Origin of the sequence: Brevibacillus sp. Leaf182, assembly GCF_001423865.2 — a bacterium.
In the GTDB taxonomy this organism is placed as follows: domain Bacteria; phylum Bacillota; class Bacilli; order Brevibacillales; family Brevibacillaceae; genus Brevibacillus; species Brevibacillus brevis_C.
Window position 1 is genome coordinate 1 of record NZ_LMPN02000017.1, and the last position, 57,671, is coordinate 57,671.

Sequence of the window (57,671 nt, forward strand, 5' to 3'; positions counted from 1 at the left end):
CTCATTAACGCTTTCGCTGTTCAGTTTTCAAAGAGCATTTTCACTAGCACTTCAAAAGCGCTAGATTCACAATATACCATGTACATTATTTAAAATCAACAGGTAATAATTGGAGTGTTTCATTTTGTTCCGCTCTTTTTGAAAGGCGGATTACTAATATAACATGCGTTTTTTACTTTATCAAATGAAATAACTGGAAATAGCGGTTGAGTACGTGATCAGGTGCTTAGAACGTTCGAGCCAGTTTTTCAGTTGCTCTGATTTTGCAGTTTTGGCCACATGATTTACTAACGCAGATAGCCTGACTATGTCTTCCGTTTTTTCTGACCTGACTAATCAATGGGCTGATTTCAATTTTAGCATGATTTGCTCTTGATGCTCTCCCCGTTCGTCTGTCCATTTTATATTCATTTTCAAATCTGAGAAGTAGTATTCGAGCTGTTCTTTCGGCGTATCTTTTCCGGGAAAATCAGGTGAGAGAAGATTAGGGTACTCCTGAAAAAGCAGTAGCTGCTGCTTTTTGTTGATCTCTTCCAGATCTATTGGATTGAGGTTGCTAGCCCTACTCCCGTTGACTAAATCGGCTTCGGCATAAAGCTTCGTTACTTGATTCTCTACTTTCTTCGTCAAATAAAAGGGGTAGGCAACCGTTGTGTGTTCACTCTCAATCGGTCTAATCTCCATGACCACGATCCAATTGTCGCTCTCCCCCGTAAACGTATGCACCCAGTCGTTATTCGAAGAACAACCGCCAAGAAGTAGAGATACCATCAGAAACAAGACAATGCGCCTCATCCCAATCCCCCTCAGATGATTCGGTCTTCAGATCTCTTCGATCCCTCATCACTCTTGCTCATCCGCCCACTCCAAAAATCCGGACAACAGACTCTCTTCTTCCGCTTCATTCCCGCGAAGCTTTGCTTCTAACCGATCTATCCGCTTGTGATATGCCTCGGCATCTGCCTTGGCCCGGTTTCGCAACAGACTCCCGCGCTTCTTCCACTGCTCATACGCTTGCTTCGTATAGTGCAAAGCCTTCTCCCAATCCTTCAACTGGTGCTCGTACAGCTTGGCAGCCTCAATATACACCTCTTCCGGGACATATCCGGTGGACTGGATGCACGACTCCCAAACAGTTAGGGCTTGGTGCCAATCCTTTTGCTTTTTATACAGATGGCCGATAGCGAGCTTGGCCCGGTTACTCCACGCATGCTCACTGTCTGCGACAAGACGATAGCCTGCCATGGCCGCCTCCTGATCTCCAAGCGCGTCGTACCATCTGGCAATTTCGTAGCTTTCCTCGAGAGAAACCGTTACACTTCCTCGCCCTACCAATAGCCGTGTCATGTGAATGTACATCGTGATCAGAGACAGGACGTCCGTCTCGTTATGCCGCAGCACGCCTTCGATGACATCAGGGTCTTGGTCATGCAAAAAGTCGAAATACCGCACTGGAGCCAAATAGCCGGGCAAATCATCCTCGCGAAAAACATCCAGCTTTTCCTGCTCGATGATACCCAATCGGCACGATTCCAGCTCCGCCTTCCACAGTCTCCTCGCCCCGTGCAAAAGGTCAAAATGACCAAAGGTAGGCAAAGCAGGCACTTGATCGCGCACCAGCGTATGCCTCGTCCGTACCTGCGGCCAGTCAAAGGACTTTCCGTTAAAGGTCACCAGATGCGAGGACTTCTGTGCTTGCTCCAAAAACGATTGGTACAAGGTCACCTCTGCATGCGGGCCCGGGAGAAAATGCTGGCGCACCACGACGTGCTCCCCCTCTATGCGACTGTATCCCAAAAGAAAAATCGCATTGCCTGCCCCGCCTGACAGCCCTGTCGTCTCCGTATCGAAAAACAGCAAGTCTTCTGGCTTCCTGCCCGCAGCGGACAGCGGATGCTCTCGACCGGCCGCTTCCCACATATGAATCGCCTCATGCAGCTCGGAAAAGGCGTAAGCGCCATGCTGCTGATCGATCGGATAGCGAACCTCGCGAATCATGACGTACTCGTCATCCCAGATGTAGGGTGATGCCTGCATTTGCTTCCACTTGTCGGCAAAAGGTATCTGTAGCTCGGCGCTGCTATCCGCTGGTACAACCGCCCTCGGCTCTTTCTCGTGAATGGGAGTTTCCTGTTCGCCTGCTTGCGCTACCGCTTTGTCCGTTTCCAGCGAGAGATGTCCCTTCATCCGTTGCAGCTTGGATTTAAGAGACATATGTACTTCCCCCTTGAGCGATTCGCAGCAAGGTCATGGCAAGCCCTTTGCTGCCGTCATCTGTCGCTCCCACACAAGACGGACAGCCTGACTCACATGGGCAAGAGACAATCATCCGCTCTGCCTGCGTCAAAATCGTCTCCATTTCCTTATACACCTGCTCGCTCAAGCCGATGCCCCCCGGATAACGGTCGTACAGAAAAATCGTCGGCTCCTGTGAATGAACGGCCTTTCGTTGCGGGATCACGTGCAGGTCCATCGGGTCGCACATGACAAACAGTGGAGCTACGTGTTGCAACACATGCGCCAAACCGACCAAGCCGCGTTCCACATCCTCTGTCCCGATCTCGCCGAGCAGCGCTTCGGAAAAACCAATCCACGCCGCATTTGTATGCAACTCTTCTTCTGGCAAATGAATCGGTCCCGAGCCGATGTTTTCATGCGTCTCGAACTTGATTTTCTTAAAGATCGTCGCCATCGCATTCACAGCCACTTCACCATAAGCCAACGTGCTCTGTGCATGACGACGGGACTGATCCTGCTCCAATACTTTGAGCGAGACGGCCAAGTTGGCGTCCGTGTAATAATCGACCTGCACTTCTCGGACATACGCCTTCTTTTCCTCGTAGTCCAGCTTTTCCACCTGGAATTGCGTCCCTTGATGCAGGTAGATCGCCTCGTCATGCAAGAGCGTCATGGAGCTGAAACGGTCCATTTCCCCAATGACACGCTCATTTCCCCGCTCACTAATGTCGATGATCACGACATTTTCCTGCGAAGCTGACCGCAGACTGATGTTGTGGGCCGGGAATGAATCGTTCATCCAGAACCACTTGCCCCGCGAGTAATGAAGTACCTGCTCCTCAGTCAAGAACTCCAGAATTTCCACGATTTCCGCACGTCCGAAGGTATCTCCCTCACGAAACGGCAGCTCGTATGCCGCACATTTGAGATGATCCACCAAAATGATCAGGTTATCGGGATTGATCCGCGCTGTCTCGGGACTGCGGTCGAAAAAGTACTCCGGATTGGCGATCACATACTGATCCAACGGCGTGGAACTGCCGACCATGACGACGACGGATTCCCCCTGCCGCCTTCCTGCCCGTCCTGCCTGCTGCCATGTGCTTGCGACCGAGCCCGGATAGCCAGTAATGACACACGCCTGAAGCTGCCCGATATCTACTCCGAGCTCCAGCGCATTGGTGCTGACCACGCCCATAATGTCGCCATTGCGCAAGCCGCGTTCGATCTCTCTGCGCTGGCTCGGCAAATAACCTCCGCGATACCCTTGGATCGTTTTCGGTCCAAGCTTGCGGCGAATCAGTTCCTGTAAGTAGGTCAGCAAAATCTCTACCCGTACACGACTTCTCGCAAACAGAATCGTCTGTATGCCATTGATCAAAAACTGCTCAGTAATGTCTCGCGCCTCCAATGTGGCACTGCGTCTAATATTGAGCTGCTTGTTGACCACAGGCGGATTGTAGAAAAGGAAATGCTTGATGCCAGACGGAGCACCATTGTTGTTGACCAGCTCTACCTCTTCTTCTGTCAGGGCTTCGGCCAATTGCTTTGGGTTGGCGATGGTAGCTGATGTGCAAATAAATTGCGGGTGGCTCCCATAAAAGGCGCAAATGCGCTTCAACCGCCGAATGACATTGGCGACATGACTGCCAAAAACGCCACGATATGTATGTAGCTCGTCAATCACGATGTATTTGAGATGCTCGAAAAAGGACACCCATTTGGTGTGATGGGGCAAAATGGCGGAGTGCAGCATGTCTGGGTTGGTGATGACGATATTTCCTGCTTTGCGTACCATCTGCCGGATATTTGCAGGCGTATCACCATCGTAAGTTTCGGATTTGATCGAAAGGCCCATTTCCGTAATCAGTTCGTGGAGCTCCGCCTTTTGATCCTGCGCCAAAGCTTTGGTTGGGAACAAGTAAAGAGCTCGTGCTTGCGTGTCTTCCGATAACGTCTGGAGGATCGGCAAATGATAACACATGCTTTTGCCTGAAGCCGTTGGCGTAACCGCGACGATGTGTTTGCCTTCGCGTACATGGCGAAAAGACGTTTCTTGATGCGTGTATAAGGAAGGAATGCCTCTATTCGTCAGGGCATCTCGAATTCGTCCGTCCAGTTCATCTGGGAATGGAACGGACTTTGCTTCACGAGCAGGAATGACCTTCCAATGCGCAATGTTATCGCGAAATCGTTCCTCTGTTTTTATGTGATCCAATATGGCTGCGATATTTTTTTTCACATTCATCTTCGTCACCTTCTTGCTTCCATTTTACGAATGGACGTTCGGTATGTAAACATGAATAATGATCCATACTTTGAACTCAAGTTGTGGACGAGCTATAGTTGAAGGATAATTATCCGCCTTTCCTTTCAGGCGAATTCAGCGTAAAAAGAATTACAGTGCAAAATGATAAAATAATTGAACTTCTAGAAGAATTGAAAAAGCGTTAAAAGCTATTTCTATAACGACATGTATTCCCCTTACGTCCCGATACGATTTCACGCGTAGATGTAAAGCTGCAACTGTTCGGGGGAAATTTGTCCAATATTCGGGAGCATGAAAACGAACCGGGACCAGTCTCTGATGGCTGACTGATCCCGGCTTTTTGTTTAGGAAAGCTGATTTAAATGACTATGCGGCGTTTCATTTCGTTGGACTCGCTCTATGTTTTCCACAAAAAATTGGTACCTTTTCTCGTGGAATTTGGTTCCGTCAGGCATGCCTGCTGTATGCGGCGTTAGCACGACATTTTTCAAAGCACGCAGTTCACTGTCCACGCTGAGAGGCTCCACTGTGAACACATCAAGGCACGCTCCGCCAATCACATTGTTTTTCAGTGCTTCGATCAAGTCCTCTTCACAAATGATCGGCCCTCTCGCTGTATTGACAAGAAGTGCATCGTTTTTCATTTTAGCTAAAAACTGCTTGTCCACTAAATGTCTTGTGGATTCGTTCAGAAAAATGTTCAGGGTGATCACGTCAGACTCGGCAATCAGCGTGTCCAGATCAACCATTGCGGCATCCTCGCTCTGTCTGTTTGGGTTAGTGTCGTACGCCAGCACCTTCATTCGGAAGGCTTTTGCCAGCTCCGCTACGCGAGAGCCGATGGCGCCAAAGCCAATGGTACCGATGGTTTTTCCTGCGAGCTCTCCACCGACGTAGACGAGCTTGGTCTCATCCTCCCGATTTTTCATCGCTTGATCGAGAAAAGAGATGTTTTTGTAATACCCCAGAATCAGCGCCATAATATGCTCGGCTACTGCATTTGCATTTACGCCAGCCGCGTTGCTCACCCAAATGTTTTTCCTCGTGCATGCCTCAATATCCACGTTGTCAAAGCCGGCACCCGTCTGGACAAACTTCAGGTTGTGCGCTTTGTTCAGCAAGTCTTCGTTTACTTGGATATGCTCGGGAATCAACACATTTGCTTCCCTGATAAATAACTCGATCTGCTCAGGCTCCACGATCTGTATGCACCAATCCTGCGGAAACGCTTGTGTCACACGTTGCTTAGAGTAATCGGTAAAATATCCCGTAATCAATACATTCACTTCTACCACAGCCCCAGTCTTTTCGTTTATGCATTGGCCCATGCTTCGTAAAAAGCTCGTTTTACATTGGCGATTACCAGCATAGGCGATTCATTCTCAAAGCGCCCCACCTCAAAGGTCATGACTGGCTTTCTGGTCGGTTTTGGGCTCTTGAAAAAATTAATGTCATTGAGCGTCGTGATGAACGTTGTCAGCTCGTTCACGCCAACCTCCGAATCCTTGACGTGAAACGGGAGGTGCTTATCCCCGAAATAGCTGGCTTGTCTGTCTTTCAAGTAACAGTTTCCGAGATGAATGTGCGTCAAATAATCTTTGGCCAGCCACAAGGATTTGTGCGGGTCTTCACCCATGATCGGCAGATGGCTTTGATCCAGCAAGAGGCCAAAATTGTCGTACTCGCTGCTGATCACGTTTGCTACATGCACCGCCTCATGAGTAGGTCCGAGCAAATAGTTGCGGTCGACATGCCGATCCCCGATCTCCAAGGAAATGCACAGCTCGTACGTATCGGCTTTTTCTTTTGCGTACTTGCACAGCTCCATGGCCGAAGCAGTAAACGCCTGGATGTTTTTCGGCTTGTTTTCCTCGCCTTCGAATTTGCCCGTCACGATATGCATGATTTTCGCATTCATTTCATAGCAGTGGTCGATCAGCATTTTGCCTGATTGGATAGACTTGTTGCGAACGGCCGGGTCCAAGGAGCTGAGATCAATCTGCAATTCTCGGGCTGCATCCCCGCCGTTGAAAATAACCTCGACTCCGCTGTACGCCATATACTTTGCCGCTTGTTCCCTTGTCTCTTTGTCCGCGATATAGGAGACTTCTACCGCTGTAAAGAATGGGTCTTCCAGGATCGCAAGGAGACTCGGAAGCATTTGTTCAGGTCTGCTTTGTGAAAAAGGAAACAGCTTAGGCAAGACTATACCGATACTCGCCATCTTCTCCACTGGGTAAATCATACGATTTTACCAGACAAAATCAGCTCTGGCAGTTCTTTTACGGTGTCGAGCACATGCGTATGATAGTACTTGCCCCATACCTCGATTGGGGTCGAGCCTTGCATCACGCCGATGACCGCTTTGCAGCCTGCGTTGTAGCCTTCAAGCATATCCGCTGGCGTATCGCCGAGCTTAATGACTTGTCTGACGTTTTGCACGTTCAAATATTCCATTGCCTTGAAAATCATGAACGGAGCCGGGCGTCCTTTGCCTTCTGGTACCATATCCAGGTCTACTGCGTAATCGATCAAGCCATCCTTTACCCAACCGAGCGACTCCATGATGACACTGTTGATCTCTTTGTGGAACCCTGTCCCAGTCGCTACCTTGATGCCATTCTCCTGGCACCATTTCAGCGTTTCGGTTGCGCCTGCGATTTCTCGGCAATTCTCCTGATAGAACGCAATCATGTATTTAGTGTATCGCTCATACAGCTTAACTGCTTCCTCATGCGTCGAGCTGTCGATATCGATTTCAAAGTTTTTGAAGTCAATGATGTTTCCTTTTGTTCTCGCAATCAAATATTGATAGAGATGAATCTTATTCGTCCCCATGTGCGTGCTGATTTCATCTGGTGTCACGTTTAATCCGTATTCTACAGCGGCTTTATGCAGACAATCTCTCACTGCGTTATCGTCCTCTACCAACGTTCCTGCCAGATCAAATACAGCCAATGCGATACCGTTTTTCATTTTCCATCTCTCCTGTTCGCTATGTTTTATTGATTCAGTGCTTTGTCGAGTTCTTTTTGTGCCTTTTCCTTCGCCACTTTGAGCGCTTCTGCCGCAGGAATGTTTTCGATCAGCACCTTGTCCTTCGCCAACTCAATTTCTGCATAAATTTTGCCGCCTGTCGGGTCTACAAAAGGAGCAATTCCATTCGTTTTCGCCTCTTCCAAAGGTACCGAGAAGTACGGATTTTCTTTCAATTTGTTCTGGTATATTTCTGTGTTCACGGCGCTGTCCCGAATGGGAATATAGCCTGTTTGTACGGCCCAGTACGCTGTTTTTTCTGCTTCTGAGAAGTACTTCACGAATTCCCACGCGCCCTCTTGCTGTTCTTTGGAGGATGCTTTGAACAGGTTGAACATTACCGAAATGGCTACAGGTCTAGGTGGTTGTCCATTGAAGCCTTTTTGCATACCAGTTGCTACCTTGGTGAAATCCAGATCGCCCCCGTCACCGGAAGAGCCTGTGTAACCTGCGGATTTTCCGTTCATCACGTTGTCGATAGTTTTGTACCACCATTCCCAGCCATTGCCGCCATAGACGGTATCCATGATTTTGTCCTCATGAATGTACTTGCGAATGCTGTCCCACGCATACACCCATTCCTTCGAGTCGATCGTGACAGTCTTGCCGTCTTCGCTCACGATATCGCCGCCAGCAGAACGGGCGTAGTCGATCATATGCTCCGTGTACCACATGATGGACCAGCCGTTGATTCCTTCTTTTTCTTTGATGAGCTTGGCTGCATCCGCCAATTGCTCGAAGCTCGTGAGCGCATTATAGTCAATCTTGTATTTGTCAAAAATATCTTTGCGGTAGTACATCATTTGCGTACTGACATAGGCAGGAACACCCAGCATCGCATCGTTGTACTTTCCTTGCTCTAGCAGCAGAACATCGTCCTTTTTATACTCCGGCTGATTAATCTGCTCATCCAACGGCAGCAATGCCTCGCTTTTCGCCAGCTTCATAAATTCCGGATACGCATTGATCGCCAAGGCTGGGGGCTTGCCTGCTGCCAGCGATGCCTGGAGTGCCTGCAACGTCTCGCTGTAGTCACCTTGGACAATCGGAACGACCTCGTATTTTTCATTGCTGCTGTTAAAATCCTGCACGATTTTTTGCATCGTCTCCCCGAGCTTGCCGCCGAGACCATAGTAGAACTCCAGCTTGATTTTCTCGTTAGGCTTGGATGCTGCATTCGCGTTGCTGTCAGATCCAGCGTTGTTCGAACAACCGACGGCTCCGGTAAAAATAAGCGCAGAACTCAGGATGGAAAGAATGACGCTCTTGGTGTTTCGCTTCCGATTTTTCACAATGACTCCTCCCAGTACATAGCGGTCTTGGTCTATTTGTTGACATACAGATTAGCCATGGAATGAATAATTCTTTTGCTTGCGATTGCGAGCAGGATCAGCATAGGCGCCAGTGAAATCGCACACGCTGCCATCGCCAGTGGGAAGTCCATCCCGTAGCCCGCCTGACTCATAAACAACCGCCGCAAACCAATCGTGACGAACATGTTTTCCTCCGACTTGATCAAGAGCGAGGGCCACATATAGTTGTTGTAGCTGTAAATAAACGTGATCAACACCAACGAAGCAATCGCGTTTTTGCAATACGGGATATACACGGTGAAAATGAGTCGTAGATGCCCCGCCCCATCCAGCTTGGCAGCATGCACCACATCCTTTGGCACCTGCGCAAACGATTGCCGCAGGAAAAAGATCGCAAAGATGCTGATGAGCTCGCTGAGAATATATCCGAAGTGCGTATCCAGCAAATTCGCTTTGGACAGCAAAAGAAAGGATGGAATGTACGTTACTGCTGACGGAAGCATGTACGTCGCCAAAATAAGCACGAAACAGTACCGAACCCATCTTTTCTGCGCCGTCGCGAAGACATACGCCGCAAAAATCGCGGTGAAAATTTGAAAAACAATGATGATCAGGCTGACAGAAATGCTGTTCCACAAATAAAGCAGCATCTTCGTTTCCGTGAATACGCGGATGTAATTCTCAAAATGAAAGGTAGAAGGCAGCAGGCTCCCGCTGTACACCTCGCTTTTGGGCTTGATCGAAATCAAGAACATCCAGAGAAACGGAAACACCATCAGTACGCTTAACAAAATTAACATTGCATAATTTATGCCTGTTTTTAATTTTGCCAAGGACACAGCTCCCACCTCATTTGGTAAACAGTAGTTTGGACAAGAAGAAATTCAATGCGCTGATCAAGAGACACATACCTAAGAAAATCATCGCCAATGCTGAAGCTGGTCCCGTTTCAAAATATTCAAAAGCGAGCACGTAGAAGTAGTACAGGATGGTCGAAGTCGCTCCAGAAGGCCCGCCTTGCGTCAAAATGTAAATCTGATCATAGGCTTTGAGCGAATTCAGGGTAAAAAAGACGAACAGAAAAACAAGAATCGGTGAGATCGCAGGCAAGGTGATTCTGACTAATTTTCGTAATCCTCTCCCTCCATCCAAATCATTCGCTTTCTCTACTTCCGGGTCCAATTTCGCGAGAGCAGAGGAAAGCAGTAAGATTCCCAGCCCCATGTACTGCCAGATGGTGACGATCATGACGACAATCATCGCTGTTGTTTGTCCACCCAGCCACTTCACTGGCTCCATACCGAAACCTTTCAGGACATAATTGACAATCCCCGAATCGGCATCGAATATGCTGACCCATACCATGGACACGACCACAGTCGGCGTGATCCACGATGAAAATGCACTCGCCACAAAGAAATGGCGAAACTTCTGTATTTTGTTTAACCGGATCGCCACGAACAGCCCGAAAAGGATCGGCGGAATGACTGTAAAAAAGGTAAACACCAAGGTGTTCAGCAGCACCTTCCCAAGGAAAGCATCGCTCATCAAGTTTTGGTAGTTTTCCAGCCCTACGTAGTCGTAATCAGGTGAAATATAGTTCCAGTCGGTAAAACTGATCTGGAACGTTTTGATCATGGGGTAGATCCAAAAAATAACTAACGGAATCAGTGTCGGCAAAAGTAACCCAAGCGACCATGCGTTATCCTTGATCGTTTTACTGATTGGTCTGCCCATTTACTCGTACTCCTTGAAGATGTCTTTGATCGGTTGCCCGTCACATGGATGAGTGATTCGGAACAAATGCGCCAGTGTGGGGGCAATGTTTTCGATGTTTGCTTCTTCAATCACTTTGCTTTTCGTAAAGGCATCCCCTAAGCACAAGAGAAATCCATTCATCTCATCGACATTGGCGGGATGATACCCGTGCAGGCTTTTCATCTCCTTGTATTTCGGCTGTTCGGGAAACGCGATATCTTCACCGCATACCGTATGCTTCAAATCGAGGATGCCGAAGGGCCTGCACGTTGAAGGAGTGTCCTCTGCCACCTCATAAAATTGATTCACTTCTGGCATCTGTTCAAAAAACGCCATGATTTCTTTGTTTTGCTGAAGGTCTAACGAGCTATAAAACAACAACGCCCCGCTACCGTCCCCGACGAATTTGATTTGTTTGTTTCGAAAATGCTGCTTCCACTGGCTTTTGGCCAAAATCTCATTCGGGTAAAAAAACGAATGAACATCGCTTTGCCCATGATCTGAGAAAATGATCAGGTTGAATGGTTTTTGCGTCTTTTTCAACGTTTGCTCGATTTGATCGAGATACGTAAGCAGTTCCTTTAGGCACCGCATTGCCTCCGTCGAGTCTTTCCCATATTGGTGAGACAGCGCATCATAACCGACGAACCTTGCCGCGATAAAATCATAGGTTTCCGTTTTGATCGCCCGCATCGTTTCACGCCGTGCGACATCATCGATTTCCTCTACTGAAACCTTTGACTTCAGCTTTTTTTTGCTGCCCGATTCCGTAATCAAATGGTGTATATACGGATTTCCGGACGTCATGGGCCAATGAATGCAGCAGCTCGTTCCTGCCTGTCTCGCCAACGAATGAAAAATCGTCTGCTTATGAAGTGCTTCGTTGCAAAGAATCTCGTGGTCGCCATACAACGCCACTCTTTCCAGCGTTTCCGGGCGAGCTACGATATTATCAAAGACACCATGCTTACCCGGCTGGCTCCCAGTCATCGCTGCCGCATGTGCGGTAAATGTAACCGAAGGAAACGTTGTGATCAGTTTTTTACAAAAGGAGTAATCATTTTCTATCCAGTGCCTCGCGTAAGGTTCAAAGCTTTGATAACTGATGCCGTCTAACGAGATGAGTACATTCATGGGCGGCACCTCAGATTCTTTTGCGTGTGCTTGTCAAATACATGGACATGGGCGGAATTAATCCCTACGTTCACCTTTTGACCCTTTGCATACGTCTGGGTAAAGCTTTTTTTCACGATGAAATTGCTCCCGTTATACTTCAAATGGACCAACACATCCGTTCCGATAATTTCCGTGAACAGTACCTCCATGGCGAGTGCCTCGTCACTGTTTTCGGTGAGAAAGCAATGCTCTGGTCGGACTCCCGCGACAATCTCAGGAGCTTGTTCCATCACCTCGAACGGGAGATTGGTTTCCAGCAGCACGCCGTCTACCTCTACATAGACCCCGCTATCTCGCTGAATCAGACTCGCTTCCATATAATTAATGGGCGGCGAGCTGATGAAATTGGCAACGAACATATCCACTGGGCAATCGATGATTTCCATCGGCGTTCCGATTTGTCGGAACTTCCCTTCTGCCATAATCGCGATTCGATCCCCTAAGGTAACCGCCTCCACCTGATCATGCGTCACGTAAATGAACGTCGAATCCAGGCGCTCGTGCAGCTTTTTGATCTCAATTCTCATTTCATTTCGCAGCTTGGCATCCAGATTGGACAAAGGCTCGTCCATCAAAAAGACCTTTGGCTCCTTTACGATCGCTCGCCCGATGGCTACCCTCTGTTTTTGCCCACCAGACAATTGACTGGGGAACCGTTTCAACAAATGATCAATTTGCAAAATATCCGCTGCTGCCTTGATGCGCTTTTCTCGCTCTGCTTTTTTGATCTTTTTTATTTTCAGGCCGTATGCCATGTTTTCGTATACGGTCATATGCGGATAAAGGGCATAGTTTTGAAAAACCATCGCAACTCCTCGATCCTTTGGCTCCACTTCATTGACGCAAACATCACCAATGTACACATCGCCTTGGGTGATCTCTTCAATCCCGGCAATCATTCTGAGCAGTGTAGATTTTCCACATCCGGACGGTCCCAATAGCACCAGGAACTCTTTGTCTTTGATTTCCAGACTGATATCGTCCAGGGTGTATTTATCGTTGGTATATTGCTTGGACAATGACTTCAGCATAATACTCGACATGTTGAAAACCCCTTCATCATTCAATCTTTATTGGACAATTGTTATTTTTTCTTATACACACCAACAAACTCATTTTTGTTCAAAAATGTTTGTACACTCATCGTAATCCAGCATTGTTAACTGCGTATCAAAGCGCATTGTGGTCTTTGTAAACCAGCTCGAACGACGAAAAAAAGCAATCAGATCAACCTTTCCTTGATCCGATTGCTTTTCTTTATGAGAGTATTTGTATGTGTTTCTTATCTTGTATAAAGAATGGACCCTCTTTTTCGTAAAAGAAGTGTAAAAGTCCGTTAATGAAACAAGGATGCAAGATGATGCTCCAACACTTTCGTAATCCGTTCCCCATCGACACGCTGCGGCTCGAGATAGGCATGTAGCGCCAGACCATCGATGACGGCATAGAGCTTCTCTGCTTCCATCTCATTGTCCAGCTCTTTGCGTAATAGATTCAGTTGATCAGCAGAGTCCAACAGCTTGCGGACACCGGCATAGATCCCGTCGTGCTGTGCATCAAAGCCTTCTTTCTTGTGTCGGAAGTACACGGTAAAAGCAAACCACACTTCCATTTCGACCATCTTTTCTTGATTCGTAGGGAGAAGCTCCAGAAAGATTTTGGTGATTTTCTCTTTTGGCGCCCATTCTTCATTCGCGTTGATTTCAGCAATTCGAGCGATCGCCCTCTCCTTTACGAGCTGCATGGCATACATCAGCAGTTCATCCTGTGTTGCGAAGTAATGTCGCAAAGCACCTAATGAAAGTCCTGCTTCTTTTGCTATGCCCCTTACCGTTGCTCCCTCCATTCCTTGCTCGACAATGACACGCCACGTTGCTTCTGCTATTTGTTCTCTTCTTTTCTCATGATCGATTATTTTTGGCATAGTTGTATTTTAACAAGATTTTCAAAGGACAAGCAACTTTAACAATACAGTTGTATTACTTTAAGTTTGATGATAAGATTCCTTTTGTTAGTACAGTTGTATTACAAAAACTTCTCATACAGGAGAAGAAACTTCCGAAAAGGGGACCTCTACTAGTGAATTTTGTTGCATGGATGATAGTCGCATGCGAAATCGCATTTTGGGTGGTCATTGTACTTGGCCTTTTCACAAGGTACGTGCTCAAACAAAAAAAGGCCGGGCTCTTTCTTCTCGCCCTGACGCCTGTTGTTGATGTAGTTTTGCTCGTCGTTACGAGCGTGGACTTGTATCGTGGAGCTACCGCTACGATTCCTCATGCGCTGGCTGCCGTTTATATCGGGGTATCGCTTGCGTTTGGGAAAAGCATGATTCAATGGGCGGATGAAAAATTTCAGCAATACGTCACCAAGCAAAGTACGGCTAAGCCCAAGTTATATGGCATGGAGTATGCCAAGCATTACGCCAAAAGCTGGTTTAGACATCTCTACTCCTATGTCATTGGGGCGGCTCTCTTAGCGGGGACCATCTACTTTATCGATGATGCGGAGCGAACTGCTTCTTTATGGCATATTCTCCGGCTATGGACCGTTGTTCTGGGGATTGATCTGTTGTTTACAGCCAGTTATTTTCTCTTTCCAAAGAAAGATAAGCGAGGCACCGCTTCCAAAAATAATTGGTGAAAGGCTTTCCTACCGGCTTTCGTCTTCGCTGTCATCCTCACCAAAAGCAAGTTCAATGTGAATAAACTGAATGACCAACTGGCATATTTGGTCGTTTTCATCCAACCCAAAATAGACAGGATAGGCTCCGTCTCCAAATCCCGTCTGAATCATCGGAATCGATAAATCGGTGCCTGGTATCGTCCAGTTTATATAGTCTCCAGCGCTTCTTTGGTATTGGGGATGGTCTTTGTAGCTTTGTGCAAAAACACCAGCAAAATAATCATCATAAATATTGCCCTCTGGATTCTCTTTTTTCCAGCTATCATAAAAATCCAGATAAGCATCCCTCGTTTTGACATCTACCACAGTAGCAAGGCCTGCATCCACATTAAAGCCAAAATATTCACCTTCCCCAAGATTTTCGAGATCCTCGTCTCCAATGAGGGCTTCCGTAAATTTTTGGGGATTTTTATCTGTAAACTCTACCTTAGCAGCCGCATACCGGTAATGGTCTTCTTCAACGGTTACCACACAAACGGTTAATGGGAAGGTTCCTGTAGGGACTTTTCGAAAATACGGGGCACTATTTCTCTCCAGATACACAAGCGGATCACGAACGATGATATCTCCAGTGGGAATCGTGATTTCTCCCAAAGAAAGCAAGTTGATTGGTTTCCCACAGATCTGACTTAATGTGAAATAGGTGTGTAAATCAACATGGGGCTCTAACATCGGTTTTTTTTGTTCATACTGTGCTAACCATTGCTCGTTTGGATTCTTATTCATCTTTATACCCATCCTACTATTGTCAATTTGTCAATCACTCCTAAAATTATACAAAATCACCCATAGAAACAATAGTACGGCTTGGATGTTTGCATAACGGGCAAGTCGATGCATAGGCATGGTTAGTGGATGAAGTCCGACAAACTCTATGCATGTCCAAGGATGAAGGAGGTTGCCCCGAATGAATCCGCCAGACAAAGGGAATCAAATTCCCCAGCCGATGAGAAGTGACGGGACAGGATGGGTCGATCTCGGCCCGCGGAACGTCATGCGTGATCGGCAAAATCCGAATATGCTAGTTCCTCCCGTCACAGATGCGGGATTGCTGCCCAATCTGAAGTTTTCCTTTTCAGATGCCTTCATGACGTTAAATCATGGCGGTTGGTCCCGGGAAGTCACCATACGCGAGCTGCCCATCGCCACTACACTTGCGGGTGTAAACATGAGCCTGACGCCAGGCGGGGTTCGCGAGCTGCATTGGCATCAGCAGGCGGAATGGGCTTACATGCTGCTCGGTCGAGCACGAATTACGTCCGTTGACCAACGCGGCCGCAATTTTATCGCGGATATCGGAAAAGGCGATCTGTGGTATTTCCCTCCCGGCATCCCCCACTCAATTCAGGGACTTGAGGAAGGCTGCGAGTTTTTACTCGTTTTCGACGATGGGCATTTTTCCGATCTGAATACGCTATCGATCTCCGATTGGTTTGCTCATACGCCAAAAGATGTGCTTTCCGCGAATTTTGGTGTGCCTGAACCAGCCTTTGCCGACATTCCTGGCAAGCAGGTGTACATTTATCAGGACGAGGTTCCGGGTTCCATCGAAGCAGATGAAGTGGAATCTCCGTACGGAACCGTCCCCCTCCCTTTTTCCCATCGTTTACTCGCCCAACGTCCCCTCATTACACCTGGAGGAAGCGTGCGCATCGTCGATTCCCGCAACTTTCCGATCTCCAAAACAATCGCGGCAGCACTCGTAGAGCTACATCCCGGTGCCATGAGAGAGCTGCATTGGCATCCCAATAACGACGAGTGGCAATATTACATTTCAGGCCAAGCGCGGATGACCGTTTTTACTGGAAACGGAAACGCCCGGACTTTTGACTACCAAGCAGGTGATGTCGGTTACGTTCCTTTTGCAACAGGGCATTATATCCAGAATACCGGGACAGAAACGGTGTGGTTTTTTGAAATGTTTAAAAGCGACCGCTTTGTCGATGTGTCGCTGAATCAATGGATGGCGCTCACCCCGCATGAACTCGTCGCTTCCAACTTGTGTGTAGGTCCTGAATTACTAGATGCCTTGCGCAAGGATAAATGGCCTGTTGTCAAATATCCTGGATATGGCTATGTCCCCTGAATGCCAGAAAAGACCAGCCCTCATGGACTGGTCTTCTTATTACTTCTCTTTTTTGGGAGTCTTGTAGCTCTTCGGTTGCTTCAGACCACGCTGCTCCATGACCTCACGCAGACGGTCCGGGTAATCCGTAATGATCCCGTCTACGCCATCGTCGATCAGCTTGTTCATCGTAGGTGCGTCATTGATCGTCCACGGAATCACCTTCATCCCGACCTTGTGTGCGTCCTCTACCATTTTCTTCGTGACATAGGGCACGTAATTCTCGTCGGTGACTTTCCCGTTTTGCGGAGAGCCATGTACAGGGGAGATAGCGTCTGCACCGAACGAGTGGGCAGCCGCCACGAGGTTTCCTCCAAAGTCGTCAATATCGATTCCGCCCAACCACGGTGAAGCTCCCGGTTGACCTGGCTGCAAGAATTGCGCACCGTTCGTCAGTGCCACAATCGGCAAGCGCGGCTCAACCTCTTTCATGCGCATGAGCGCCCCCCAGTCAAAGCTTTGGATCGATACCCGATCAAGCATACCAGCATCGCGGACTTCGCGAGCGACGATCTGCACGAAATCTTCGCGTGGAGCAGTTTGCTCCGGTGCTCCCGCCTCTACCTTCGTCTCGATATTCATCCATACATGGTTAGCCTTGTAGTCCTTGACGAGGTCAAATACATCGCTTAACAGCGGCATCCTGGCGCCTGGGCTCGGACGCTGCCCGGGGTATTGCGGCAATGTCTGTGTGCCACAGTCCAGCGTGTGTATCTGGTCGAGATTCAGGTCCTTTATGTATTTGCCGACGTACGGATACTCAGGATCGCCAGCGAAAAGTGGGCTTGTATCTCGGCACTTGGCACCCGAAATTTTGCGGTCATGCGTAACAACTGCCTGCTTGTCTTCTGTGATTTGCACGTCGAGCTCAAGCGTGCTCACACCTAATTCAAGGGCGTGGGAGAACGATGCCAATGTGGATTCTACTGTGAGTCCGAGTCCGCCGCGATGAGCTTGCAGATCAAACTCTTTTGGAGAGGTTTTTGACCAGTGAGGATTGCCAGCGGCAGAAGCAATTGGTGCTACACACACCATAAGGGCAGCAGTTGCTATCATTACTTTGTTTCTCATCATTTGCTTCACTCCTTAAAGTATGGCTTACCGTTTTCACTATAAATGAATGATGTAAATTTCTTTTCTTATCTCTATTAAGTAATCATGAAAGTTTTATTTACCCGAAAAATGGAACAGCGGCGAACTAAGACCTGAACACAGAATCTTGGACTCGCCGCTGCTTTATTTAGCTATCGTATCATCCGTGAATGGACGCTTGACTGGAAGCCGCTTTGGCATCCTTCAGGTTGCGGTTTTTCACTCCTAGTGATAAGACGAAACAGATAAGCAAAATCAGACACGCTAGCGCATACGGATAGTTGATATCGATATCGAATAAAAATCCAGCTACGATAGGACCTGCAATATTGCCAAGGCTGGTAAAGGCTGAGTTAAGACCAGCAACATAACCCTGTTGATCCTTGGCAAGCATCGACATTTGGGTACTGATGGCCGGACGCAAAATATCGATCGCCAGAAATACGATAAAGGTAACAGCAAAAATCATCCAAAATCCGTGAACAAAAAGCGTCAGGACAATAAACAAACCAGCAAAGAGCAGACAGACAGAAATGACCCTTTTCTCGCCAAAGCGATTCATGATCCAGCTAAAAGCAGTAAGCTGAACCACTGCGCCTGCTATTGACCCGAATGTAATGATAAACGCGATATCTTTCGGCTCAAATCCAAACTTATGGTCGACAAACAATGAAAAGACCGTTTCAAAATTAGCCAGTCCGAAAGACATGACGAATACAATGATCAAACTGAAAAAATAAGGCTCTCGATAGGAGTACAGTAACTGGGAAAGAAGACTGCTTCGTTGTTTTTCACTAGAATGAGAGTCCGATATTGCTTCTTCCGTAGGTTTCGATTCCTTGAGGATTAACAACGTGATGCATGCAGCAATCAGTCCGGCAATTCCTGCGGTATAAAAAGGTGCGCGAATACCAAATTCAGCAATGTATCCTCCAATGCCTGGACCGATAATAAAACCAGTCGTAATAGCTGCCGTAATATACCCCATCCCCGCCGCTCGTTCTTCATTCGTTGTAATATCTGCTGAGTAAGCCATTACCGCCGGCATAATCAGTGCGGCGCTGATGCCGCCCAGCAACCTAGAAACAAACAGCAGGACGGGAGAATTCGCTATACCGAACAGCCCTTCTGAGATAGCAAATACGACCAAGCCGATCACAATGATCTTTTTTCTTCCGAACGAATCAGCCCACCGCCCGGCAATGGGGGAAAAAAGAAGCTGTGTCAGCGAAAAGGCCGCTACTAACAACCCGATAGTCCCCCCGGTAATTCCCAAACTCTCCATGTACTTTGGCATAATCGGTATAACAAGCCCGATCCCCGTAAAGACAAGGAAAATATTGAACATCAGAATCAATAGGGCTCCCTGATTTTTTAATAATAAAGCCATTTGCTATTCCTCCAATTCATTACCAAAACACTGAATATCCATTCTAGATAATCGCGTAAAAAAAGCTAGCGGGACGGTTTGACAATGCCAAATAAAAATACATCCATCGCTAACCGAAAAGTTGCCAAGGCTTCCTCTCGTTCCATTCGTCGCGAGTGTTGATTTAAACCAAACATCAGGCTGTCCAGGATAATGGCGACTCCGGTAACATTCGTCACTTCAAATTCGCCGTCATCGATCCCCTTCTGGAGCAACTGTTGATTAAAGTCAATATAACCCTGGATCATTTCGTTGATACGCTCCTCCACATCCGAAGGCTTCTCCGACATGTCGAAAAATTCATCAGCAGCCTTGGTCAGCGGATGGTTCATAAAATCGGTCGCAAAATGTTCAGCCATTCCATACAATTTATCGATCGAGGTCGTGTAGAGCTGTTCCTTGGCCAGCCACTGCTCTTCCCATTCCCTGTTCCAAGCTTCAATCAGATGTAAGAACAGCCCTTCCTTGCTCTTGAAATGATAATAAATGTTACCGCCGCTGTATCCAGTAGCTTTCACGATATCTTCTATGGATGTGGCCTTGTAGCCTTTTTGCATAAATAAAATTCTGGACGCATCCGCTATCTTCTTCTTGGTCTGCTCCGTTTGCTGCTTTTTTTTATTCATGATCCTTCACCAGCTTCCCATCCAGCAATACTGAACTTTCATTCAGTATTATAAGGGTTACGAACATCCTTGGCAAACCTTCTTCTGCGTTAAGAAAGAGCTTTGAAGGGCATTTTGGTTTGAGTCAACATAGTGGAGGAGAAGAAAAAGCACAGGTCTCTTCGACTCTGACACGCCAGCAGGGGGGATTCACTGGCCGTCTCCACTTCAAAAAGGGGACCGTCGAGCCAAAGCCACCCTACGGGCGGAAGTTTCTCAAGGAAGCAGTGTTCGACAAGCGGGTCCCCTTTTTGAAGTTCCGACTGGCAGGCGTTGTCAAGGTCTACGAGCTCTGTGCTTTTTCTTCTCACCAGCTTTATTGGTTCGTTACAATAGACCGCACAAAGCCCCCGTAACCACAACGAGCCATGGCGGCAGCTTCCAGTGCTCCAGCATGATAAACAAAATAGCCGCTACCGCAAAATCCAGCGGAGCAAGAATGGTACTCGTCCAAATCGGATCGTACAGAGCTGCCAGTAAAATACCGACGACTGCTGCATTCACACCTACCAGCATTCCTTGAATTTTGGAATTTCTCCTCAAGGAATTCCAGAACGGCAATGCGCCCATGACAAGTAAAAAGGCCGGAAGAAAAATCGCAATCGTAGCTACTACTGCACCGACTCCTCCTGCAATCATCGCTCCTAGATAAGCGGCAAACGTAAACAATGGCCCCGGTACTGCTTGTGTAGCCCCGTAACCGGTAAGAAATGCTTCTTCCGTTATCCAGCCTGTCGGGATAACCTCCCTCGCAAGCAAAGGCAATACAACATGTCCGCCGCCAAAAACAAGTGAGCCCGCACGGTAAAAGCTCTCAAACAGCGCTAGCAAGGAAAAGCCCGTGCTCTCTCGGAGGATCGGCAGCACAAGCAAAAGTCCGAAGAAAACGCCCCAGCACGCAATGGCTAGTGCACGACTGATCGGCACACGAAATTCAGGGAGCTCTGAAACTTTTTGCTGCCGGAAGATAAGCAACCCTGCGATTCCTGCCAGAATCATGACTGTGACCTGACTCCATGCAGAATGCCACAACAGCGTGATGGTAGCAGCGATGATCGCAATCGTCACCCGCGTTCGATCCGGGGCGAGCTTTTGTCCCATTCCCCATACGGCATGAGCAACAATCGCGACAGCAACTAATTTTAGACCGTGAATCCAAGAAGCACTGCCACTGTCCACTCCTTGTAAAGTGAACGCAAATATCAGGAGCGCCAATACCGAAGGCAGAGTGAAGCCGATCCATGCAGCAACTCCTCCCCACAATCCGGCTCGCATGATTCCGATTCCGATCCCTACCTGGCTGCTTGCGGGACCAGGGAGGAACTGACAAAGCGCGACTAAGTCTGCGTAGCTTTGCTCGTCCATCCATTTTCTTCGTCGAATGTATTCGTTGTGAAAATAACCGAGATGTGCGATGGGACCGCCGAATGAGGTCAATCCCAGCTTGGTCGAAACGAGAAAAACTTCACGCACAGCTTCCCAGCTACTTATTTGGTGCCCGGTTTCTTCTCGAAGATTATTCTTCACTTAGCTGTACACCTCTCCGCTTACCGCTTCATCATACAAGCTATTTTATCGCTTTTCCTACCCTTTCATTGTAAAAAGATCGTGAAGAAGGCCCCGTATCGATACGGAGCCTAAACCCTGTTATTCCATCCGAAATACCGGTCCTCGCGCCACGAACGGCAGGTTACTCCCCTTCGGCAGCATAATGGCATGACTACGAGTTACTTTGATCCGATCACATTCCCCATCGGTAATGATCAAAATTGGACCGTCCTTTGGAAAATCGACTGCTTTCTCCAGCATGTCAATGCCCGGCTGTAGAATCGTTCCCCCTCGTCCCTTTACTTTGACGCGACCTGCAATGTCCTCGGGAGAAAGGTAGCCCGCATCATACGCCTGCGCATCACAAAAGACCACGCGCGCATACGGAACATCTCGCGCTTCACTGTAGCTCGCAATCGCCCCCAATGCTTTGCCCAGCAGCTTGGTATCCATCGAGCCGGATGTATCGATCACAACGCCAAACGTGCGTGCCAACTGGTCCGTTTCCCGAAAGCTCCAGGCAGGACGAGCAATGTCAGGTGTAGAGGACTGTCTGCGGCTTGCCCTTGCATATGTGCGACTCTTTTCCAACGGCGGAAAATGCTCGTCAAACCAACGGGCAAGCTGAACATCCCACGGTATAGGCGGTTGTCCCAAGGCGCGAATCTCCTCTACTAACCCCGCAGGCAAAAGCCCTCGTCCCCTCTCCTGGTGGTACATCAATCCTTGCGACATCGCATTGCGGTAAAAGTCATCCAGCGTAGTTCCCGGACCCTTTTCCCAAAAACGCGGATCGTCGCCATCCAGAATATCGCCCATACCGATTCCACGTAAGGTGTAGAGCTTGCGATACGTGCGCATGTCTGTCACGATTCGGTCATAAATCGCTTCTGCCGAGAGTCCCTTCAAGTCCGGGTCGTACAGTCCGCCAATTTGCGGAAAACGTCCCACACCGAGCTCCATCAGCCATTGATTAATCACGTAATCGCAACTGACATTCCAATAATACGGATCGCGGCCTTGGCAGCGCTCATGGTGGCGAAGCCCTGCGTGCAATAACTCGTGTGCCATCACGAATTTGCATTCCTCTTCATCCAAGCCCGCCGCAGGATTGATGAAGATTTCGTTGGATGTTACATCGATGGCTGCCACCGAGATTTGCAGCCGTTGGCAGATCTGTGAATCCTCGATGATCGTGAAATGACTCGCTAAGGAAGCCAGCAATGGATAATGATTGATGAACCAGCGCTTGGCCTTTTGTGCCTCGGATAGCTGGTTCTCTTCATTCCCGAGAGCATCCGAATAACCGCCCGCTACGCTGACAGCACTTTGCACCGCTTGCGCCAGCCCGATCCCCAGCAGCCGCTCCCACTTCACATCTCGCTTGTAGGTGTACCGGGCGTATTTATCCGAGAATAGCATATCTGCCTGTTTTTCCCCGCCCGTTCCAAACAGCTTCAAATGCTCCGGCACCCCATGCTCCACGAACCAGTCATACAGCTCTTCTTCGCTCTTTCCCGATTTATCCAGCTCAAAGGCCATTTCAGCAGGAGGCTTCCCCAGCTTCATGTCTCTCAAAAAGCGCGTAATATAACAATCGCATGCGATGTTCCACAAAATCGGCTGTTCTTTTTCCACAAAATGTCCAAAGCCCAAATGCAAGAGCGCATGTGCGAGAACATAAATCCATTCCCCGACTTCCCCTCTGCGCTTCGGATGCGCGTACAAGCTGCCTTCCCGGGTCACGACTACCCAACCGTTATCCGGACAAACACTTCGCTCGGAACGAATAAAGTGCGCTCGCGAGGACAGTGGACCAAACATCGGGTGATGACTCAAAAAATGTACGGCCTGCTCGTAGTTTTGCGTCGCCGGGTCGTTTTGAACTCCTCTGGCCATTGGCTATTTTCCCTTCCTGTCCATAGCCAGACGCGGTAAATCACGAATGACCTCTACAACGAACCAGTCTGGCAATCCATCGCCATCCTCGTGCCGCGCCACTACCATCTGCGCCATTTCAAGAGAAATAGATGCGAGCTCCTTCAAGAGAGCTTTCGCTCGGTGTGCGAACCGTTTATGCTGCTCCCCCACTGAGGCTTTATCCGCTGGCAATTCTTTTTTGATCTGCGAACGGAATGAATCGGCCAAAAAATACAGTACATCCCGATCCTCTGGAGCCGTCGGGAAAGAAGCCTCTCCCTCCAAAATGCGGTTGAGCTGGTATTTGCCTTGAATGTTCTTGTGAAAAGCTCGAAATTGAGCAGCATGCTGGGGCGTCAAGCATCCAAAGGCCAGTACCCCCACCATCTCTGTCGTCAAGTTCTCACCGAATTCGTTCAGGGCATCAGAGAGCATGTGCCAGGAACGCGGAGTAGAAAATGGTTCCTCGCTCTTCGGTGGCTGCGACCACAAATAGTCCGGGCGCACCTCCAAAAATTGCAGCACGTAAGAATGGATGCCGTTGCTGTACGCCCAATTCATCCATTGTTCATACGAGACTAACAATTGCACGTGGAACATCCGGTTGATCAGAGCAGATGACATCGGTTTGACAATGGCGCTATCCTGCGCGCGGTTTCCTGCTCCAATCACAATGGACCCTTCTGGCAGATGATAATCCCCGATTCTCCGCTCATGAATCAGACTGTAAAACGCCTTTTGCACTTCTTGGGAGCATGCATTCAATTCGTCAAGAAACAAGCAGTACGGTTCTTCTCGCGCAATTTGCGCAGGTGGGCAAAATCTGCTTTTCCCGTCTACGATCTGCGGGACACCGATAATATCCTCAGGTGCCAACTGACTGCCCAATAACGATACGCAAGGCAGGCCCACCTGCTCGGCAAACGCCTCGACGAGAGACGACTTGCCGATTCCCGGTGCGCCCCAAATAAATACGGGACGAGCTACAGCAACGTTTAGTAGCACATCCATCAGTTGATTTTGCGTTACTTGAATTCCTAGATTCATTTCATAACCTCTCTTGTTTGATTGATTTTTGCAGCAATCTACCTCTTTCCATGATTGATTTCCATTGACTAGAGCGACCGTCACACCACAAATATTTCCTAATATTACAAGAAGATTGAATAACGGGCAAGAAAGAAAGGCATCACATGGGAAACCGTGCCTGAATAAAAACAATGAAACCGACGAATTCCCTTATGCATGATAGCGGAATAGGATGAAAAGACATAAATAAAGGAGGACGTTTTATTTGTCACAAGCAAATATCCCCAACATTACGCCGCTGTTTACCATTACACAAAGCCAAGTCGTAAACTTGCTACTCGCATCCTTCGCTTTGGAGGAACTTGGTTTAAGCCATATCATTAACGCAGAGGCGGAGAAGCTTCAGTATGTCCTTGGCACGCTTCCAGGATTAACAGGTCCCCCTGCAACCATTAGTGACTTGCTAAACGTAAATTCTAGCGTAGTAAATACACTCAGAGAGATCACAAAGAAAGACATTCTGCTGAACAGCAAGCTGAATTCCGTATTAACAGCATCGTTTATGGCTAGTCTCACAGGAGCAACCGGAGCAACCGGAGCAACTGGTCTACCAGGAGCAACCGGACCAGGTGGAGGGGGAACAGGGGCAACGGGTGCTACAGGGGCGACTGGAGTAGGAATAACGGGGGCGACTGGAGTAGGAATAACGGGTGCGACCGGAGTCGGCTTGACTGGGGCGACTGGGGCGACCGGAGCTGGAGGCACTGGAAGTACTGGTGTCACGGGGGCTACTGGCGATACTGGCAGTACAGGCGCTACTGGTACTACAGGCGTTACAGGTACTACAGGAGCCACGGGTGTAACAGGCGCGACGGGTACTGTCTCCAGTGTTTTCGGTAATTTCTGGCTATCCTCCGCTATCGATATTTCGCCAAATACGATCGTCCCGCTTACTGTCGCGAATGCAGACAATTCACTTGGCTTTTTACTCGCTGGCGGGCAAGTGACCGTACCTGCAAGCGGCATCTATCTCATCAGCTATCGTGTTACTACTGCACAAGCGAGTGAAGTGTCTTTCATTATCAGAAGGAATGGGGCCAATATTACGGGCTCTGCCGGAACTTCTAGCAGTGCGGATAGTGCAGCGGATGGAAATGCATTCGGTATGGTTACCTCTTTCACCCGATTAGCTGCTGGAGACATCGTAGACATATTCCGTACGGGAGGTATCGCAGACCAGTTTTTGCAAAGCTTTGCAGACGGAACGACGACGGTGACCGGATTCCTCACTTTAGTGAAGATTGCCGACTAATCCAAACATAAATCATTTCTCCACTCGGAGCCGCAGCTACGACTCGATCCTGGCTGTCGTTGCGAGTGAAGCTCTTGCTGCGGACAAGCCTACTTCTCCTTCTTATGTAACATTCCTTTTTTTACCACGTCACATAGGCAAAGGGGGAATAACCAAAGATGAGAAAAATCGTGAAAGGCAGTGGCATCACCCTATTGGTCGCATCCTTGATCGGATGCAGCTCGAGCGAGCAGTTCGTATCAAGAAGTGAAAGTGGAAACAAACCAGCAGCATCTGTTGAGCAAGGTCAAAACAATCAGGTAGCCTCCAGTCCAAGTCCTCCCAGCCAACTAGCTGATTACGCCCTGAAAAAATCAGCCGATCCCCTCCCCAATGACATGTACTTCAAAGATTACGGCACCAACCAATTTGTCTCTACGGCGAAGGACCGTCTGTCTACTTTTGCTGCTGATGTGGACACAGCCTCTTACACCATGATGCGCAATTTTATAAAAGACGGGAATCTCCCGCCAGCAGAAGCCATTCGGGTGGAGGAATTCATCAACTACTTCCCTACCTCGTATCCCGCGCCAACCAATCAAACATTTGCAATCCAGGCCGATAGTGGCCCCTCCCCGTTTCAAAAAAATCTCCAAGTAGTGCGAATCGGGATCAAAGGAAAGGAGTTACGCGCAGAAGAGCGGAAGCCCGCTAATCTCGTCTTTGTCATTGACGTATCTGGCTCGATGAATCGGGAAAACCGATTAGAGCTGGTGAAAAAAAGCTTACAGGTTCTTGTCGATCAACTCCAACCTACAGATTCAGTAGGGATCGTCGTCTATGGATCAGAGGGACGCGTTCTTTTGCCCTCGACCTCTGCCGAAGACAAACAGGCAATTTTATCAGCCATCAATGAACTGCAACCCGAAGGCTCCACCAATGCAGAAGAAGGACTGGTTCTCGGTTATGAAATAGCGGCTCGTTCCTTCAAGCCTACTGCCATTAACAGGGTGATTTTATGCTCCGACGGGGTGGCCAATGTAGGAGAAACAGGGGCCGAGGGCATTTTGCGTTCGATCGAGGACTATGCGCGAAAAGACATTTACTTGAGCACCTTTGGCTTCGGCATGGGAAATTACAATGATGTTCTGATGGAGCAACTGGCGAATAAAGGAGAAGGCAACTACGCCTACATTGATACGTTTTCCGAGGCGCGCCGCATTTTTACGGAATCATTGACAGGCACCCTCCAAACGATCGCTCGGGACGTAAAAATTCAGGTAGAATTCGACCCTAAGAAGGTAGACTCGTATCGTTTGATCGGTTATGAGAACCGCGATGTCCGCGACAAAGATTTTCGCAACGACAAGACAGATGCGGGCGAAATTGGCGCTGGCCATAGCGTGACCGCTCTTTATGAAGTGAAGCTCGCTCCCCCAGCCCATGCAGAGCTCGGGACGGTTCGGGTGCGCTATCATCATGCCTCTTCCCAAAAAGTAGAGGAAATCTCCGAGGCCGTGCGTGTGCAAAATACCTTGTCTCCTGATGTGATGTTCCTTGCTGCTGTAGCAGAGTATGGGGAAATATTGCGAGAGAGTCCGTATGCCGAAAGAAGCTCCCTTGCCGATGTACTCAAACTGGCGGAAGCCACAGCCACCGGAGAGGAGCAGCTCGAATTTGTCCGCTTGGTAAAGGATAGCATGGCGATCAGCAGGAACTAATGCTTGTTCCCTATGTCCTGGTGTCGCGCCTGTACCTCATCCAAATATAAACCATCATTCCAATCGCCAAACCGATTAGCAAAAATGTGATGCCGTAATGACGTATATAAATGACGACCTTGAGCCACTCTTTCTCAAGCGCCTTTCCCAGCAGTAAAAAAGTGACACTCCAAAGAAATGCACCGGCGTATGCAAAAAAAGCGAATCGTCGAAACTCCATCGCGGAGACTCCTGCCAGATAGGCGGTAATATGACGGACGCCAGGCAAAAAATAGCCGATCAGCAATAGGTAGGGACCGTACTTGGCAAACAGCTTCTGGGTTGACTCTATTTTTTTCGGCGAAATATGCAAGTACGGTCCAACCTTCATAAGCAGCGGCAGCCCCCACTTCCACGCGATGGCATAGCTAATCGTAATTCCTACTGCCGCTCCCAAAAAAGCGCTCAGCACTGTAAACGGCATGTGCAAAACACCGCGGGAAACTGCATAGCCAGCGTACGTCATCAGTACCTCATCGGGTATGGGGAGCCCTATAACACCAAGTGTGAGCGAAAAAAAGATGCCGACATATCCATATTTCATCAAAAAAAGATCCAAATGCTGCTCCACGGCTACCTCCAATAATGTTGTCCTACTTCATTGTATTCTCTCCCTATTCTTTGGCATTCTGGCTTTTTTACAAAAAAATCAGTTCAAGGCATATGGTATCCTAAAAAAGATCTTATTTCCTATTTCAGGTGACGCTATGAACTATATGGAGCAAATAACATATGCCCTCTCTTTTATCGAAAAGCAGTTAACGGAAAAAGTCACACTCGATGAAGTGGCATCAGCCGCCGGTTATTCTAAGTACCATTTTCAACGCTTGTTTTTTCACGTGACAGGAGAAACTGTCGGCCAATACATTTCGAAGAGACGCTTGACCGAGGCTGCCAAAGCGCTGTCGCTAGAACAAAAGAGCGTGACGGAGGTCGCCTTTACATACGGCTTTGATTCTCACGAAGCCTTTACTCGCGCCTTTACCAAACGCTTTGGCCTGCCTCCATCTGCTCTTCGTCGATCTGGAAAAATGCCGCGATACACCATGCTGGAGCGTATCGAGCTACCCTATTTAGAGAATATTCAGTTGCAATCGATTGAGCCCGTCTATGTCCCTGCCCATGAAGAACTGAACCTGGTAGGCTACTCCTCCACTACCCGCTCGACAACTGATATTGTCCATTGCTGGAACCGAGTGGGACAGAAAATCGACGTACAGAAGAACCAGAAGCGTTATGGGGTCATTCGCTACCCAGATGCTTTCGGGCTTTCGTTGAGCTTTGCCTATTTTGCTGGTATACACACTACAGAGCATGTTGGCACAGACGGATTGGAATCACTCACGCTGCCTGCATCAGGTTATCTTGTCTTTCCTCACAAAGGATCGGTACAAAATCTCAAACTGACGTATCAATACATATACGGGAGCTGGATGACACATGCATCCGCATCCGACCAGCTTTATGCCCGATACGATTTTGAATACTACGATCACCGCTTTCTCGGAAATGACCATCCTGATTCGCTTTGCTTCATTTATATACCTGTTCTCGCCCGAGAATAGTCGATGGTGGTTCGCATTTTCGATCAAGTTTTCCTCGTTCTCCTGTCGTACGCTGGACGTGTGAAAAGGAGTGAATCGAATGAAGGAACTGACCTATTTGACAGCAACGGAGATGGGCACTTGGATTCGCGAGAGGAGAATAAGCGCCGAGGAAGCTACCCGGCATATTTTTAAACGAATCAACTCCCTCAATAGCAGAGTGAACGCCATCGTCGCGTATGATGAAAAAGCTGCGATCGAAACCGCCAAACAAGCAGACAAAGAAATAGGGGGAGGCATCTATCGCGGGCCTCTCCACGGGGTACCCATCACAATCAAAGATTCTTTTGCCACAGCAGGACTCGCCACTACTACTGGTTTCACACCTCTCAAAGGCTACATTCCGCAACACGACTCAGCAGTCGTCAGCAGACTAAAGCAGGCAGGAGCCATCATTCTAGGCAAAACGAATGTCCCTCCACTTCTGATGGACATGCAAACAGACAATGATATTTACGGTCGGACAAATAATCCATGGAATCTGGAGCGAACAACAGGCGGAAGTAGCGGAGGATCGGCAGCCGCAGTTGCTGCTGGGCTTTCCTATTTGGATATTGGCAGTGACATTGGCGGTTCATTGCGTGTTCCGGCTCATTTCTGTGGCGTACTTAGCTTGAAGCCGACAGAAGGAACCGTTCCGGCAAAAGGACACATGCCCGGCTTTGAGGGAATGTCTGATTATACCTCGTCTCGTCACTTGGCCTGTTATGGCCCTATAGCTCGTTCGATCGAAGACCTGGAAGTGGCGTTTTCCATCATTAGCGGTGGAAACGGCAACGCTGGCTTGCCTCATGGGCCACAAGTCTTGCCCCCTTCTCTCAAGGAACAGCCCCTGCACGTTCGCTGGATGGAGGAGCTACCCGGCTACCCGACGAGTCGAGCCATTCGCGATCAGTTGCGTCGCTTTGTCAAAATGCTGGAGCAACAAGGCATGCGCGTAGAACAAGTGACGACACCGCCCTTAGACGTACGTAAAACTTGGGAAACATGGGGAAAAATCATCGATGCGGAGTTAAACTCTACGGCACCTCCACTCATTCGTGGTATTGCTCATCTCATAACGATGCCGATTTATCGCCAGCTTCCCTCGGCTACCATGCTCATCCCGCTGACGTTCAAAAACTACATGCGTGTCTTAACCGTTCGGGAGCAGCTCATTCGCAGCTTTGAGCAATTCATGGCAGACTGTGACTTGTTCTTGTGTCCGGTCAGTTGCACGACAGCTTTCCCACATATGGCAAAATCGAAAATGTGGGGCTACAAACCGCTTTACACCAAACCGCTGTACGTAGACGAGAACCCGCAAAACTACTGGGCCGCTACAACTTTTTATACGAGTCTGTTCAATGTCACCGGAAGTCCAATCGTGACGATGCCGATTGGTTTTGATGAGCAAGGTCTTCCTATTGGCATACAGTGTGTGGGCAAGCGATGGCGTGATAGGGAATTGCTACAGGGAGCGTCGAAATTGTATGCGACCTGCCCAGCGTGGCGGGCGCCTGAATTTTCTGTAGAGCCCCATTGAGAATAAAATATTCCAGCTCAACTTGCATAAAGCCCCTTTCCTATGAAGAACACTACCAGTGCGAACCCCATTTCTGGTAATGAGGAGGGGCATTATGCTTCCTTTATTGAAAAAGCGCCTGACACTGATCGTTTCCCTGCTTTGCATGACGCTTCACCTGTCAGGCATGTCATTTGCAAAAGAGACAACAAACGCTACAACTGTCCAACAGTCACCTCTATACCAATCGAAGCCGTTTCTTCAATCGCAGGAGAGGCTTGCCTACTCGCTCGGCATTCAAGCATACATCTACGGCTATCCATTAGTGATGTCCGCCAAAACGATGGAAGCCATGGTCAAAAGTCGGGCGCCGATCAACCAGTTTTATTATGCGGACACACTCGCTTCCCCAGCTTATCGGGATATTGTGACGCCGAACTCCGATACATTGTATATGAGCGCATGGCTGGATTTGTCAGAGACGCCCGTCCGCTTGACTGTCCCCGCCAATCCGCAAAACCGCTACTATACCGTGCAAATGCTGGATGCGTACACGAATACGTTTCGCAATGTCTCCAATCGTTCCACCAAACAGCAGGCTGGGCAATACATCATTGCAAGCCCGCAATGGAAAGGGCCTACCCCTGCTCATATACCTGTGATCTACGCCCCTACGAATACCGTCTGGCTCATTGGCCGTGTCGAGGTAAAGGGTGAGGCTGATTTGCCGCAGGCTGTTTCGTTTGAAAAACAAATCGCGATTGCCCCTGTCCACCCAAAATTGCAAACGGCACATGTTCCCGAAGCGTTTCCCCCTGATGTGCTGTCATCCCTTTCCTTTTTTCAAGTCATGACGAAATGGATTCAGAGCAATCCTCCGCCCGAATGTGATCGCGTCTTGCTCGATCAATTCGCTCAAGCCGGGATCGATGTCCAAAAAGGCTTTGATCCTTCCGCGCTCGGTCCAGCCAAGCTTGCGGGCCTACAGCGTGCCTTACAGAATGCCCCGTCCATCGTGCAAAATGGCTTTCCTGGCTACGCCACCTTCCGTAATGGATGGGGCTCCTTTTCCCCGATCGGCACATATGGAAATCAGTTTCTCGCCCGTTCCTTTATCGCCTATTCCGGCATTGGAGCCAATGTGCCGAGCGAGGAAGCCTATTATCGTGCATTGACAGATGGATCAGGAAAACCACTTACGGGAGCCAAAAGCTATTCGCTGCATTTTACAAAGGAACAGCTTCCCAAGACGTCTGCATTCTGGTCGATCAACGTCTATGACAACCAGTTGTTTTTAGCCAAAACAGCGGCCGATCGCGCATCGGTTCGCAGCAATACAGGAGCGCTTGCGTACAATCCCGATGGCTCCCTCGATCTGTATTTGCAGCAGCAACCACCCAAAGGCAAGGAGGGCAACTGGCTCCCGCTCCCTGAAGGCGCGTTCAATCTCGTTTTGCGGGTATTTGCACCGGAGCCTGCAACGCTGGACAAACAGCAAGCTTGGCCCGCTGTCATGGAAAGCAACCCTATACCGTAACACAGCAAAAAAGGCACCGCCCATCGTGAGCGGTGCCTTCTGTATTGAGTCTGTTATTTCTTCAAATCTTCAATGGAGTTGATCTCCATGTAGGCTGGAACAGCCAAGCCCAGCTTGGTTCCTTGCAGGTTCGGACCGAGGTCTTCAACGTCTTTCCCCAGCTTTTCCATGTAGTCTGCGTGCGTCGTTGGCAGCCATGCTGCTACCATTCCGTCCACATCACCATTTGATACCCCTACCCACATTGGGCCGGCTTCTACTTGGCTAAGCTCCACTTTGTATTTCAGCTTTTGCTCCAGGACCGTCTTCACCACATTCGTGCTGGCGATCTCAGAATCCCACGCGACGTAGGCGAGCGTCAATTTTTTGCCTTCTGCGGGCTGAATGCCTTCTACCCACTTGTTGACGGTAGCCTCATTGTTTTTCACCCACTCGGCTGCTGCCTCTTCCGGCTTTTTGCCACTCTCGATATCGAGCATCACTTTTTCCATGTCCGCGGGTGTCCACGAAAACTTGTCGAGGAACGCATACGCACTTGGGTGCTCCTCCTTCAGTCCTTTGCGCACGATGGTATGAATCTGTTCATCCTTCCCGAAGACGCCTTTCGGGTCTTCGAGGTATTTCATCTCAAACTTGGAGAACATCCAGTGCGGTGTCCAACCTGTCACGATAATCGGCTTTTTGTCTTTGTAGGCTTGTGTCAGAGCTGCCGTCATCGCTGCACTCGAGCCCTCTACGAGTTCCCAATCTTTCAGATCGTAGTCTTTCATGGCTTTTTCCGTCGCTTTCATCAGACCAGCGCCAGGATCGATTCCGATAATTTTATGATCCACTTGTGCTCCAACGCTATTCGGTGCAGTCGTACCCGTATTGCCCTCGGCAGGCTGATTTCCCTGCGGCGTACCCGCGTTTGAACATCCTGCCATCACCATACTGAGTCCGAGTGCGACTGCCAGCCCTTTCAAGGTGCCTTTTTTCATTTTCATGAAAACCCCTCCTACGCGTTTTTTCTCTTTCCAACACTTTGCGTGAGACGATCCAGCAGAATTGCCAAAATAACGATGGCCAGACCCGCCTCAAAACCTTCACCGATCTTGATCTGTGTTACGGCACGATACACGTCCGCCCCCAAGCCTTTCGCCCCAATCATCGAGGCAATCACGACCATGGACAGCGCGAGCATAATGCTCTGGTTAATTCCGGCCATCATTGTCGTCTTGGCAATCGGCAACTGTACCTTCGTCAGCTTTTGCCAGTAGGTTGAACCGAATGCCTCAGAAGCTTCGATCAGATCGGCAGGAACTTGACGAATTCCCAGGTTGGTCAGACGGATCGTCGGCGGCATCGCAAAAATGACAGAAGCGATAACCCCCGGTACTTTACCGAGCCCGAAGAAAAAGATGGCAGGAATCAAGTACACAAACGCCGGCATCGTCTGCATGAAATCAAGCAGCGGTGTGACGACCTTTTGCACGGAATCATTCTTCGCGCACCAGATACCGACGGGAATCCCGATAATCACCGAGATCAAACCTGCCGTCAATACCAGCGCAAGTGTTTCCATTGAGTGCTCCCAATAACCCAGATTCTGAATCAGAAGAAGTCCAATGAAGGTAAAAAGAGCAATTGCCACTTTGCCAGCGCGATACGCCAGCAGCGTAAACAAAATGATCAGGGCCCAAAACGGGATTCCTGTTAGAATCCACGAAAACAAGTCAACGGTTCCACCGATTACAGCCGATATGAAGTCGAACAAGAAGCCCAAATTCTCTTCCAGTCCATCTACAATCGTTTCTACCCAACTGTCGAGCGGCAGCTTCGGAAAAAGTTGATTTTGACTCATGATGGATTCACCTGCCCCTCTTCAATCGTTGGCTCTGGAACTTGTTGATTTACTTTTCCTGCCAACCCGCCCAAGACGGCTCCTTTTACAATCACGCCCAAGAGACGATTTTGTTCTCCAGTAACCGCCACGGGAATATCTGAAAACGCGACAAGGTCAAACATCTCATTGAGAAGCGTCTGCGGTCCGACTGTCGGCACCTCGGTTCGCAGCACGGATTCCAGCGACTGCCCTGCTTCCTTGGCTCCATTTACTGCGTCTGCCGTCAGCACACCCAGCAATGTTTTTCGTTTATCCACCACGTACAAACTGGAGACACCGCGCTCACGCATCATTTGCAGTGCAACGCGAGGCCCTCTGTCCAGTGTGATCGTCTCTGCCCGCTTCATGACTTTTTCGGCGGACAATACCTTGGAACGATCCACATCCTCTACGAAGCGTTCTACGTATTCATTTGCCGGATTGGTCATGATTTCTTCCGGCGAGCCGATCTGTACGATCGCACCGTCTTTCATCAGAGCGATTCGATCCCCGATCTTCAATGCTTCGTCCAGATCATGCGTAATGAAAATAATGGTCTTCTGCATGGTGCTCTGCAATTCCAACAGCTCATCCTGCATGTCCTTGCGAATCAACGGGTCCAAGGCACTGAATGCCTCATCCATCAACAGAACATCGGGTTCATTCGCGAGTGCACGGGCCAGACCCACACGCTGCTGCATCCCGCCACTCAACTGATCCGGGTAGCTTGCTTCCCAACCGCCGAGTCCGACGAGTGCGAGTGACTTTTTCGCTTTTGCCTCACGCTCGGCCTTTGGCATCCCTTGAATCTCCAGGCCGTACTCCGCATTTTCAAGTACCGTCCTGTGAGGGAACAAGGCAAATTTTTGAAATACCATGCCCAGCTTCTTTCTTCTTACATCCTGTAACTGCTCGGTGTTCATACTGACGATATCCGTACCGTCAATCAGGATTTTGCCTTCTGTTGGTTCAATCAACCGGTTCAATAATCGAACCAAGGTCGACTTCCCGCTTCCCGAAAGCCCCATGATGACGAAAATTTCGCCTGCATGCACCTCAAAACTCGCTTGATTCACCCCAAGGGTAAGACCCGTTTCCTTCAAGATTTCTTGCTTGGTCTTCCCCTGCTTCACCTGGGACAATGCGCGTTGGGGTTGGCGTCCAAAGATTTTGGTCAAATTCTCTACTTTGATCTTGGGCATATGGTCACCTCCAACTTTTACGCCCGGCATCCGGACTATTCTTTACCCTTACAATTGTAACCAGCCGTTTTTTTTACCTCAAACTGGATGAGGCATGATAATCCGTCATTTTCAGCGTTCAGAAAAAACTTTACGTACTTTACTTCCTGTATTCTCAGTTTATCACGTATATACTGTACAACATCTCCATTTACTTTTTCCTTTTGGAGACGTACAATTCTAGTCAGGTTACTATGACTAGAGGAGCTGCTTTTTTCAAAATGGATACCAATCAGGAAAAAATCCTCGAAAAAGCTCAGGAACGCGTGATTGAAACGCTAGCTCGCAACATGGATCTGTATGGAATTACCATGTCAACGGGACTGCTGTATGGCACATTGCTCTTTCAGGACAAGTCAATGACACTCGATGAAATGGGCGAAGCACTGGGCATGAGCAAAACCAGCATGAGCACTGGCGTCCGCACATTGATGGACTTAAATATGGTAGAAAAGATATGGAAAAAAGGGACACGGAAGGATCATTACGAGGTCAATCTGGATTGGTACCAGAACTTCATCGATCTCTTTTCCGTGAAGTGGCGACACGCCTGTGAACAAAATGTACACGCCTTGAAAAAGTCTCTCCTTGAGCTTCGCGCACTCCAGCAATCCGAAGAGCTTACGGAAGAAGTCAGGGAACGTGTTGACCTTAGTATCAAGCGCATTGAAAATGGGTTGGAATATTATCTGTGGCTGTCACGTTTGATCGACTCCTTCGAATCACATGATATCTTTCAGTTTGTACCGAAAAAGGAAAATGAATCATAAGAAGTTCGCAATCGAAAAAGACTCGTTCCTTCCAATAGGAATGAGTCTTTTTTGTGGTACAATTATCCAGAGCGGATTTACGCTCTTCTATGATGAAAGGAGTGGTCAGTTATGAAAAAGGACATGAATCAACGTTCTTATAAAGCTGTGCGTGTACCAAACAACCAAAAAGGGGAGCACCAGCACTAGCCCCCTTTCACCTAGGAGGAAATGAATTGATTCGAAAAACAGCTCTACTGATTATTGATGCGCAAGTAGGTATTATCGAAGGGCAATTTGGTCCTGTTTTTCAGCCAGCTACACTTGTCCAAACATTGAAAAAAGTAAGAGAAGATGCCTATAGCAAGGACATTCCTGTGCTGTACGTTCAGGATGCGGATGTTGGAGGAGTCGGTTCAGACGACTTTGCCATCCACCCTGAGATCGCCCCTCTGCCATCAGAAACGGTGGTTCAAAAACTAGCGACAGACTCGTTTCACGGAACAGACCTGCACGAAAAGCTACAAGCGCTCGGAATTAACCACCTTGTCATCATGGGGTGCAAAACCGAGTATTGTATCGACAGCGCCTGCCGCAAAGCGACGACACTCGGCTATGATGTGACGCTTATCAAAGACGGGCACTCTACTTCGGACAATAAGGTCCTGTCAGCGGAGCAAATCATCGCCCATCACAATACATGCTTGCATGGATTGGGAAATATTGAGCCATTTATTTTGGTGCGGGAATCAGCGGAGGATGTCTTCGCCCCTACCCATGATTCTTACCGGTAACGTTTTGCTAAACCTCTCGAAACCGTCTCTTCAGGCGGTTTCTTGTTTTGTCCTGCTAACGATTGGACCTTGCTATATATGGAAGAAACGAATCTGCCTATCGAAGGAGAAACCATGTCGACTACAATAACTGTACCAAGATTGGGCGTAGGAGCTGTCATCCTAAACGACAAGAATGAGATTTTGCTGGTATTACGAAACAGAGATCCAGAGAAAAATACGTGGAGCATTCCCGGGGGAAAAGTTGATCCCTATGAGCAACTGGAGACAAGTGTTATCCGCGAAATCAAAGAAGAAGTCAATCTCGATGTCGAGGTAAAGGCCCTGCTGTGCACCGCAGAAACCATCCGCCCGGAAAATGCCGAGCATTGGGTTTCGGTCATTTACGAGGTCACGATCCTGAGTGGAGAAGCACGCAATTTAGAGGAAGGCGGGGCGATTGGCGACATGCGCTGGTTTTCGCTTGATGCACTTCAGTCGAATCTGGCTTGCTTCGCCGTACCAGCTATCGAGCATTTGCAAAACCGGAACCGTTCATGAAAAGCAAAACGGACAGTTGCCCATGTGGCCTGTCCGTTTTTTTCGTAAAGAAGCTTAGTTCCCTTTTTGGATAATCTCTTGCACTCTCCCCACTTGTCCATCCGTCAAACGAACCTTGATTCCATGAGGATGTGTACTGGAGTTCGTCAGGATATCCTTCACAATCCCACGGGTGCGCTTGCCAGTGCGTTGGTCCTGTTTCAATACAATCTCGACTTCAAGACCTGCTGCGATGTCTTTTCGATTTTTTCCGTTCATTTTTCCCTTCTCCTTCTTTTCGTTCTATGTCCCACCTATGATATAATCGACAAACAAATCCATCTCACCGGAGGAATCCATGCTTACTTTTGAAGAAAAACTAGCGATTATTGAATCTTTTCCACAACTGACTCGGAATGACGTCTCCCTGAAACGGGTTAATTTTCATTATGAGGAAAGCCTTCATGACAAAAAGACAGTGGTCTATCATCTGCATCCGAACGGCAACGGGTTTGTGTTTGCCGCGTTTTTGAAGGGCTACCAAAAAGACGACAAGGGCTATGTCAACATCCGTGATTTCTCGGCGGACGAGCTCCGCAAGGTAGTCGAGGCTTCAATCCAATCCCTCTCCATCAAGCGTGAACCAGCGCCAAAGGCTACTTCTGAAGCTGAACAATTGGAGCAAACTTGGGTCGACAAGCAAAACCGCACGCTCTTGCTGCAACAGGAAGACGCGCTGTGGAACGTATACCACGGGATGAACCTGGAAGCTTCCTTTGAATCGTACGTGGAAGCAGAGCAGTATCTGATTGAAGAAGGATTTTCCCTGCAACAATAAGCCCTTCCTTCTCCCTGCTACATGTACCATACCAAATTGTAGATGTTTTGATCAAACTGGCGCAAGCGATCCGACTGCTTGCGCCATCCCAACACAGGGGGACGGTACGACATGATGAAGTACAGAGAAACGCTTCTTGCAAATATCCATAAACAGATTGAGACGTGGTACGACCAGGAGGTTCCCGTCTCTCATGATGATCTATATCGGTTTCTCCATTCGTTGAAGGGAACTGCGGGGACGATTGGATTGACCGATTTGTCTGATCTGTCTCAGCTCCTTCTGGATCGAATGGATGACATGCCTGCCAAGGATTGGTCCCTAAGTGAATGGCGATTGTTTTTGCAAGAGTTGATCGGCTTGTGTTACGAACAGCGCCCGGAACAGGAAGTTTTTATCGAGAACCCCACTCTCCAACGGGAATCCCCTTGTGAGCAACAGCCTTTGGTCCTCATCCTGGATGATGACGTCACCCTGCTTATGTATCTAAAGGAATACTTAGAAAATCGCAATTGGTCTGTCATCGCAACGGTCTATCCTCATAAGGCTCTCGACTATTTTCACGACATGAATCCTGACTGCTTCATTCTGGATTTGAACATCCCGGAAACAGGCGGCTTCCAAGTGATGCAGACGATTAGCGAAAAAATAAAGAAGCAATACGTGCCTACGACCATCATCAGCATCGATTACGAACGGGAGACCCGTCTGAATGCCTATCGTTTGGGCGCAGATGACGTCATGTGCAAACCGCTTGATATGGAAGAGCTTGTCGTGCGCCTCGAACGCCAGCTTCGCCGGAAGCGCTGGATGAACAGTATCTTGTTTTTGGACGAGCTCACGGGCGTCAACAATCGCAATTCTTTTGTTGATACATACCATCGGCTTCTTTCTGATGCCCAGCGAACCAACACCCCTTTCTCACTGGCATTTTTGGATATCGACTTTTTCAAAGGGGTCAATGATACATACGGTCATCTAATCGGTGACGAGGTGCTGACTCGTTTTGCTGCTTTCATCGGGCAGAGCGCGGAAAAACATGATGTTTTATTCCGGTACGGCGGAGAGGAATTTATCCTGCTGATGCCGCGTACGACTGTACAAACAGGAAAGATGCGCCTGGAGCAGATGCTCTCTGCTTTTTGTTCGCTTACGTTCGATGCTCCTGAAGGAACGTTTTCATTGAGTTTTTCCGGTGGAATCGTACAAGTTGATGATCCTCATAAACCGCATACGTATTGGGTAGAAGCTGCGGACACTGCTTTATACGCTGCCAAAAATGCAGGGCGGCGCCGGATTGAAACTGCTCATATCACAGAGACGCATGAATCCCCTAAGATAAAACTGAAAGTCGCTATTATTGATGACGATCCGATGATTCGCGCGATGCTTGCCGATTCCATCCAAACCAGTTTTGACGGTTGGATGCACGTCGACATCCAGACTTACGAAGAAGGAGCAGCATTCTTTGACTCCACCTGGCACCAGGGCCAAGAACCTTATCTCATCATTTTAGACGGGATGATGCCTCAGATGGATGGCCTCGAAGTTCTCCAGAAAATCCGGAATTTACCGAATGCCAAGAAATATACGGTGATTATGCTAACGGGTCGTACTGAAGAGCAAGACATTGTCCGTGCCCTTCAGCTCGGTGCTGACGATTATATGACCAAGCCATTCCGTACACGCGAACTGGAGGCACGCATCAAGCGACTGGTTAAGCGAATGCTGTAAGGAGGTAGCAAGATGGCAATGATTATGCTGGCCGAAGACGAAGCCGTGTTGCGCATGCTGATTGGCGACACGCTCGAAGACGAGGGACACGAGCTCGATATCGCTTGCGATGGAGAGGAAGCCCTGCAAAAAATCGGTCAAAATGAGTACGACCTGATTATTTTAGATTATATGATGCCAAAGCTGACAGGCTTTGAAGTATTGCAGCAGCTCAAACAGATGGACGATAAAAAAGCAGTCAAGGTCCTGATCCTCTCTGCAAAAAGTCAACATGCCGAACAGGAGAAAATGCGTGCTGCTGGTGCTGATGACTTCATGCCGAAGCCCTTTAGCCCGATGGATCTTGTCCGGAAAGTGGAGGAAATGCTCGCATGACGGGGTTCTGGGCGTTTATCAGAAAAAGCATCACACGTCGCTTCATGGCGATGATGCTTCTTTTTCTGTCACTTCTGATTGCGGGCGCTGGCATCGTTCAATATTTGAATAGCAACGCATTAAACCATTATCAGACGGAGATATACAATACCAAGGAAAAACAAAATTTGGTCGCAGATATCGCTGAGCACACGAACCAGATCTTTTTTCGCGCAAGGGGTTATTACGCTTTCTTGAGCCCATCTGAGTACAATGAGCTATTTCTTGAGAAAAAGAAGCTAGAACAATCGCTGGATAATTTTAAGAAGCTTCCGCTCAATGATGAGGAGCAAGCGCTTGTCGCTTCGATCGAATCTTTCTTCACGAACTTTTTCTCCAATGTGTTCCCTACTTTTTCGAGTTATGCAAAGAACGGAGACTTTGAATCCCTGCGAAAAGCTTCGGCCAGTGGCGTGAATCAGGAAGTGAACAACCTGCTTACATACGCCGGGCGGTATCAGGAACAACACGATCAGCTTTTATACACGAAAAACCAACTACTGTTCGAAGAGTTGTCACAGCTAAGCACCTGGTTTCTCGTTTACTCGCTGATGGTGCTGGTGATCATGGTAGTAGTCACCATTCAAACTACGCGGGATATCGGCAGACCGTTGGTTCGTCTATCCAAAAATGCCGAGCAGTTTGCCAATGGCGTTACACCACTTTTGCAGGATTTGAACAGGGTTGACGAAATCGGCAGGCTCTCCCGCTCCCTCGACTATTTGATCAGGCAGATTCAAGCCAAAGAAGAAGTGCTCATGGCACAAAACGAAGAACTGCAAGCCCAGCAGGATGAACTTATGATGCAGCAAGAAGAGCTGCAAGAAGCATTGGGCAAGATGGAAGAAAACGAACGGTATTTGGAAAAGAAAAACCGTTTCATCCTCTCTTTGGCGAATACGCTGGATAAAGATGAGCTGCTGTCCAGTATCATTCGCAATATAACTGGAGTCATGGATGCCGATAAAGGTGTCATCGTCATGTTGAACACTGACAGGGATGCAGCTAGCTTTGGTGTTTCCCAGAACGTGCTGGAGCAACTGCGAAAAGGATTGGACGACGGTCCGCTCGTGCGAATCAAGGAAACGAGCCTGCCGTATGTCCTGATCCGTGAAAGTACAGACGCTGAGCGCGGCTACAGGGAGGACATCTCCCGAACTTCCGAGCTCTACCTTCCTGTATTGGATGCACATCAAACTATTGTGGCATGTATCATCCTCTCCCGTATCGATCGCAAATTCACGGAGCAGGAGCTACAAGTCATCATCGGGCTCGCCAAGCAGATCTCCTTGTCGCTCGACAAGCTCGCGATGTTTGAAGAGACAGAGCGACAGCGCAAAATGACACAGGATATGCTCGATTCTGTTCAAGAAGGCATTCAGCTCATTGATCCGAATGGAGAAACACTGCAAGTGAACCGAAATTTTTGTGAGCTCTTGTGCTACGACCATCAGCTCGCTTCGCAAGGATTTGACTTGGAACAGTTCCTTTCCCATCTACAGAGTCGAACCTCAGAGCCTGATCGCCTCATTCAGTATGTCAAAGCTGTCGTTTTAGACGAAGATGCCATTCCTTCTGGCAGCATTGTGTTTCAGATGACTGGACCTCAAGTACGCTATATTCAGCTCTATGCAGAGCCACTGTACCGGAATCAAGAGAAATGGAGTACCTTGCTCGTCTACCGTGACTTCACCAAGGAATACGAGATCGACCAAATGAAATCGGAATTCGTCAGTACGGTCAGCCATGAGCTCCGTACTCCTCTCGCCAGTGTGCTTGGCTTTGCGGAGCTGCTGTTAACGAAAGAGCTCAAACCCGAACGTCAACAGCGGTACATAGCGACCATTTATCAAGAAGCTACTCGCCTGACTGCGCTCATCAACGATTTCTTGGATTTGCAGCGCATGGAATCCGGCAGACAGACGTATGAGCTAGAGAATGTTGCGCTTGATCAAGTCATTCGGGATATTTTCGGACTTTATCGAATCCAGTCCCCTCTCCATCGATTTGAACTCGATTTGCAAACAGAGCGAACTGTTGTTTATGGAGACCAGGCCAAGCTGCGTCAAGTATTTGTGAATCTGATCAGTAATGCCATCAAATACTCCCCGCATGGTGGTCATGTACGGGTGGATTGTCGACAAGATGGGAATCACTTGCTCGTGGAGGTCCAGGATGAAGGGCTAGGCATTCCTTCCGAAGCCATCCCTCACCTGTTTACCAAATTTTATCGCGTAGATAACTCGGATCGCCGGGAGATCGGCGGTACAGGATTGGGTCTCGCCATTGTTCAGGAGATCGTCCATATGCACCATGGAGAAGTTGCCGTTACGTCCGAATTGGGCAAGGGTAGTACATTTACGGTTACTCTTCCACTGGCTGAGAACGCTCTGTCCCTTGGCTATCCAGCGGGAAGTGAAGAGGCAGTTTCTCCAACTGGTCAATGCAACGGAAACGTTGTGATCGTCGAGGACGATTTGAACTTAACCGAGCTGCTGCGTCATGAGTTAACGAGCTCTGGATTCCGTGTCAATTCCTTCTCTACGGCGTCTGAGGCAGTAGCAGCAATCGAGGAGCTGCGGCCGGATGCTGTCGTGCTTGACCTTATCTTGAAGGACGGCGAGAGTGGTTGGAAGGTCATTGAGGAGATACGCAACAACCCGGATTTACGGACCATTCCGATCGTGATCTCCAGTGCTTTTGAGGAAAAGAAAAAGGCATTTGACCTGGGAGCAACCGGCTATCTGATCAAGCCTTATCATCCAGATACCTTGTCGAAAGCGATTTTGCTGGCCATCACGAATCATGAAGCAATGGGACAGATTTTCATTCCCGACGAACAGTAAAGATGACAATGGACAAAAGAGGCTGCGGCGATGAAAGCGCGGCCTCTTTTTTTACCTTCTACCAAAGAAAATCTTGGTATATTCATGAGCTTTCCATCACACATTAATAGAAGTTACTTTGTGCACTTTTGCCCTGCAAAGGAGGAGTTCATGTGTATTTCTCAAAAAAAGCAGTCGTTCCAATCGAAGAAGAGGAAACAGATGTATGGACGTGCAGTAACGAGGGCTGTACGTGCTGGATGAGAGATAACTTTTCCTTTGATAAGAGCCCCAGCTGCCCCTTTTGCCATGCCCGTATGGTAAAAGACACGCGCATGCTACCGGTCCTAACCAATCACAGCAGCAGGCGGAACTCTTGAGCCCTTCTTTTCTTTTTTCTTGCGGGTATTCTTCCTCTTCTCTACAATAAGCTCATGACGTACGAATGTTAGAGGAGTATGCCCATGAACCGAAAAGAGATGGAAGATCAAGTGATTCAAGCCTACCAGCGCGACGAGGGCATGATGATTCTCGTTTTTGCCCAATGGTGTGTGAATCACGGTCTAGATGCACGCGAATTATACCACCGCGCTTATCCCGCTCAAGGGGAAAATACGTTACTCGCTCAAATGCTGGACAATACCGTTCCCAAAGAAGAAGCAGAGGACATTCCTGATGCGACACTCCTTGGTGTATTGTCGCTGTTTGGCAATGACGATTTGGCGTTTGTGGTCAGTGAGACCATCGATGAAATGAAAAAGAATCCGAAATAATGTGTGAAAGCCATACTCGTGCGAAAGCTACGCGCGCGGGTGTGGCTTTCTTTCTTTTTTGCCTTTCCAAAAACTCCCCTCCCCTGTCCAAATACAATTCAAAGAAAACTTTATTATCATAAAACCATTCACAGTTTATTGTTTGAGCGACAACGTCAGCCGACAAACGATGAAATGGAGAATATCGAAATGTATACAGATTCAAAAATCTTGAAATCTCTGTTTTACATCCAGCTCTTCTCAAGTTTTCTCGTTGTAGTCGGTCATTTCACGGCTTCTGCACTTTCTTTTACAGATCCCTTTTGGATCGTGGCCCTCAATCAGATCAGTCGCTACGGCACTGTCCTGTTGACGATCGCCACCGGTTATTTGACTGCTTATTCTTTTGAAGCCAAGAGCCCTACTGCTCGCGAGTTTTTTTCAGGGAAGCTTCTGTATATTTTTGTCCCTTATTTAGTCTCTGGTGTCCTGTACCATTACTTGTTGAAAAAAGGGATGCCTCAAACTGCCCAGGACTTTACGAACATTGTTTTAGGCAAAACGGGTGACCATCTGTACTTTGTATTTATGATTTGCCAGTATTACGTTTTTGCCTATCTGTTTCGTCGTGTGATCACCAAACGCAACATTTTGTCTGTCATTTGGATTCTGCTCGGTATTCAGTACGTGTACATCAACTACATCCATCAGGGCTGGTTCGGGCTCACCACGCGTCATATGCTCCCGAGCTGGATTTTTACCCTGTACATGGGGCATGTGTTGTATTGGTACCGTGAATCGATTCTATCCTTTTTGCGAAACAACCGTTCCATCCTGACGCTGATGACGGGTGTTTCCACTGCGGCTGCGCTGTTTTTTGTTGTCTCAAACAAGCTGTATGTGGCTGTGCATTTGACTTTTGTCTTCGCCACGCTTCTGTCGTTTCTTGTGCTCATGGTCTTCTTTCTGGAACGCGTCGATCGTTTGCACATCAAGTTTCGAAAAGGGCTGACGTATTTTATTTTTTTGTTCCACTCTGCTTTTTTGATCATGTTCAAAGACTATCTGTTTGCGAAATACGGCGAGGTCGCTTGGCTGTTTGAAAACACGTGGTACTCGCTCTTGTACTTGCTCCTGATTATCGGGTGCAGTTGTCTGTTGGCGCTCATGCTCGTTTGGCTGGTAAACAAACTTGAGCGTATCTCCAAAACCATACGACAAACTCGCAGGCAGCTTCAGGCTAGCAAATAATCAGCTTTTTCACAAAAAATGACCTATTCATGGTGCACGTCTGTTAACGATCGTGCCTTCATGGATAGGTCGCTTTTTTGTCGCGTTAGATAGGATGGCTCATCGACATCGAGCCACTTTTACATGTGTCACAGGGCTTGAATTGCATGGAAAATTTCGTCAACTGATCAGTAGACTCGCATGTGATCGTTCCCCCATGCCGCTCAATGATTTCTTTGCAGACGTATAAGCCAATTCCAGTTCCGAGCTCCTTCGTCGTGAAAAACGGTTCAAAAATAACCGAGAGCAGGTCAGGTGGAATTGGCGATCCATTGTTGGAAACGGTAATTAAGGACCTGTCAGGCGTTTGGGACACCTCAATGACAATCTCCTTATCGCCTGTTTTTTTATGTAACGCATCCAGTGCATTGGAAATGATGTTGATAAACACCTGCTTCATCTCATCCTTGTAGCCTTTTAGTTTAAAGGTAGGATCGATACTGCATTTGATATCCACATTCACGTCAACGATATTCGGATAGAGGAAGGAAAGAATCTCATCGAACAACTCCCAAACGCTAAAAACCTCCATTTGCTTGTAAACCGCTCCCTTTTTCGAGACCAGCAAAAACTGCGAAACCCGGTAATTCAATTGCCGCAGCTCATTTTCAATAATCTCTACGTAAGGGAGATTCGGATAATCTTCTTTTAACAAACGAGAGAATCCCATAATGGAAGTAAGTGGATTTCGGAATTCGTGGACGAAGCTCGATGCCATTTGCCCCAGGATCGTGAGCCTGTCTTTGTGAGAACGCTCGATAAATAGCTTCTTCTCTTCCAAATCGTCGTCCTTGAGATCGGTGTATTTACAAACAGCGTGTACCAAAAAGACATCAAAGCATTCGTTTATTTTTAATAAGGCAGGCATCAAAACGGCAGGCGTAAACGGACCTTTTTGGAGAAGATCGATAACCATTTCCCGGCCCATGCACACGTTGGAAACAAAATCGCCAATGTTGGTCTCTGCCCGGTTTCGTTCATATGCGACCTTGTAAGCCAATTCTTTAATATCCTCAAGAGTGATTTCCGAACGAAAATATTCAATAACCATACGATACAGTGCTTGGCCATTCAGATGGATCAATCCCTTGTATTGATCACCGTCCGAAACCGCAATTCGTTGCTTGAATTCTTTTACGATCATTGCCTCGTGCTCGTCCAAATATACTGCCAAGTCATCCATCGGCATCTATCCCCACTCCGAATAATAGGCAAATCCCCTTCCAACCTATTATACTATCATCACGGTTAATTAACTAAATATTTTTACTACTTTAATAAAAAAGAATAGGAAAGGGGAAAGGAGCTACTTGTTATCGTAGCTCCTTTTTGCCTACTACGTGCTTATTTTTATAATTGTCAAGGTCGCTCCAGCCCCTGTCAGAAGGGTGGCTGTTCCCAATAATCCAAACAGTTGCAGCATGATTGTGGCTCCAGCGGTGAGAGGGGCGATGACGGTATTATTGAACGATGAAAGTGATAAAGTTGGTGAGATGATCGTTGGCGTGTATGGCGTCCCATTTATCAATATCCTCGAGCTAACCAGTAAAGCAGCCGTTGTATTGATGGAATACGAAATCAAGTAGTTCCCTGCCGAAGGAACTGTAAATACCGTATTTGCGGCATTCACCGTAATGCCACCTGCTAACACCTGGTTGTTCGGTAGAGGGATATTCGTTCCCCCTAGGACTACGGATATGAGTGATCCTGAGGTATTGGCGCCGAAGGCGTTGATGTTGGTGAATCCAGTGGTTCCGGTTGCTCCGGTGGTTCCGGTCGATCCGATCGTTCCTGTTTCTCCCGTGGCTCCGGTCTCTCCCGTTGCTCCAGTCGTTCCCGTGGTTCCAGTCGATCCGGTGGCTCCGGTGGTTCCGGTTGCTCCGGTTGCTCCGATCTCTCCGGTTGTTCCAGTCGCTCCAGTGGCTCCCGTTACTCCGGTGGTTCCTGTCGCTCCCGCTGCTCCGGTCGATCCAGTTGCCCCAGTGACTCCGGTCTCTCCCTTTGCTCCTGTTGCTCCGGTATCTCCCGTTGTTCCTGTTGTTCCTGTTGTTCCTGTTGTTCCGGTTGATCCCGTTGCTCCGGTATCTTCTGTTACTCCACTTGCTCCTGTTGCTCCGGTCGATCCGGTTGATCCCGTTGCTCCAGTTATTCCGGTTGTTCCGGTTGTTCCGGTTGTTCCGGTTGTTCCGGTCGATCCGGTCGATCCGGTCGTTCCTGTTTCTCCCGTGGCTCCGGTCTCTTCCGTTGCTCCAGTCGTTCCCGTTGCTCCAGTCGATCCCGTGGTTCCAGTCGATCCGGCGGCTCCCGTTGTTCCGGTTGCTCCGGTCGATCCGGTCGTTCCTGTTTCTCCCGTGGCTCCGGTCGATCCCGTTGCTCCAGTCGTTCCCGTGGTTCCAGTCGATCCGGTGGCTCCCGTTGTTCCGGTTGCTCCGGTGGTTCCGGTTGTTCCGGTTGCTCCGATCTCTCCGGTTGTTCCAGTCGCTCCCGTTACTCCGGTGGTTCCGGTTGTTCCGGTTACTCCGATCTCTCCGGTTGTTCCAGTCGCTCCAGTGGCTCCCGTTACTCCGGTGGTTCCTGTCGCTCCCGCTGCTCCGGTCGATCCAGTCGATCCAGTTGCCCCAGTGACTCCGGTCTCTCCCTTTGCTCCAGTTGCTCCAGTCGATCCGGTCTCTCCCGTGGCTCCTGTTGCTCCAGTCGATCCGGTCTCTCCCGTGGCTCCTGTTGCTCCTGTTGCCCCAGTTGCTCCGGTTGCTCCGGTATCTCCAGTTGCTCCCGTTGTTCCGGTGGCTCCAGTTGTTCCAGTTGTTCCAGTTGTTCCGGTGGCTCCAGTTGTTCCGGTATCTCCAGTGGCTCCGGTTGTTCCGGTTGTTCCGGTTGTTCCAGTTGTTCCGGTTGTTCCGGTTGTTCCAGTCTCTCCGGTTATTCCAGTGGCTCCAGTTGATCCAGTGGCTCCAGTTGCTCCAGTTGCTCCAGTGGCACCCGTCGGTCCGGTTGTTCCAGTGGCTCCGGTCTCTCCCGTTGATCCGGTATCTCCCGTCTCTCCAATCCCTCCGGTTACTCCAGCGGTTCCGGTGACTCCAGTAGCTCCAGTCGATCCGGTCTCTCCCGTTGATCCGGTTGATCCTGTGACTCCCGTCGCTCCGATTGTTCCAGTGGCTCCAGTAGCTCCAGTCGATCCGGTCTCTCCCGTTGCTCCTGTTGCTCCAGTCACTCCAGTGGTTCCCGTTGCTCCCGTGCCTCCGCTTGCTCCAGTGACTCCAGTCTCTCCTGTTACCCCAGTTGATCCGGTTGATCCAGTGGCTCCGGTTGATCCAGTGGTTCCAGTCCCTCCGGTATTTCCCGTTGCTCCGGTTGTTCCTGTTGTTCCGGTATCTCCCGTTGATCCAGTGGCTCCGGTATCTCCTGTTGCTCCGGTGGCTCCGGTTGTTCCAGTAGTTCCCGTTGTTCCGGTGATTCCAGTTGCTCCGGTAGCTCCCGTTGCTCCGGTAGCTCCCGTTGCTCCGGTTGATCCAATGACCCCGGTGGCCCCAGTGACTCCGGTTGATCCCGTCGCTCCAGTGGATCCGGTTGATCCCGTTACTCCTGTTGTTCCGGTTGTTCCGGTTGTTCCGGTTGTTCCGGTCGCTCCCGTTGCTCCGGTGATTCCGGTAGCTCCTGTTGCTCCAGTCGTTCCAGTTGTTCCAGTCTCTCCAGTTGCACCAGTTGCTCCGGTTGTTCCTGTCTCTCCCGTTGTTCCCGTAGCTCCGGTTTCTCCAGTCGCCCCAGTGGCTCCAATCTCTCCCATTGATCCGGTATCTCCGGTTGCACCCGTCGCTCCCTTTGCTCCGGTTGTTCCTCTCGCACCAGTCGCTCCCGTTGCTCCTCTTGCTCCCGTTGCTCCTCTCGCCCCAGTTGCTCCCGTTGCTCCAGTAACACCCCTCGGACCTCTTTCCCCCTTCGGCCCCTGTGGCCCCCTCGGCCCTCTTGCTCCAGTTGCTCCCGTCGGTCCTGTTGGCCCGGTAATCCTCCGTACCGGATATTTAGAAGCATCCAGCACTGCCTCCAGTTTCTTTTGCAAAAGCATGTCTTGCTTTGTCGCTGCTTCGAGCATGTCCCGCGCACTCTTGTTTAACGCGAGCAAATCCGAAATGGTGGCCCCTGGTCCAGATAATCCGGGAATTGTCCCGAGTGCATACTGAATTTTTTCAGCTTCCGCATTTAAAATATGACTAAGCCCCAACTCTTCCATGGCTAGAGAAGACAACATTAAATTGAGCGCTTCGTCACGCCCTATATGAATGGTCGGGGTGATATTCGGTATATTTGGAAATGACATGATTCTCCTCCTCTTTGAAAAGGATGTTTCCCCTCCCTTATGAGTTGTTACACAAGGAGCCGTGGACAAAAAGAATGGCACTTCCAGACAACCACGAGAAAATAGAAGGAGAAAGGAAAGCATTGCTGATTCATTAGAGGATTTAATACGAGGAGTAATTGTTATCGTAGTGCTTTACTACACCGAAACATCCATTCTCTTCCTCCAAAAAAGAAGCCATCCCCCTTAATCTACAAAGGGATTCCAACAAACTGTCGTGCAGCTCTTACCAGTAACGGATGGAGAATCTCCTTCTTTAATCAACGAGGATCGATTCTATTTTTGTAGAGAAGACCCGTGCAAAAATAACAACTTCGCAAATACAATCGGACAACCAAGAAGGAGTATAGCCATCTACTGTTCTAGTGAATCCAGTTGCTCCAGCCCTGCAAAATAAGCTTCGTTGTACGCTACACTTGGATGTGTCGGGTAATACAGCTTTGCCATGTCATGATGAATTTTAGCCTTTCGTTGATCCCCGATACGGTCGTAGCAGTAGCACAACTGTATATGAGGCAGCCACGTCCATGCCGATTCATCTACCTTCCCCATGGAACATTGTGGCCGCTCCAATAATGTCGCTTGCCGGTACCAGTAAATGGCCTTCGGGAAATCCTGCTTCTCCACAAAAAAAGCCCCCATCCTGCAGCAAATCTCCGCACGCGGAAGGTCAATCCCAAGTGTCCTGGTCAAAGATTGCATTTGTTTTTCAGGTTGCTTCAAGTGAGCATAGCATTCTGACTGCTTCTGACACGCCCATATTTGATCCTCGATCCAGCCCAAACCTCCGTCCAAAAACAACTGATATTGCTCTGCCGCCTCTTCGTACCTCGCATGATCGAACAATTCATTTGCAAAATAAAATTGGTCACGCGGATCAAAAACTTCGCCTTTTTCCTTGCGCTTTACATAAATTTGCAAATTCCGATCTGTGTACGGCTTATTTTTTTGGTGAGTAATGGCGATTTCACTGTGCAGAATTTCCCCCGCGACAGTTAAATACTCATGGACCGCCCCATGCCAAACAAAGTGACACTTCCGTCTGACGAGGCGATTTCTTCGCAAATAGTGAACGAGCTTCCCTCGCTCATCTACCAGTAAGTGGTACGGCATCGAGACACAGTCGTAATCGAAATGGTCCAAGGCCTTCAGTGCTGCAAAACGTTCCCGATCCACTTCCAAAAGCACATCATCCGCATCTAGCCAAAAAATGTACGTCATCTTGGCTTGCGCAAAAGCAAAGTTACGAGCTGCTGAAAAATCGTCCACCCAGGTAAAATCGAACAATTGCGCACCATAGGTCAATGCGATTTCCTTGGTCCGATCGGTAGATCCTGTATCGACAATGATGATTTCATCCACCAAATCGTAGACTGTCGACAAGCATCGACCGAGTAATTCTTCCTCATCCCGAACGATCATGCACAAGCTAACCGTGAACATGCAGATCGCCCCCTCCCCAGAAAATCATTTTCTCAACATCCTATTTCCTTCCATTCCTCTTTATGTATCCGTACTTTCATAACCATCTCCTCGCACGAATATGGTGTAACAATATGTTCTGACAACACCGAAAAGAAGGTGATCATCCGAATGAGCCCGCCTCTCCTTTCACTATGCATGATCGTCAAAGACGAAGCAGACCAGGTCGAAGCATGTCTGTCCAGCGTGCATATGATGGTAGACGAGATCATTGTTGTCGATACAGGATCAACCGATGGTACACAGGATATTTGTCGGAAATACGGGGCGAAAGTTCTGGAGATTCCTTGGGAAAACAGCTTTGCAAAAGCGAGAAACGCCGGATTGCAGGTTGCCAAGGGAGAGTGGATTTTATGGCTAGATGCGGATGAAGTCGTACAGGAAGAGAGACCGGGGGTGCTTCGTCAGGCTGTAAGTGCGAGCAAAGGCGACGCTTTTTTTATGAAAATGATCCATTACACTGGTTCGCAAAAGCAGCAAGCTTCGCGCCACTCTGCCTACCGCTCCGGGCAAATCCGCTTATTTCGCAACAAAAAAGGATTCCGATTTGAGCGAGACATTCACGAAGTGCTTCAATGGCCGACTATCGATTCGAGGGATATCGCTATCCCTTTGCTACCTGTACATATTCATCATCTCGGATATATGGACGATGCTGTTCAGCGAAAACAAAAAGCTTTGCGCAACTTGAGACTCTTACGTCACGAAAGAAAGCAATCCAAACAAGACCCGTGGTGCGATTACCATCTCGCAAACGAATTTTTTCGCGCTAAACAATTAGAGCATGCATTTACACTGGTAAATCAAGCAATGAAAGGGTTCTTGACCACCAAACAACCTCCTCCGTCTATTTGCTACAAGCTGAAATTCGATATTCTTTTCCAGCATGGCAGTATGCGCGGAGCATGGCCGGGAATTGCACGAGCTATTCAAATCTACCCCAATTACGTAGACCTTCATTTTTACAAAGGCGTTTTCCTGATGGAGCATGGTCTGTATGCCCAGGCGGTAAAAGCTTTCGAGTATTGCTTGGAGATCGGGGACAATCAGTGGGAGCATTTTAGTGAACAAGGTATGGGTAGCTTTTACGCTTTTCACTATTTGGGACGATGCATGGAGCGCATGGGAAAGGCACATGAATCCCTTGTCTACGATTACATAGCGAGCTCCATACATGCTTCGTACTGCGCACAAAAGCGAGAGGTGGTGCTATGAGCGTGAAAACGCGCGTGCTAATTGGAAGTCCAGTTTGTCAGAAACCAGATGTTCTCCGGATGTTTTTGTTTTCGTTAGAAAGGCTATCGAGTTCAAACTTGACGTTGCACTATTTGTTCGTAGATGACAATAACGATCCCCTTTCGAGCAAAATGCTTCAAAACTTTGCAGATAAACACACGGGACAGGTCGACATTATCCCCGCTGCTGGCAGCCTCCATCCTTACACATGCGATGAAGCGACCCATTTCTGGAGCGACGCACTCGTTTGGAAGGTCGCTGGATTCAAGGACGAAATGATCGCCCGCGCCAAACACCTTGATTACGATGCCCTTTTCCTCATCGATTCGGATTTACTTATCCAGCCAACCACTTTGGAAGTTTTGCTTGCCTCTGAAAAAGAGATCATATCTGAAATCTTCTGGACGAGCTGGACACCAGATACCGTCCCCGTCCCTCAGGTGTGGCTCAAAGATGAATACACCCAATTCGAATGCGCTCGCAATGAACAAATTTCCTTAGAAGAGCAATACCTGCGGAAGTACGCCTTCTACGGACAACTCCGTGTCCCCGGCGTATATGAGGTAGGTGGTTTAGGAGCTTGCACCCTCATCCGCAGAAAAGCACTGCATGCTGGCGTCAGCTTTAAGCAAATACCAAATCTGAGCTTCTGGGGAGAGGACCGTCATTTCTGCATTCGGGCTCAGGCTTTGGGTTTGTCCCTTTTTGTGGATACACACCATCCCGCTTTTCATCTCTACCGGGAGAGTGACTTTGCGGAAGCGCGAACCTGGATGAAGCAAATCTACGGCTCCGCTCCTTTACGCGTGAAAACCACACGCCCTCCTATGGCCAACAATACGATCCCCCTTGGAAACTAACCCATTATATGGTATGCTGGTGCCACGTCTATTTGGATGGAAAGGTACGGTAACTACGTATGCCAACAACTACTTTGTAATGGCCTAAAAAACTGGATAGCTTGCCCTTCGGAAAACAAACGGTTTTTCGCACAGGAGCAGTCTGCCCTTTTTTCCCATTACAAAGGAACGTAACGAAATCTGTAGAGGTTTATCCTGACGGAGGTTCGCTATGGGGAATCTCCGTTTTTTGTGTTCCAAAAAAGGTCTACCCTACAGGACATCCAAATAGCAAGTACGTTCCTTTCACTTTTTACACGAGGTGAAGGACCATGCATACCATCGAGCATACGTGGGTATTACGTGAAAATCATGAAAATCAGCCAGTGCGGCGATATTGCAGCAATTGTGGGCGAACCGTTCTCTTTTTCGATACAAACGTCCGGCGCCACAATGCAAATGGCAAAAACATCTATCGCTTCGCTATCTATAAATGTGAAAAAAATCATACGTGGAACGAAAAGCTGACCATCTACAAAGCCTTTACAGATCATCGGGAGGTACCAGATACGGAGTTCAGTGAAGAAATCTCGCCGCTCCCTCCTCTCCCCTTGCATGAATACCAGGAAAAAGGCGTTCAGGAAGTGACGATTCGAATTGAGAGCGCAGAGGCTCGCTTCCGACTCGACAAGCTGCTGTCTGAACAGATAGAAGGCTGGAGTCGCAGCCAGATTGTCCGCAAAATCAAGGACGGGCACATTCGCCTGAATGAGCAGCAAACGAAGCCAAGCGCTGTCTTGAGTGCATCGGATATCATTCAGATTTCCATTGAGTAAAAGTATGTAATGGGAAAAGTCGCAGACGGAATCTGCGGCTTTTCTTTTATTTCTTCAATACGACCGCTTTTCTCGGCTCGTCCCACTCCACTTGCAATCCAAGTAAGTCAGCCAGCTCTCTTGTGCTCGCAAAAGTAGTTCCCTGGTCGTTTACATAGGCGACTTCCTGTCCGTTTACGGTCACTTTCTGAGTGGAAGGCTCCCATTCCACTGCGCCGCCAACTGCCTCCACAATCATCCGGATGGGTACATAGGATACATCATCGATTAGTTTCCCTGTGGAAGTAAGTGTCAGTTCAACCGCGCACTTATCCACATCAAGCTGTGGTTTTTGTGGATAAGCTGTGAGAAACCTGTGGACATCCTGTTGAAACTTTGCCCATGCGTCCTTGGCTAGCATTCCCGTATATTTTTGCGCGGTCGTATTGACGACAAAAAAGGCCGGGCAGTTTTTCCCCGTAATGTCGTAATGACGCCACAGGTGTTCGACTCCCCAGCCATGTCGTTTCAAGATATCCGCGGTCAGTTCCACTGTTTGCTCGTACATTTTTGCAAAGCTTCCATCTGCATTGACGCACATTTCAATCCCAATCGTGCAGTTGTTCGGGTAGTTGCTCAATTTGGTCAAGGCGGCCTGTGAATAAGTTTTCGCCCCGACGTGGTAGCCCATCTCGTCCTCAGGCAGACAGCGAATGATTTGCTTGTCGTCCACGATGTAGTGGGCACTCGCTACTGTCGTTGGTCTGTTGAAGTAGTTTCGGTTTGCGACGGCATTTGCACCGCTGCGTTCATTGGCCGTCCAGTGGATGACGACTCCTTTTGGGACGATCTTCTTTTTGGGGCGGGAATTTACGTTGGTCAAAAGCATCTCGGTGATTTTCATCGTTTACTAGGACTCCTTTCGTTTGGCTCGCTCTGCCTTTGCCTTGATTTCGGCGCTGACTAATCTCTCGATGGATTTGGGCATCGGCCAGCCTGCGCGGTGGGCATTTGCGGTCAGGCTTGTCCATGTGTGGTAGATAAGGCCGAAGGTGACGCCGTAGAATAAGAAGCCTGGGGTGCCCATGACGCGGTCCAAGAGATTGGCTACGGCTGGTAGGGCCATGAGGAACAGGGTGCGGGGAATTCGGGAGAGGCCGTAGTCTGAGGAGTAGGATTGGTCTTTTTTGGCGGCGGAGATGCCTGTGATCCAGTCGAGGGCGATTAAGAAGAAGAGGACGATGAGGATGTCTTGGCGGTTGGTGCCGTATAGATAGTGAAAGGCGGGCGACACGATTGCACCCGTTGTTGTCGCCCAGGCGTTTGCTGGGGTTGCGATGCTTTCTAGGCTGTGTAGGGGTTTCATGGGTTCATCTTCCTCCTAGCCACCTTGGGGTAATAAAAATAGCCCCGCTAGGTACGGGGCTGGCTCAAATTCTCTGTGTTTGAAATATTGGTAGTTTAAAAATCTTGGTTGGTAATTTGCTTGAATTCCTCAGGAGAGATTTCTCCAAAAGGATTAGATGTAGTCTTTACAGCAAGTCGCAGCTTATCTGCTGTGACCCAATTCATGCTAAATGCCAACTCCCAAAATGCCATCAGTTAGCACCTCCTTTTAATTGAATGAGCTCAAGCTTGACCTGAGCTAGCTGTTCGCCCATTGTCTGGATTAACGTATCCTTTTGGATGTTGCTAATTTTGAGTGAGGAGAGCTCCTGTCCCATTGTCATAACTGGATCGGTTTGTTGCTGTTCTCTTATCACTGAGATAGCCTCTTTATTTTGCATCTTCATTAATCGAACGCACCCCCATAACCATTTACAAGTACACGTTCCCTAGCTGTTCCTTTATCGATTGTCACCCATAGATTGATAGCCCATTCGGGGGCTGTTTTATTCTTATTGGTAAACAAGTAGCCTCGATTTCCCTTTACTGCCCCTGTGCAATCTTCCCATGTAGGTACATCATCTAAGTAGTTATTGCAGACTTTCACGCTTTCAATGGACGAGCCTTCTGGCAAGTATCTTTCAAGTGTCACTAAGACACGTAATGGCATTCCATCCAATGTGAAGTCTGCTTTAATATCAGGGTTTCCGTACTCTAGCATAAATTCGATATGCGTCTCTTTTCGGGTGAATGTGTAAATCCGTTCGGATGAGATTTCCGCGCTATCCGTAGCAACAATTTTGATTTGATGCTGTACGTCCAAATCAAGCCGAATCCAAGCATCATGGCTAATTTCTACCGTGTATTTCTGCCCGGCTACGCCCGCAAAAGACCTGATTTGTTTCCCGTTCAGGTACTCGCTAAAAGTGAAATTGTTGCCCTCTGGATCGGTGGCTGAATAGTTCACTACTGGTGGCTGCATAAAGGAACCGAGATCCTTATTCTCGCCATCGATCACCGGAGGACGGTTCCAGACCACCCTAAACTTGCGAGTGACTTCTCCGCTCCGCCCGCCTTGGTCATCTTCTGCCCAGACAGTTAGAGTGTGGTCCACATTCTCCGCTAAATCCGAGCCATATACATCGGATTCTCCGTCCCATAATCGCTTGTTCTTGTATGTCAAATTCAGCAAAAAAGAAATAGGCGTGCTTCCGTTCGATACACCGGATTGCAACGCCCTAATTCGACCGTTATTTATTTTGTATTTTGCGGTAACTACGTTGCCTACATCTGGATCAGCCGCACTACCCTCAACTTTGTATGGGCTCCCTTCCGTTAATGACTGATTATCGACAGGAGAAGTAAGACTGATCGTTGGTGCTTTGTTAATGCTGAAATTGACCGTCAGTTGAGATTCGTTTCCAGCGTTATCTATTGCTTTTACTATAAGGGTTTTACTCCCCGAAGTGGTGATCGCTGTCCCTGAAGTGTATGCAACTCCATTCAATGTTGCCGTTACTGAAGAAAGAACCGATCCTCCTGCATCGGTAGCTGAGAATGTAGGAGTAACAGAGTTTTGATAGGTCACTCCATTTGCAACACCTGACATTGTAATGACAGGGTTTGTCTTATCAACTGTAATGGTTCCGGTATACGTGGCTGAGCTTGTACTGCCGTTACCATCGTCAGCAGTAACTACAATATTGCTGTACTTCCCTTCAGCAATGGCATCAGATACCACGTCCCATGAAAGACTCCATGCTTTTGCGGTTGACGTGTTATTAACAGCAATTGATTTTTGTTTTCCGTTAATGGCTGCATTGATTGTTACTGTATTATTGTCTGGATCAGTTATGGTTCCAGACAATGTAATGGTTCTACGTCCAGCTACTGTTGAAACTGTCTGATTATTACCAGGGGACGTAAGCGTAACTGTTGGCGGGTTGTTGGATATCGGTTCGAGAGTCAGGGAAAAGTATGCACCTTGTGTATTGGTTCCTGTTGTAGACCCCAAGTTCCCGTCAGCTAGATACTTGGTTTGGTACATGTATCGTATGGCCACGTTGAATGACAGACCATCAACATAGTTCCTTCTTACGTTTTGCGATGATGTTGGCGGCTCGAATGTATATGCGTTCGTATCAGCCAAAATCACGCTGGCAAACATGTTAAATTCGGTGTCTGTGTTTATGTCCGTTCCCGGATAAAACGTTCCAACACCATAGTTCATATTCGTAGAGAACGTTTTGATGGATTTGACGTTTCTGTAAACAACGGCGAAGTTACTTGTGCTTGCGTTCGCTCCCGTCGTGTATTCGAGAGGTAGGTCATTACCTTCCATTCTCTTGTAGAACATGACGTATGTCCTTCCACTGTTCACTTCTAGCCTGTCAAGTATCTGCCACCCGTTTTTCGGCGTAATGCTGTATCCACCCAAGTTTATCTTTGAGTAGATGATCACCAAGTCACCGACCATAACGTTGTCAGGCAACCTCGTGATGTGATTTAATAACCCATCTACACCTTGTGTAACAGATTCACTGTAAACAACTTCTACTTG

At 48.5% G+C, this 57,671-nt stretch carries 52 protein-coding genes (1 of these 52 running past the window's edge); 20 read left to right on the forward strand and 32 right to left on the reverse strand.

Features of this window, described 5'->3' with window-relative positions; genetic code table 11:
- Positions 1–336: 336 nt before the first annotated feature.
- The 12 genes from ASG16_RS06430 to ASG16_RS06485 form a co-directional block, all read right to left on the reverse strand.
- Complete coding sequence (locus ASG16_RS06430; protein WP_056495681.1) at positions 337–795, reverse strand: putative periplasmic lipoprotein; 459 nt, start codon at positions 793–795, stop codon at positions 337–339.
- Positions 796–843: 48 nt separating this feature from the next.
- Positions 844–2,214 (reverse strand): ribonuclease H-like domain-containing protein, encoded by a 1,371-nt coding sequence (locus ASG16_RS06435; protein ID WP_056495678.1) that lies wholly within the window; start codon positions 2,212–2,214, stop codon positions 844–846.
- Entirely contained in the window at positions 2,204–4,486 is a 2,283-nt protein-coding gene (locus tag ASG16_RS06440; RefSeq protein ID WP_056495675.1) for a DEAD/DEAH box helicase, read from the reverse strand. Before ASG16_RS06440 ends, ASG16_RS06435 begins: the two co-directional genes overlap by 11 nt.
- A 365-nt stretch (positions 4,487–4,851) precedes the next feature.
- Entirely contained in the window at positions 4,852–5,835 is a 984-nt protein-coding gene (locus ASG16_RS06445) for an NAD(P)-dependent oxidoreductase (protein ID WP_082517310.1), read from the reverse strand.
- Complete coding sequence (locus tag ASG16_RS06450; protein ID WP_056495672.1) at positions 5,820–6,752, reverse strand: sugar phosphate isomerase/epimerase family protein; 933 nt, start codon at positions 6,750–6,752, stop codon at positions 5,820–5,822. Before ASG16_RS06450 ends, ASG16_RS06445 begins: the two co-directional genes overlap by 16 nt.
- Positions 6,749–7,483 carry an HAD hydrolase-like protein gene (locus ASG16_RS06455; protein WP_056495669.1) on the reverse strand — a complete coding sequence of 245 codons (735 nt, stop codon included), beginning with the start codon at positions 7,481–7,483 and terminating at the stop codon, positions 6,749–6,751. Before ASG16_RS06455 ends, ASG16_RS06450 begins: the two co-directional genes overlap by 4 nt.
- 26 nt (positions 7,484–7,509) lie before the next feature.
- Positions 7,510–8,835 (reverse strand): ABC transporter substrate-binding protein, encoded by a 1,326-nt coding sequence (locus tag ASG16_RS06460; RefSeq protein WP_056495667.1) that lies wholly within the window; start codon positions 8,833–8,835, stop codon positions 7,510–7,512.
- A gap of 32 nt (positions 8,836–8,867) precedes the next feature.
- The gene (locus tag ASG16_RS06465) at positions 8,868–9,695 is read right to left on the reverse strand and encodes a carbohydrate ABC transporter permease (RefSeq protein ID WP_056495664.1); all 828 of its coding nucleotides are present in this window, start codon (positions 9,693–9,695) and stop codon (positions 8,868–8,870) included.
- A gap of 10 nt (positions 9,696–9,705) precedes the next feature.
- Positions 9,706–10,593: a carbohydrate ABC transporter permease gene (locus ASG16_RS06470; RefSeq protein ID WP_056495661.1), complete on the reverse strand. Its 888-nt coding sequence runs from the start codon at positions 10,591–10,593 to the stop codon at positions 9,706–9,708.
- The gene (locus ASG16_RS06475; RefSeq protein WP_056495658.1) at positions 10,594–11,748 is read right to left on the reverse strand and encodes an alkaline phosphatase family protein; all 1,155 of its coding nucleotides are present in this window, start codon (positions 11,746–11,748) and stop codon (positions 10,594–10,596) included.
- Entirely contained in the window at positions 11,745–12,833 is a 1,089-nt protein-coding gene (locus ASG16_RS06480; protein WP_056495654.1) for an ABC transporter ATP-binding protein, read from the reverse strand. Before ASG16_RS06480 ends, ASG16_RS06475 begins: the two co-directional genes overlap by 4 nt.
- A gap of 293 nt (positions 12,834–13,126) precedes the next feature.
- The gene (locus ASG16_RS06485) at positions 13,127–13,714 is read right to left on the reverse strand and encodes a TetR/AcrR family transcriptional regulator (protein ID WP_056495651.1); all 588 of its coding nucleotides are present in this window, start codon (positions 13,712–13,714) and stop codon (positions 13,127–13,129) included.
- A 155-nt stretch (positions 13,715–13,869) separates the two neighbouring features.
- Between ASG16_RS06485 and ASG16_RS06490 the strand changes: the two genes are divergently transcribed.
- The gene (locus ASG16_RS06490; protein ID WP_056495648.1) at positions 13,870–14,433 is read left to right on the forward strand and encodes a YEATS domain-containing protein; all 564 of its coding nucleotides are present in this window, start codon (positions 13,870–13,872) and stop codon (positions 14,431–14,433) included.
- 9 nt (positions 14,434–14,442) lie between these two features.
- Here ASG16_RS06490 and ASG16_RS06495 read toward each other — a convergent pair whose 3' ends face one another.
- Complete coding sequence (locus tag ASG16_RS06495; RefSeq protein ID WP_056495645.1) at positions 14,443–15,201, reverse strand: DUF4241 domain-containing protein; 759 nt, start codon at positions 15,199–15,201, stop codon at positions 14,443–14,445.
- Between the two features lie 181 nt (positions 15,202–15,382).
- Between ASG16_RS06495 and ASG16_RS06500 the strand changes: the two genes are divergently transcribed.
- The gene (locus ASG16_RS06500) at positions 15,383–16,561 is read left to right on the forward strand and encodes an oxalate decarboxylase family bicupin (RefSeq protein WP_056495642.1); all 1,179 of its coding nucleotides are present in this window, start codon (positions 15,383–15,385) and stop codon (positions 16,559–16,561) included.
- Between the two features lie 39 nt (positions 16,562–16,600).
- Here the strand turns inward: ASG16_RS06500 and ASG16_RS06505 are convergent, their stop codons facing one another.
- From ASG16_RS06505 to ASG16_RS06535, 6 genes are all read right to left on the reverse strand, one after another.
- Entirely contained in the window at positions 16,601–17,674 is a 1,074-nt protein-coding gene (locus ASG16_RS06505) for a glycerophosphodiester phosphodiesterase (RefSeq protein WP_056495639.1), read from the reverse strand.
- Positions 17,675–17,852: 178 nt separating this feature from the next.
- The gene (locus tag ASG16_RS06510; RefSeq protein ID WP_056495636.1) at positions 17,853–19,082 is read right to left on the reverse strand and encodes an MFS transporter; all 1,230 of its coding nucleotides are present in this window, start codon (positions 19,080–19,082) and stop codon (positions 17,853–17,855) included.
- 65 nt (positions 19,083–19,147) lie between these two features.
- Positions 19,148–19,747: a TetR/AcrR family transcriptional regulator gene (locus tag ASG16_RS06515; RefSeq protein ID WP_056495634.1), complete on the reverse strand. Its 600-nt coding sequence runs from the start codon at positions 19,745–19,747 to the stop codon at positions 19,148–19,150.
- A 366-nt stretch (positions 19,748–20,113) separates the two neighbouring features.
- Entirely contained in the window at positions 20,114–21,313 is a 1,200-nt protein-coding gene (locus tag ASG16_RS06525) for a chromate transporter (RefSeq protein ID WP_056495631.1), read from the reverse strand.
- 120 nt (positions 21,314–21,433) lie between these two features.
- A complete protein-coding gene (locus tag ASG16_RS06530; protein ID WP_056495629.1) occupies positions 21,434–23,233 on the reverse strand; it encodes a vWA domain-containing protein in 1,800 nt (599 codons plus the stop codon).
- Positions 23,234–23,236: 3 nt separating this feature from the next.
- On the reverse strand, positions 23,237–24,301 hold the full coding sequence (locus tag ASG16_RS06535) for an AAA family ATPase (RefSeq protein ID WP_007725626.1): 1,065 nt from the start codon (positions 24,299–24,301) through the stop codon (positions 23,237–23,239).
- Positions 24,302–24,548: 247 nt separating this feature from the next.
- Here ASG16_RS06535 and ASG16_RS06540 point away from each other — a divergent pair, with 247 nt between their 5' ends.
- Together ASG16_RS06540 and ASG16_RS06545 are read left to right on the forward strand one after the other, a co-directional pair.
- Positions 24,549–25,595, forward strand: a complete 1,047-nt coding sequence (locus ASG16_RS06540; RefSeq protein WP_056495626.1) for an alpha-helical endospore appendage domain-containing protein — start codon at positions 24,549–24,551, stop codon at positions 25,593–25,595.
- Positions 25,596–25,753: 158 nt separating this feature from the next.
- Positions 25,754–27,295: a vWA domain-containing protein gene (locus tag ASG16_RS06545; protein WP_056495625.1), complete on the forward strand. Its 1,542-nt coding sequence runs from the start codon at positions 25,754–25,756 to the stop codon at positions 27,293–27,295.
- 10 nt (positions 27,296–27,305) lie between these two features.
- Here ASG16_RS06545 and ASG16_RS06550 read toward each other — a convergent pair whose 3' ends face one another.
- Positions 27,306–27,917 carry a DedA family protein gene (locus tag ASG16_RS06550; protein WP_056495622.1) on the reverse strand — a complete coding sequence of 204 codons (612 nt, stop codon included), beginning with the start codon at positions 27,915–27,917 and terminating at the stop codon, positions 27,306–27,308.
- A 133-nt stretch (positions 27,918–28,050) separates the two neighbouring features.
- On the opposite strand from ASG16_RS06550, the gene ASG16_RS06555 reads away from it, so the two are divergent.
- The 3 genes from ASG16_RS06555 (at position 28,051) to ASG16_RS06565 (ending at position 31,979) form a co-directional block, all read left to right on the forward strand.
- Positions 28,051–28,899, forward strand: coding sequence for a helix-turn-helix domain-containing protein (locus tag ASG16_RS06555; RefSeq protein WP_241970707.1), 849 nt, complete (start codon positions 28,051–28,053; stop codon positions 28,897–28,899).
- Between the two features lie 79 nt (positions 28,900–28,978).
- Complete coding sequence (locus tag ASG16_RS06560; protein WP_056495615.1) at positions 28,979–30,463, forward strand: amidase; 1,485 nt, start codon at positions 28,979–28,981, stop codon at positions 30,461–30,463.
- 94 nt (positions 30,464–30,557) lie between these two features.
- A complete protein-coding gene (locus ASG16_RS06565; protein ID WP_056495613.1) occupies positions 30,558–31,979 on the forward strand; it encodes a DUF1254 domain-containing protein in 1,422 nt (473 codons plus the stop codon).
- A 53-nt stretch (positions 31,980–32,032) separates the two neighbouring features.
- Here ASG16_RS06565 and ASG16_RS06570 read toward each other — a convergent pair whose 3' ends face one another.
- From ASG16_RS06570 to ASG16_RS06580, 3 genes are read right to left on the reverse strand one after another with little or no spacing between them, the layout of a single operon-like run.
- Entirely contained in the window at positions 32,033–32,959 is a 927-nt protein-coding gene (locus tag ASG16_RS06570) for a glycine betaine ABC transporter substrate-binding protein (protein ID WP_056495700.1), read from the reverse strand.
- 17 nt (positions 32,960–32,976) lie between these two features.
- Entirely contained in the window at positions 32,977–33,822 is an 846-nt protein-coding gene (locus ASG16_RS06575; RefSeq protein ID WP_048034790.1) for an ABC transporter permease, read from the reverse strand.
- The gene (locus ASG16_RS06580; RefSeq protein ID WP_048034791.1) at positions 33,819–35,045 is read right to left on the reverse strand and encodes a quaternary amine ABC transporter ATP-binding protein; all 1,227 of its coding nucleotides are present in this window, start codon (positions 35,043–35,045) and stop codon (positions 33,819–33,821) included. The genes ASG16_RS06575 and ASG16_RS06580 overlap by 4 nt, the downstream gene beginning before the upstream one ends.
- A gap of 260 nt (positions 35,046–35,305) precedes the next feature.
- Here ASG16_RS06580 and ASG16_RS06585 point away from each other — a divergent pair, with 260 nt between their 5' ends.
- The 3 genes from ASG16_RS06585 to ASG16_RS06595 all read left to right on the forward strand — a co-directional run bounded on the left by ASG16_RS06585 (position 35,306) and on the right by ASG16_RS06595 (position 37,167).
- On the forward strand, positions 35,306–35,854 hold the full coding sequence (locus ASG16_RS06585) for a GbsR/MarR family transcriptional regulator (protein ID WP_056495610.1): 549 nt from the start codon (positions 35,306–35,308) through the stop codon (positions 35,852–35,854).
- Positions 35,855–36,069: 215 nt separating this feature from the next.
- On the forward strand, positions 36,070–36,627 hold the full coding sequence (locus tag ASG16_RS06590; RefSeq protein WP_056495608.1) for a cysteine hydrolase family protein: 558 nt from the start codon (positions 36,070–36,072) through the stop codon (positions 36,625–36,627).
- Between the two features lie 114 nt (positions 36,628–36,741).
- On the forward strand, positions 36,742–37,167 hold the full coding sequence (locus ASG16_RS06595) for an NUDIX domain-containing protein (protein WP_111914392.1): 426 nt from the start codon (positions 36,742–36,744) through the stop codon (positions 37,165–37,167).
- A 54-nt stretch (positions 37,168–37,221) separates the two neighbouring features.
- Here ASG16_RS06595 and ASG16_RS06600 read toward each other — a convergent pair whose 3' ends face one another.
- Positions 37,222–37,425 carry a YwbE family protein gene (locus ASG16_RS06600; RefSeq protein ID WP_048034795.1) on the reverse strand — a complete coding sequence of 68 codons (204 nt, stop codon included), beginning with the start codon at positions 37,423–37,425 and terminating at the stop codon, positions 37,222–37,224.
- A 79-nt stretch (positions 37,426–37,504) separates the two neighbouring features.
- Here ASG16_RS06600 and ASG16_RS06605 point away from each other — a divergent pair, with 79 nt between their 5' ends.
- From ASG16_RS06605 to ASG16_RS06635, 7 genes are all read left to right on the forward strand, one after another.
- Positions 37,505–37,984 carry a hypothetical protein gene (locus ASG16_RS06605; protein WP_048034796.1) on the forward strand — a complete coding sequence of 160 codons (480 nt, stop codon included), beginning with the start codon at positions 37,505–37,507 and terminating at the stop codon, positions 37,982–37,984.
- Between the two features lie 111 nt (positions 37,985–38,095).
- Positions 38,096–39,718, forward strand: a complete 1,623-nt coding sequence (locus ASG16_RS06610) for a response regulator (protein ID WP_056495605.1) — start codon at positions 38,096–38,098, stop codon at positions 39,716–39,718.
- A gap of 12 nt (positions 39,719–39,730) precedes the next feature.
- Positions 39,731–40,093, forward strand: a complete 363-nt coding sequence (locus ASG16_RS06615) for a response regulator transcription factor (protein ID WP_048034798.1) — start codon at positions 39,731–39,733, stop codon at positions 40,091–40,093.
- Positions 40,090–42,978: an ATP-binding protein gene (locus tag ASG16_RS06620; protein WP_056495603.1), complete on the forward strand. Its 2,889-nt coding sequence runs from the start codon at positions 40,090–40,092 to the stop codon at positions 42,976–42,978. Before ASG16_RS06615 ends, ASG16_RS06620 begins: the two co-directional genes overlap by 4 nt.
- A gap of 152 nt (positions 42,979–43,130) precedes the next feature.
- Positions 43,131–43,337, forward strand: a complete 207-nt coding sequence (locus tag ASG16_RS06625; RefSeq protein ID WP_082196001.1) for a cold-shock protein — start codon at positions 43,131–43,133, stop codon at positions 43,335–43,337.
- An 84-nt stretch (positions 43,338–43,421) separates the two neighbouring features.
- Positions 43,422–43,730 carry a protein YxiS gene (gene yxiS / locus ASG16_RS06630; protein ID WP_048034800.1) on the forward strand — a complete coding sequence of 103 codons (309 nt, stop codon included), beginning with the start codon at positions 43,422–43,424 and terminating at the stop codon, positions 43,728–43,730.
- Between the two features lie 189 nt (positions 43,731–43,919).
- Positions 43,920–44,960, forward strand: a complete 1,041-nt coding sequence (locus tag ASG16_RS06635) for an acyltransferase family protein (protein WP_048034801.1) — start codon at positions 43,920–43,922, stop codon at positions 44,958–44,960.
- Between the two features lie 85 nt (positions 44,961–45,045).
- On the opposite strand, the gene ASG16_RS06640 is transcribed toward ASG16_RS06635, so the two are convergent.
- The 3 genes from ASG16_RS06640 to ASG16_RS06650 all read right to left on the reverse strand — a co-directional run bounded on the left by ASG16_RS06640 (position 45,046) and on the right by ASG16_RS06650 (position 50,796).
- Positions 45,046–46,188, reverse strand: coding sequence for a sensor histidine kinase (locus tag ASG16_RS06640; RefSeq protein ID WP_056495598.1), 1,143 nt, complete (start codon positions 46,186–46,188; stop codon positions 45,046–45,048).
- Between the two features lie 147 nt (positions 46,189–46,335).
- Positions 46,336–49,314 carry a BclA C-terminal domain-containing protein gene (locus ASG16_RS06645; protein WP_111914394.1) on the reverse strand — a complete coding sequence of 993 codons (2,979 nt, stop codon included), beginning with the start codon at positions 49,312–49,314 and terminating at the stop codon, positions 46,336–46,338.
- A gap of 393 nt (positions 49,315–49,707) precedes the next feature.
- Positions 49,708–50,796 carry a glycosyltransferase family 2 protein gene (locus ASG16_RS06650; protein WP_056495589.1) on the reverse strand — a complete coding sequence of 363 codons (1,089 nt, stop codon included), beginning with the start codon at positions 50,794–50,796 and terminating at the stop codon, positions 49,708–49,710.
- Positions 50,797–50,946: 150 nt separating this feature from the next.
- Between ASG16_RS06650 and ASG16_RS06655 the strand changes: the two genes are divergently transcribed.
- The 3 genes from ASG16_RS06655 (at position 50,947) to ASG16_RS06665 (ending at position 53,746) form a co-directional block, all read left to right on the forward strand.
- Positions 50,947–52,050 carry a glycosyltransferase family 2 protein gene (locus ASG16_RS06655; protein ID WP_082517308.1) on the forward strand — a complete coding sequence of 368 codons (1,104 nt, stop codon included), beginning with the start codon at positions 50,947–50,949 and terminating at the stop codon, positions 52,048–52,050.
- Positions 52,047–52,931 carry a glycosyltransferase family 2 protein gene (locus ASG16_RS06660; protein ID WP_056495584.1) on the forward strand — a complete coding sequence of 295 codons (885 nt, stop codon included), beginning with the start codon at positions 52,047–52,049 and terminating at the stop codon, positions 52,929–52,931. Before ASG16_RS06655 ends, ASG16_RS06660 begins: the two co-directional genes overlap by 4 nt.
- Before the next feature lie 311 nt (positions 52,932–53,242).
- Positions 53,243–53,746 carry a S4 domain-containing protein gene (locus tag ASG16_RS06665; RefSeq protein WP_056495581.1) on the forward strand — a complete coding sequence of 168 codons (504 nt, stop codon included), beginning with the start codon at positions 53,243–53,245 and terminating at the stop codon, positions 53,744–53,746.
- A gap of 46 nt (positions 53,747–53,792) precedes the next feature.
- Here the strand turns inward: ASG16_RS06665 and ASG16_RS06670 are convergent, their stop codons facing one another.
- From ASG16_RS06670 to ASG16_RS30580, 5 genes are all read right to left on the reverse strand, one after another.
- Positions 53,793–54,629: an N-acetylmuramoyl-L-alanine amidase gene (locus tag ASG16_RS06670; RefSeq protein ID WP_056495579.1), complete on the reverse strand. Its 837-nt coding sequence runs from the start codon at positions 54,627–54,629 to the stop codon at positions 53,793–53,795.
- Positions 54,630–54,635: 6 nt separating this feature from the next.
- On the reverse strand, positions 54,636–55,091 hold the full coding sequence (locus tag ASG16_RS06675) for a phage holin family protein (RefSeq protein WP_056495576.1): 456 nt from the start codon (positions 55,089–55,091) through the stop codon (positions 54,636–54,638).
- A 95-nt stretch (positions 55,092–55,186) separates the two neighbouring features.
- A complete protein-coding gene (locus ASG16_RS06680) occupies positions 55,187–55,324 on the reverse strand; it encodes an XkdX family protein (protein WP_056495573.1) in 138 nt (45 codons plus the stop codon).
- Positions 55,324–55,488, reverse strand: coding sequence for an XkdW family protein (locus ASG16_RS06685; RefSeq protein ID WP_241970708.1), 165 nt, complete (start codon positions 55,486–55,488; stop codon positions 55,324–55,326). The genes ASG16_RS06680 and ASG16_RS06685 overlap by 1 nt, the downstream gene beginning before the upstream one ends.
- A gap of 29 nt (positions 55,489–55,517) precedes the next feature.
- Positions 55,518–57,671, reverse strand: the 3' portion of a protein-coding gene (locus ASG16_RS30580; RefSeq protein WP_133257442.1) for a DNRLRE domain-containing protein. Its footprint extends 540 nt past the window's final position; the window shows 2,154 of its 2,694 coding nt (coding positions 541–2,694); the start codon falls outside the window, past its right edge — the gene reads right to left on this strand; it ends in the stop codon at positions 55,518–55,520.

What these genes read in the sequence shown, in the direction of transcription:
- ASG16_RS06530 (WP_056495629.1), bottom strand. Translation starts at nt 23,233, where the DNA reads ATGGCCAGAGGAGTTCAAAACGACCCGGCGACGCAAAACTACGAGCAG.
- ASG16_RS06485 (WP_056495651.1), bottom strand. Translation starts at nt 13,714, where the DNA reads ATGCCAAAAATAATCGATCATGAGAAAAGAAGAGAACAAATAGCAGAA.
- ASG16_RS06660 (WP_056495584.1), top strand. Translation starts at nt 52,047, where the DNA reads ATGAGCGTGAAAACGCGCGTGCTAATTGGAAGTCCAGTTTGTCAGAAA.
- ASG16_RS06515 (WP_056495634.1), bottom strand. Translation starts at nt 19,747, where the DNA reads ATGAATAAAAAAAAGCAGCAAACGGAGCAGACCAAGAAGAAGATAGCG.
- ASG16_RS06615 (WP_048034798.1), top strand. Translation starts at nt 39,731, where the DNA reads ATGGCAATGATTATGCTGGCCGAAGACGAAGCCGTGTTGCGCATGCTG.
- ASG16_RS06555 (WP_241970707.1), top strand. Translation starts at nt 28,051, where the DNA reads ATGGAGCAAATAACATATGCCCTCTCTTTTATCGAAAAGCAGTTAACG.
- ASG16_RS06680 (WP_056495573.1), bottom strand. Translation starts at nt 55,324, where the DNA reads ATGGCATTTTGGGAGTTGGCATTTAGCATGAATTGGGTCACAGCAGAT.
- ASG16_RS06665 (WP_056495581.1), top strand. Translation starts at nt 53,243, where the DNA reads ATGCATACCATCGAGCATACGTGGGTATTACGTGAAAATCATGAAAAT.
- ASG16_RS06430 (WP_056495681.1), bottom strand. Translation starts at nt 795, where the DNA reads ATGAGGCGCATTGTCTTGTTTCTGATGGTATCTCTACTTCTTGGCGGT.
- ASG16_RS06670 (WP_056495579.1), bottom strand. Translation starts at nt 54,629, where the DNA reads ATGAAAATCACCGAGATGCTTTTGACCAACGTAAATTCCCGCCCCAAA.
- ASG16_RS06545 (WP_056495625.1), top strand. Translation starts at nt 25,754, where the DNA reads ATGAGAAAAATCGTGAAAGGCAGTGGCATCACCCTATTGGTCGCATCC.
- ASG16_RS06510 (WP_056495636.1), bottom strand. Translation starts at nt 19,082, where the DNA reads ATGGCTTTATTATTAAAAAATCAGGGAGCCCTATTGATTCTGATGTTC.
- ASG16_RS06445 (WP_082517310.1), bottom strand. Translation starts at nt 5,835, where the DNA reads ATGGGCCAATGCATAAACGAAAAGACTGGGGCTGTGGTAGAAGTGAAT.
- ASG16_RS06535 (WP_007725626.1), bottom strand. Translation starts at nt 24,301, where the DNA reads ATGAATCTAGGAATTCAAGTAACGCAAAATCAACTGATGGATGTGCTA.
- ASG16_RS06495 (WP_056495645.1), bottom strand. Translation starts at nt 15,201, where the DNA reads ATGAATAAGAATCCAAACGAGCAATGGTTAGCACAGTATGAACAAAAA.
- ASG16_RS06585 (WP_056495610.1), top strand. Translation starts at nt 35,306, where the DNA reads ATGGATACCAATCAGGAAAAAATCCTCGAAAAAGCTCAGGAACGCGTG.
- ASG16_RS06645 (WP_111914394.1), bottom strand. Translation starts at nt 49,314, where the DNA reads ATGTCATTTCCAAATATACCGAATATCACCCCGACCATTCATATAGGG.
- ASG16_RS06470 (WP_056495661.1), bottom strand. Translation starts at nt 10,593, where the DNA reads ATGGGCAGACCAATCAGTAAAACGATCAAGGATAACGCATGGTCGCTT.
- ASG16_RS06620 (WP_056495603.1), top strand. Translation starts at nt 40,090, where the DNA reads ATGACGGGGTTCTGGGCGTTTATCAGAAAAAGCATCACACGTCGCTTC.
- ASG16_RS06570 (WP_056495700.1), bottom strand. Translation starts at nt 32,959, where the DNA reads ATGAAAAAAGGCACCTTGAAAGGGCTGGCAGTCGCACTCGGACTCAGT.
- ASG16_RS06595 (WP_111914392.1), top strand. Translation starts at nt 36,742, where the DNA reads ATGTCGACTACAATAACTGTACCAAGATTGGGCGTAGGAGCTGTCATC.
- yxiS (WP_048034800.1), top strand. Translation starts at nt 43,422, where the DNA reads ATGAACCGAAAAGAGATGGAAGATCAAGTGATTCAAGCCTACCAGCGC.
- ASG16_RS06605 (WP_048034796.1), top strand. Translation starts at nt 37,505, where the DNA reads ATGCTTACTTTTGAAGAAAAACTAGCGATTATTGAATCTTTTCCACAA.
- ASG16_RS06565 (WP_056495613.1), top strand. Translation starts at nt 30,558, where the DNA reads ATGCTTCCTTTATTGAAAAAGCGCCTGACACTGATCGTTTCCCTGCTT.
- ASG16_RS06450 (WP_056495672.1), bottom strand. Translation starts at nt 6,752, where the DNA reads ATGATTTACCCAGTGGAGAAGATGGCGAGTATCGGTATAGTCTTGCCT.
- ASG16_RS06560 (WP_056495615.1), top strand. Translation starts at nt 28,979, where the DNA reads ATGAAGGAACTGACCTATTTGACAGCAACGGAGATGGGCACTTGGATT.
- ASG16_RS06635 (WP_048034801.1), top strand. Translation starts at nt 43,920, where the DNA reads ATGTATACAGATTCAAAAATCTTGAAATCTCTGTTTTACATCCAGCTC.
- ASG16_RS06475 (WP_056495658.1), bottom strand. Translation starts at nt 11,748, where the DNA reads ATGAATGTACTCATCTCGTTAGACGGCATCAGTTATCAAAGCTTTGAA.
- ASG16_RS06650 (WP_056495589.1), bottom strand. Translation starts at nt 50,796, where the DNA reads ATGTTCACGGTTAGCTTGTGCATGATCGTTCGGGATGAGGAAGAATTA.
- ASG16_RS06575 (WP_048034790.1), bottom strand. Translation starts at nt 33,822, where the DNA reads ATGAGTCAAAATCAACTTTTTCCGAAGCTGCCGCTCGACAGTTGGGTA.
- ASG16_RS06640 (WP_056495598.1), bottom strand. Translation starts at nt 46,188, where the DNA reads ATGCCGATGGATGACTTGGCAGTATATTTGGACGAGCACGAGGCAATG.
- ASG16_RS06655 (WP_082517308.1), top strand. Translation starts at nt 50,947, where the DNA reads ATGAGCCCGCCTCTCCTTTCACTATGCATGATCGTCAAAGACGAAGCA.
- ASG16_RS06435 (WP_056495678.1), bottom strand. Translation starts at nt 2,214, where the DNA reads ATGTCTCTTAAATCCAAGCTGCAACGGATGAAGGGACATCTCTCGCTG.
- ASG16_RS06500 (WP_056495642.1), top strand. Translation starts at nt 15,383, where the DNA reads ATGAATCCGCCAGACAAAGGGAATCAAATTCCCCAGCCGATGAGAAGT.
- ASG16_RS06600 (WP_048034795.1), bottom strand. Translation starts at nt 37,425, where the DNA reads ATGAACGGAAAAAATCGAAAAGACATCGCAGCAGGTCTTGAAGTCGAG.
- ASG16_RS06505 (WP_056495639.1), bottom strand. Translation starts at nt 17,674, where the DNA reads ATGATGAGAAACAAAGTAATGATAGCAACTGCTGCCCTTATGGTGTGT.
- ASG16_RS06440 (WP_056495675.1), bottom strand. Translation starts at nt 4,486, where the DNA reads ATGAATGTGAAAAAAAATATCGCAGCCATATTGGATCACATAAAAACA.
- ASG16_RS06610 (WP_056495605.1), top strand. Translation starts at nt 38,096, where the DNA reads ATGATGAAGTACAGAGAAACGCTTCTTGCAAATATCCATAAACAGATT.
- ASG16_RS06675 (WP_056495576.1), bottom strand. Translation starts at nt 55,091, where the DNA reads ATGAAACCCCTACACAGCCTAGAAAGCATCGCAACCCCAGCAAACGCC.
- ASG16_RS06455 (WP_056495669.1), bottom strand. Translation starts at nt 7,483, where the DNA reads ATGAAAAACGGTATCGCATTGGCTGTATTTGATCTGGCAGGAACGTTG.
- ASG16_RS06480 (WP_056495654.1), bottom strand. Translation starts at nt 12,833, where the DNA reads ATGTCGAGTATTATGCTGAAGTCATTGTCCAAGCAATATACCAACGAT.
- ASG16_RS06580 (WP_048034791.1), bottom strand. Translation starts at nt 35,045, where the DNA reads ATGCCCAAGATCAAAGTAGAGAATTTGACCAAAATCTTTGGACGCCAA.